The sequence below is a fragment of the Pseudomonas spartinae genome (assembly GCF_965197125.1).
GTDB classification, from domain to species: Bacteria; Pseudomonadota; Gammaproteobacteria; order Pseudomonadales; family Pseudomonadaceae; genus Aquipseudomonas; species Aquipseudomonas composti_A.
In genome coordinates this window covers 222,643-280,313 of the sequence record NZ_CBDAMB010000007.1, presented here as the reverse complement: position 1 = coordinate 280,313, position 57,671 = coordinate 222,643, and the positions used below count along the sequence as shown (strand labels likewise).

The 57,671-nt window shown below is 62.8% G+C and carries 49 protein-coding genes and 2 tRNA genes (2 of these 51 only partly in view); 20 read left to right on the top strand and 31 right to left on the bottom strand.

The features are described 5' to 3' along the window. The 4 genes from ACN8M7_RS17090 to ACN8M7_RS17075 all read right to left on the bottom strand — a co-directional run. A protein-coding gene (locus ACN8M7_RS17090) for a heme ABC transporter ATP-binding protein (protein WP_490261546.1) crosses the window boundary here: on the bottom strand, positions 1 to 719 show its 5' portion. Its footprint begins 49 nt before the window's first position; the window shows 719 of its 768 coding nt (coding positions 1-719); it begins with the start codon at positions 717 to 719; its stop codon lies off the left edge, out of view. Continuing rightward, complete coding sequence (locus ACN8M7_RS17085; protein ID WP_197432209.1) at positions 719 to 1,705, bottom strand: FecCD family ABC transporter permease; 987 nt, start codon at positions 1,703 to 1,705, stop codon at positions 719 to 721. The genes ACN8M7_RS17090 and ACN8M7_RS17085 overlap by 1 nt, the downstream gene beginning before the upstream one ends. 50 nt (positions 1,706 to 1,755) lie before the next feature. After that, positions 1,756 to 2,655 carry a heme/hemin ABC transporter substrate-binding protein gene (locus tag ACN8M7_RS17080; RefSeq protein WP_490261545.1) on the bottom strand — a complete coding sequence of 300 codons (900 nt, stop codon included), beginning with the start codon at positions 2,653 to 2,655 and terminating at the stop codon, positions 1,756 to 1,758. Between the two features lie 63 nt (positions 2,656 to 2,718). Further along, positions 2,719 to 3,783 carry a hemin-degrading factor gene (locus ACN8M7_RS17075; protein WP_490261544.1) on the bottom strand — a complete coding sequence of 355 codons (1,065 nt, stop codon included), beginning with the start codon at positions 3,781 to 3,783 and terminating at the stop codon, positions 2,719 to 2,721. A gap of 192 nt (positions 3,784 to 3,975) precedes the next feature. On the opposite strand from ACN8M7_RS17075, the gene ACN8M7_RS17070 reads away from it, so the two are divergent. Further along, on the top strand, positions 3,976 to 6,186 hold the full coding sequence (locus ACN8M7_RS17070; RefSeq protein ID WP_490261543.1) for a TonB-dependent hemoglobin/transferrin/lactoferrin family receptor: 2,211 nt from the start codon (positions 3,976 to 3,978) through the stop codon (positions 6,184 to 6,186). Positions 6,187 to 6,330: 144 nt separating this feature from the next. Beyond that, positions 6,331 to 6,660 carry a Rieske (2Fe-2S) protein gene (locus ACN8M7_RS17065; RefSeq protein ID WP_490261542.1) on the top strand — a complete coding sequence of 110 codons (330 nt, stop codon included), beginning with the start codon at positions 6,331 to 6,333 and terminating at the stop codon, positions 6,658 to 6,660. A 112-nt stretch (positions 6,661 to 6,772) separates the two neighbouring features. On the opposite strand, the gene sfsA is transcribed toward ACN8M7_RS17065, so the two are convergent. Continuing rightward, on the bottom strand, positions 6,773 to 7,480 hold the full coding sequence (gene sfsA, locus ACN8M7_RS17060) for a DNA/RNA nuclease SfsA (protein ID WP_490261541.1): 708 nt from the start codon (positions 7,478 to 7,480) through the stop codon (positions 6,773 to 6,775). Beyond that, positions 7,470 to 8,651 (bottom strand): pyridoxal phosphate-dependent aminotransferase, encoded by a 1,182-nt coding sequence (locus ACN8M7_RS17055; protein WP_490261540.1) that lies wholly within the window; start codon positions 8,649 to 8,651, stop codon positions 7,470 to 7,472. The genes sfsA and ACN8M7_RS17055 overlap by 11 nt, the downstream gene beginning before the upstream one ends. A 258-nt stretch (positions 8,652 to 8,909) precedes the next feature. On the opposite strand from ACN8M7_RS17055, the gene dksA reads away from it, so the two are divergent. The 16 genes from dksA to ACN8M7_RS16975 all read left to right on the top strand — a co-directional run bounded on the left by dksA (position 8,910) and on the right by ACN8M7_RS16975 (position 29,144). Then, complete coding sequence (gene dksA / locus ACN8M7_RS17050) at positions 8,910 to 9,356, top strand: RNA polymerase-binding protein DksA (protein ID WP_017675309.1); 447 nt, start codon at positions 8,910 to 8,912, stop codon at positions 9,354 to 9,356. Between the two features lie 50 nt (positions 9,357 to 9,406). After that, positions 9,407 to 10,291, top strand: a complete 885-nt coding sequence (gene gluQRS / locus ACN8M7_RS17045; protein ID WP_490261539.1) for a tRNA glutamyl-Q(34) synthetase GluQRS — start codon at positions 9,407 to 9,409, stop codon at positions 10,289 to 10,291. A gap of 169 nt (positions 10,292 to 10,460) precedes the next feature. Continuing rightward, on the top strand, positions 10,461 to 10,637 hold the full coding sequence (locus ACN8M7_RS17040) for a hypothetical protein (protein ID WP_003244646.1): 177 nt from the start codon (positions 10,461 to 10,463) through the stop codon (positions 10,635 to 10,637). Continuing rightward, complete coding sequence (locus ACN8M7_RS17035; RefSeq protein ID WP_490261538.1) at positions 10,621 to 13,575, top strand: sensor histidine kinase; 2,955 nt, start codon at positions 10,621 to 10,623, stop codon at positions 13,573 to 13,575. The genes ACN8M7_RS17040 and ACN8M7_RS17035 overlap by 17 nt, the downstream gene beginning before the upstream one ends. 53 nt (positions 13,576 to 13,628) lie before the next feature. Next, positions 13,629 to 15,065, top strand: coding sequence for a sigma-54-dependent transcriptional regulator (locus tag ACN8M7_RS17030; protein WP_061241020.1), 1,437 nt, complete (start codon positions 13,629 to 13,631; stop codon positions 15,063 to 15,065). 768 nt (positions 15,066 to 15,833) lie between these two features. Continuing rightward, on the top strand, positions 15,834 to 17,225 hold the full coding sequence (locus ACN8M7_RS17025) for a polynucleotide adenylyltransferase PcnB (RefSeq protein ID WP_490261537.1): 1,392 nt from the start codon (positions 15,834 to 15,836) through the stop codon (positions 17,223 to 17,225). Next, the gene (gene folK, locus ACN8M7_RS17020; RefSeq protein ID WP_490261536.1) at positions 17,222 to 17,710 is read left to right on the top strand and encodes a 2-amino-4-hydroxy-6-hydroxymethyldihydropteridine diphosphokinase; all 489 of its coding nucleotides are present in this window, start codon (positions 17,222 to 17,224) and stop codon (positions 17,708 to 17,710) included. The genes ACN8M7_RS17025 and folK overlap by 4 nt, the downstream gene beginning before the upstream one ends. A gap of 222 nt (positions 17,711 to 17,932) precedes the next feature. Then, complete coding sequence (gene panB / locus ACN8M7_RS17015) at positions 17,933 to 18,733, top strand: 3-methyl-2-oxobutanoate hydroxymethyltransferase (RefSeq protein ID WP_061241017.1); 801 nt, start codon at positions 17,933 to 17,935, stop codon at positions 18,731 to 18,733. Beyond that, on the top strand, positions 18,730 to 19,587 hold the full coding sequence (gene panC / locus ACN8M7_RS17010) for a pantoate--beta-alanine ligase (RefSeq protein WP_490261535.1): 858 nt from the start codon (positions 18,730 to 18,732) through the stop codon (positions 19,585 to 19,587). Before panB ends, panC begins: the two co-directional genes overlap by 4 nt. 80 nt (positions 19,588 to 19,667) lie before the next feature. Beyond that, the gene (pgi, locus tag ACN8M7_RS17005; protein WP_490261534.1) at positions 19,668 to 21,332 is read left to right on the top strand and encodes a glucose-6-phosphate isomerase; all 1,665 of its coding nucleotides are present in this window, start codon (positions 19,668 to 19,670) and stop codon (positions 21,330 to 21,332) included. 151 nt (positions 21,333 to 21,483) lie between these two features. Beyond that, complete coding sequence (gene acs / locus ACN8M7_RS17000; RefSeq protein ID WP_061241014.1) at positions 21,484 to 23,421, top strand: acetate--CoA ligase; 1,938 nt, start codon at positions 21,484 to 21,486, stop codon at positions 23,419 to 23,421. A gap of 79 nt (positions 23,422 to 23,500) precedes the next feature. Next, positions 23,501 to 24,367 (top strand): oxygenase MpaB family protein, encoded by an 867-nt coding sequence (locus tag ACN8M7_RS16995; RefSeq protein WP_061241013.1) that lies wholly within the window; start codon positions 23,501 to 23,503, stop codon positions 24,365 to 24,367. Positions 24,368 to 24,524: 157 nt separating this feature from the next. Then, positions 24,525 to 25,538: a class I SAM-dependent rRNA methyltransferase gene (locus ACN8M7_RS16990; protein ID WP_490261533.1), complete on the top strand. Its 1,014-nt coding sequence runs from the start codon at positions 24,525 to 24,527 to the stop codon at positions 25,536 to 25,538. A 102-nt stretch (positions 25,539 to 25,640) separates the two neighbouring features. Then, entirely contained in the window at positions 25,641 to 28,523 is a 2,883-nt protein-coding gene (locus ACN8M7_RS16985; protein ID WP_490261532.1) for a DUF748 domain-containing protein, read from the top strand. A 2-nt stretch (positions 28,524 to 28,525) separates the two neighbouring features. Further along, positions 28,526 to 28,828, top strand: a complete 303-nt coding sequence (locus ACN8M7_RS16980; RefSeq protein ID WP_490261531.1) for a DUF2845 domain-containing protein — start codon at positions 28,526 to 28,528, stop codon at positions 28,826 to 28,828. A 13-nt stretch (positions 28,829 to 28,841) separates the two neighbouring features. Further along, positions 28,842 to 29,144, top strand: coding sequence for a DUF2845 domain-containing protein (locus tag ACN8M7_RS16975; protein WP_061241009.1), 303 nt, complete (start codon positions 28,842 to 28,844; stop codon positions 29,142 to 29,144). Between the two features lie 203 nt (positions 29,145 to 29,347). Here the strand turns inward: ACN8M7_RS16975 and ACN8M7_RS16970 are convergent, their stop codons facing one another. The 17 genes from ACN8M7_RS16970 to rlmE form a co-directional block, all read right to left on the bottom strand. Further along, a complete protein-coding gene (locus ACN8M7_RS16970) occupies positions 29,348 to 29,545 on the bottom strand; it encodes a CsbD family protein (protein ID WP_061241008.1) in 198 nt (65 codons plus the stop codon). Between the two features lie 58 nt (positions 29,546 to 29,603). Continuing rightward, positions 29,604 to 29,957 (bottom strand): BON domain-containing protein, encoded by a 354-nt coding sequence (locus ACN8M7_RS16965; protein ID WP_490261530.1) that lies wholly within the window; start codon positions 29,955 to 29,957, stop codon positions 29,604 to 29,606. A gap of 358 nt (positions 29,958 to 30,315) precedes the next feature. Continuing rightward, positions 30,316 to 32,421 (bottom strand): polyribonucleotide nucleotidyltransferase, encoded by a 2,106-nt coding sequence (gene pnp / locus ACN8M7_RS16960; RefSeq protein ID WP_061241006.1) that lies wholly within the window; start codon positions 32,419 to 32,421, stop codon positions 30,316 to 30,318. 171 nt (positions 32,422 to 32,592) lie between these two features. Next, positions 32,593 to 32,862 (bottom strand): 30S ribosomal protein S15, encoded by a 270-nt coding sequence (gene rpsO / locus ACN8M7_RS16955; RefSeq protein WP_004424394.1) that lies wholly within the window; start codon positions 32,860 to 32,862, stop codon positions 32,593 to 32,595. Between the two features lie 170 nt (positions 32,863 to 33,032). Further along, positions 33,033 to 33,953: a tRNA pseudouridine(55) synthase TruB gene (gene truB, locus ACN8M7_RS16950; protein ID WP_490261529.1), complete on the bottom strand. Its 921-nt coding sequence runs from the start codon at positions 33,951 to 33,953 to the stop codon at positions 33,033 to 33,035. A gap of 3 nt (positions 33,954 to 33,956) precedes the next feature. Then, positions 33,957 to 34,349 carry a 30S ribosome-binding factor RbfA gene (gene rbfA, locus ACN8M7_RS16945; RefSeq protein WP_061241004.1) on the bottom strand — a complete coding sequence of 131 codons (393 nt, stop codon included), beginning with the start codon at positions 34,347 to 34,349 and terminating at the stop codon, positions 33,957 to 33,959. Positions 34,350 to 34,458: 109 nt separating this feature from the next. Continuing rightward, positions 34,459 to 36,945, bottom strand: a complete 2,487-nt coding sequence (gene infB / locus ACN8M7_RS16940; RefSeq protein WP_490261528.1) for a translation initiation factor IF-2 — start codon at positions 36,943 to 36,945, stop codon at positions 34,459 to 34,461. A 27-nt stretch (positions 36,946 to 36,972) separates the two neighbouring features. Continuing rightward, positions 36,973 to 38,454 carry a transcription termination factor NusA gene (nusA, locus tag ACN8M7_RS16935; protein ID WP_061241002.1) on the bottom strand — a complete coding sequence of 494 codons (1,482 nt, stop codon included), beginning with the start codon at positions 38,452 to 38,454 and terminating at the stop codon, positions 36,973 to 36,975. 160 nt (positions 38,455 to 38,614) lie between these two features. After that, on the bottom strand, positions 38,615 to 39,073 hold the full coding sequence (rimP, locus tag ACN8M7_RS16930) for a ribosome maturation factor RimP (RefSeq protein WP_490261527.1): 459 nt from the start codon (positions 39,071 to 39,073) through the stop codon (positions 38,615 to 38,617). Positions 39,074 to 39,202: 129 nt separating this feature from the next. After that, positions 39,203 to 39,279: transfer RNA gene (locus tag ACN8M7_RS16925), tRNA-Met, on the bottom strand. Positions 39,280 to 39,376: 97 nt separating this feature from the next. Then, positions 39,377 to 39,462 (bottom strand) — tRNA-Leu (locus tag ACN8M7_RS16920). 7 nt (positions 39,463 to 39,469) lie between these two features. After that, a complete protein-coding gene (gene secG / locus ACN8M7_RS16915) occupies positions 39,470 to 39,847 on the bottom strand; it encodes a preprotein translocase subunit SecG (protein ID WP_082768103.1) in 378 nt (125 codons plus the stop codon). A gap of 3 nt (positions 39,848 to 39,850) precedes the next feature. Next, positions 39,851 to 40,606, bottom strand: coding sequence for a triose-phosphate isomerase (gene tpiA / locus ACN8M7_RS16910; RefSeq protein WP_490261526.1), 756 nt, complete (start codon positions 40,604 to 40,606; stop codon positions 39,851 to 39,853). 65 nt (positions 40,607 to 40,671) lie between these two features. Further along, positions 40,672 to 42,009, bottom strand: coding sequence for a phosphoglucosamine mutase (gene glmM / locus ACN8M7_RS16905; RefSeq protein WP_061240999.1), 1,338 nt, complete (start codon positions 42,007 to 42,009; stop codon positions 40,672 to 40,674). Between the two features lie 13 nt (positions 42,010 to 42,022). After that, entirely contained in the window at positions 42,023 to 42,874 is an 852-nt protein-coding gene (folP, locus tag ACN8M7_RS16900; RefSeq protein ID WP_490261525.1) for a dihydropteroate synthase, read from the bottom strand. An 8-nt stretch (positions 42,875 to 42,882) separates the two neighbouring features. Then, positions 42,883 to 44,796, bottom strand: coding sequence for an ATP-dependent zinc metalloprotease FtsH (gene ftsH / locus ACN8M7_RS16895; protein ID WP_061240997.1), 1,914 nt, complete (start codon positions 44,794 to 44,796; stop codon positions 42,883 to 42,885). A 173-nt stretch (positions 44,797 to 44,969) separates the two neighbouring features. Continuing rightward, positions 44,970 to 45,593: a 23S rRNA (uridine(2552)-2'-O)-methyltransferase RlmE gene (rlmE, locus tag ACN8M7_RS16890; protein WP_061240996.1), complete on the bottom strand. Its 624-nt coding sequence runs from the start codon at positions 45,591 to 45,593 to the stop codon at positions 44,970 to 44,972. Between the two features lie 90 nt (positions 45,594 to 45,683). On the opposite strand from rlmE, the gene yhbY reads away from it, so the two are divergent. Then, a complete protein-coding gene (gene yhbY, locus ACN8M7_RS16885) occupies positions 45,684 to 45,995 on the top strand; it encodes a ribosome assembly RNA-binding protein YhbY (protein ID WP_061240995.1) in 312 nt (103 codons plus the stop codon). A gap of 30 nt (positions 45,996 to 46,025) precedes the next feature. On the opposite strand, the gene ACN8M7_RS16880 is transcribed toward yhbY, so the two are convergent. The 8 genes from ACN8M7_RS16880 to grpE form a co-directional block, all read right to left on the bottom strand. Continuing rightward, on the bottom strand, positions 46,026 to 46,466 hold the full coding sequence (locus ACN8M7_RS16880; RefSeq protein WP_490261524.1) for a DUF4149 domain-containing protein: 441 nt from the start codon (positions 46,464 to 46,466) through the stop codon (positions 46,026 to 46,028). Further along, positions 46,444 to 46,920, bottom strand: coding sequence for a transcription elongation factor GreA (gene greA, locus ACN8M7_RS16875; protein ID WP_061240993.1), 477 nt, complete (start codon positions 46,918 to 46,920; stop codon positions 46,444 to 46,446). Before greA ends, ACN8M7_RS16880 begins: the two co-directional genes overlap by 23 nt. Beyond that, a complete protein-coding gene (gene carB / locus ACN8M7_RS16870) occupies positions 46,917 to 50,138 on the bottom strand; it encodes a carbamoyl-phosphate synthase large subunit (RefSeq protein ID WP_061240992.1) in 3,222 nt (1,073 codons plus the stop codon). Before carB ends, greA begins: the two co-directional genes overlap by 4 nt. 36 nt (positions 50,139 to 50,174) lie before the next feature. Then, the gene (gene carA, locus ACN8M7_RS16865; protein ID WP_490261523.1) at positions 50,175 to 51,323 is read right to left on the bottom strand and encodes a glutamine-hydrolyzing carbamoyl-phosphate synthase small subunit; all 1,149 of its coding nucleotides are present in this window, start codon (positions 51,321 to 51,323) and stop codon (positions 50,175 to 50,177) included. A 190-nt stretch (positions 51,324 to 51,513) separates the two neighbouring features. Next, positions 51,514 to 52,317: a 4-hydroxy-tetrahydrodipicolinate reductase gene (dapB, locus tag ACN8M7_RS16860; RefSeq protein ID WP_061240990.1), complete on the bottom strand. Its 804-nt coding sequence runs from the start codon at positions 52,315 to 52,317 to the stop codon at positions 51,514 to 51,516. 47 nt (positions 52,318 to 52,364) lie between these two features. After that, on the bottom strand, positions 52,365 to 53,498 hold the full coding sequence (gene dnaJ / locus ACN8M7_RS16855) for a molecular chaperone DnaJ (RefSeq protein WP_061240989.1): 1,134 nt from the start codon (positions 53,496 to 53,498) through the stop codon (positions 52,365 to 52,367). Between the two features lie 135 nt (positions 53,499 to 53,633). Continuing rightward, on the bottom strand, positions 53,634 to 55,553 hold the full coding sequence (gene dnaK, locus ACN8M7_RS16850) for a molecular chaperone DnaK (RefSeq protein WP_490261522.1): 1,920 nt from the start codon (positions 55,551 to 55,553) through the stop codon (positions 53,634 to 53,636). A gap of 99 nt (positions 55,554 to 55,652) precedes the next feature. Further along, positions 55,653 to 56,222 (bottom strand): nucleotide exchange factor GrpE, encoded by a 570-nt coding sequence (gene grpE, locus ACN8M7_RS16845; RefSeq protein WP_490261521.1) that lies wholly within the window; start codon positions 56,220 to 56,222, stop codon positions 55,653 to 55,655. A gap of 158 nt (positions 56,223 to 56,380) precedes the next feature. On the opposite strand from grpE, the gene recN reads away from it, so the two are divergent. Further along, positions 56,381 to 57,671, top strand: partial view of a DNA repair protein RecN gene (gene recN / locus ACN8M7_RS16840; protein ID WP_490261520.1) — the 5' portion only. The gene runs 386 nt beyond the window's last position; 1,291 of the gene's 1,677 nt are visible here — the first part of the coding sequence; it begins with the start codon at positions 56,381 to 56,383; its stop codon lies beyond the right edge, outside the window.

Below are 57,671 nucleotides of genomic sequence, written 5' to 3'. Positions count from 1 at the left end.
AACACTTCCAGACCGAACACGGCTTTCAGGGGTTCGGCGCGCAGCACCTCGGCAGGTGTGCCCAGCGCATGCGCCCTACCCTGCTCCAGCAGCAGCAGGCGATCACAATAGCGTGCAGCCAGATTGAGGTCGTGGAGAATCACCAGCACGGCCGCACCGGACTCGGCCAGACGGCAAACCGCCTGCAGGCAGGTGTGCTGGTGCAGCGGGTCGAGCATCGAGGTCGGCTCATCGAGCAGCAGGATCTGCTCATCACCGCCCGGCCACAGCTGCGCCAACACCCGCGCCAGGTGCACGCGCTGACGTTCTCCACCGGACAACGCCAGGTAGCTGCGCCCAGCCAGGTGCGCAGCATCGGCCGCGAGCAGAGCCTCCTGCACGATCTGCGCATCGCGCACACGGCCGCTGTCGTGAGGCAGGCGGCCCATGGCGACCACCTCCTCGACGCGGAAGGCGAAATTCAGACTCGAACTTTGCGGCAGCACGGCCAGGCGTCGGGCGCGCTCCGGCCCCGACCAGTCATCGAGCGCCCGCTGATCGAGCGTCACCTGCCCGGCGCTGGCCGGCAGCTCGCCGGTCAGCGCCGCCAGCAGGGTGCTCTTGCCCGCGCCGTTCGGCCCCAGCACGCCGAGCACCTCACCGGGACGCAGTTGCAGATCGATGCCACTGAGCACCACGCAGTGCCCGCGACGGACTTCCAGCCGTTCGACCCGCAGCATCAGCTTCGCCCCCGCACCAGCAGATAAAGAAAGAAAGGCGCGCCGATCAGCGCAGTGACGATACCGATTGGCAACTCGGCAGGCGCCAATGCCAGGCGCGCGACCAGATCGGCCAGCAGCAGCAGGCTGGCACCGGCCAGTGCCGATGCAGGCAGCAGCAGGCGATGATCGGGACCGACCAGCAAGCGCATCAGATGTGGAACCACCAGGCCGATGAAACCGATCAGGCCAGCAGCAGCTACCGCAGCGCCGACGCCCAGCGCGGTGCAGAACACCAGCTCGCGCTTGAGGCGCTCGACGTCGAAACCGAGGTGGCGCGCCTCCGATTCGCCCAGCAGCAGCGCATTCAATGCACGCGCCCGTCGCGGCAACCACAGCGCCACGGCCAGCGTGGCCAGCAACAACGGCCAAAGCCGCGCATAGCTGGCACCGTTGAGGCTACCCAGGTTCCAGAACGTCAGGGTGCGCAGGGTCGCATCGTCGGCCAGGTAGGTGAACAGGCCGATGGCCGCGCCGGCGAGTGCGGTCAGGGCGATGCCGGCCAGCAACATGGTCGCCACATGGGTCTGCCCGTCACGCCGGCCCAGGCGGTAGACCAGCGCCGTCACCAGCAGACCACCGACGAAGGCACAGGCCGACAGCAGATAGGGCGCGAACGCTTCGGGCAAACCGCCGAACGCGGAGCCGCCAACGATGGCCAGCGCAGCACCCAGTGCGGCGCCGCTGGAAACACCGACCAGGCCCGGGTCAGCCAAAGGATTGCGAAACAGCCCCTGCATCGCCACGCCGCAGAGCGCCAGCACCATGCCCACGGCGAGCCCGAGTAACGTGCGCGGCATGCGGATCTGCGAGAGGATCAGTTCCGCCTGTTGTACCGCCGCATCTGCCGCAAGAGGCAAGCCCAGCAGGCGCAGTGCGGCACGCAGGGTATCGCCCAGCGGCAGGCTGACCGGCCCGAGCGCCAGCGAGAGCCACAACACGAGCACGAGCAACAGACCCAGCGTGATGAACAACGGGCGCGTCGAAAAAGGTGAGGTCATGGCTCGCGCTTGGCTTCGGCAGTCAGGGGTTGGCTGGCAGGATAAAAGCCTGCGGAGAGCATCGCCAGCCCATCCGGCACACGCGGCCCAAGACCGCCAACCAGCAAGGTCGGGTCGAGCGTCAGCAAGCGCCCCTCACGTGCCGCCCGGGTGCCGGCCAGCGCCGGGTTCTGCTGCAGCAAGGCCTGCCTCGCGGCATCGCCCTCCAGAGCGCGGTCGGCAACCACCACGACCTGCGGATCGAGCGCCAGCAGCGATTCGCTGGACAGCGCCTTGTAACCATCATGACTGGCCAGATTACGCCCGCCGGCGCGACGGATCAGCCAGTCCGCCGCCGTATCGACGCCGCCCACCAGCGGGCTGCCGCCGGCATGCCCGAGCAGCAACAACACACCGGGCGCCTCCTGGCTGTGCTGGGCCTGCTCGACCCACTGCTGCTGAATCTGCAAGCGTGCCCGGTAGTCGGCGAAGACACGCTGCGCTGCCGCCTCATCACCGAGCAGGTGGCCTAGACGCTGCAAATTGGCCTGCAGGCTGTCCAGTTCGGCTCGTGCAGTCAGGCGCTCGATACGCACACCGGCCGCCGCCAGTTGCTCGAGCACCGGCGGCGGGCCCATTTCCTCGCTGCCGAGTAGCAGGTCCGGACGCAGGGCAAGAATGCCCTCGGCGGCCAACTGGCGCTGATAGCCGACGCTGGGCAGCTTGGTCAGCGAGGCAGGATGGCGACTGGTGGTATCGACTCCCACCAGCTTGCTCTCGCCGCCCAGCAGCACCACCCACTCGCTCAGCGCACCACCGGAACTCACCCAGCGCTGTGGCAATGGCTCGGCAGCCAGGACCAGATTGGGAAACAGCAGGACGGCCGCCAGGCCACCCAGAATATTCGCAAGACGCATGGCCTCGACTCCTCGAACGTGACATCGACCGGCCATCCGTCATGGATAGCCGGCACCCTCGGATCAGGCCAGAACCGGCAGCGACTCGGCCAACTCACGCCAGTCATCGCGCTCGGCCATACCGGGCTTGCGCGCACCGAACAACTGGACCACCAGTTCGCCGTCGGCACCGAAGGCCTCCAGGCTGGTGATCACACCGTCGATGCTGGGTTTGCGCACGCGCCACAGCTCGACCACACCACGGGTCTGCAGGTGCAGGTTGAAGTCGGGATCGAGCACGTTGAACCAGCTGTCCATCCAGCGCAGGTTGTTCACCGGACCGGTGTGGATCTGGATGCAGTGGCGGTTGCCGACGAACACCATGATCGGCACTTCACGCGTGGCGGCCTGCTCCATCAGCACCGTCAGCTCGGAGATCGCCAACGGCTGCGCCCATTGCTCGCCCGCCAGGCGCAGCGCCTGGGTACGCGCGACCTGATGCTTCTTGAGCAGGGCGAAGAAATGATGGGTGTCCTGTAGCGCCGACCAGCCCTCACGCAGCGCCTGACTGTCGATCTCGGCGTCAGCCTTGCGCGCCGGTGCGGCCGGCGCTGGCAGTAGCTGCAACTCGGCACTCTGCTCGCCGGCAAAGCGCTCGACCAGCGGCTGCCAGGCGCCCAGCTCGCTGCGCTCGGTGAGGTAGACCTTGTGTACGGCAACGCCCTGCTGGTCGAACACCTGAATGCTGCGCTGGGTGCCCTTGGCGGTCTGCTCGGCAACCGCGAACACGCTGGCCCAGCCACCAAGAAACAGGCGCAGGTCGATATCGGCGGAAACCACCAGGCCCATCTGCCCGGAAGCGGAGACACTGACCTCGCGGTACACCCCTTTGCGCTCATGGACGCAATGCTCGTTGCGCGTCAGCACCATCACCTGGCCGAGACCGCCGAGCGCCGGCAACAGCTCGGCCCAGTCCGAGCGCAGGCGCTGCGCATCGATGCCCAGGCGGCTGGCAGTCAGCTCAGCTTCGCTGACAGCCAGTTGCGCTGCCGCCTCGCGGGCACGCAGACGCGGCTGCGCATGACGCAGCGCTTGCCATGCCTGGTAAAGATCGGCCGCCGGTGCGGCGGCAATGTTTGCGGTACTCATCGGGATATTCCTCTCTCACGGGTGCTTACCACCACCGCCGGCGACACGAACGCGTACCGACAGACAGTGCAACTTGAGAGAACGATAATCTACCTGAGAATTATTTGCATCAAGTAGATAATCTGGTTAACGTCTTGCGCCGTCGCCAACCAGGCAGTCGCAGAACTGCCAAGCATGCACTGGAGTATCACCATGCTCGTTCGCCCGCCCTACGCTCGCCGTCCCTGGCTCGCGCTGCTGTTGCTGTGCCCTTCCCTGGCCCTGGCTGATGCGCCAGCCGAGCTCCCCGCAGTCGAAATCACTGCTCCGGCAGCCACGCAACCGCTGCCGACCACGACCCGGACCGACGCCCAGACGCTGGAGCGTCGCCAGATCCGCAGCTTCGATGATCTGTCGCGACGCGCCGAACCCGGGGTGAACTTCAACCGCAGCAACAACAGCATCAATATCCGCGGCCTGGATCGCGACCGCGTGCTGACCACCATCGATGGCATTCGCATGCCCTGGCTGAACGACGCCGTACGCGAGGTGAATGGCGGCCTGGACAGCATCGACTTCAACAGCCTGTCCGCCATCGACGTGGTGCGCGGCGCCAACTCCAGCCAGGTCGGCTCCGGCGCCCTTGGCGGCGCCCTGCAACTGCGCACGCTGAACCCTGATGATCTGCTGGGCGACAAGGACGCATTCGCCGGCCTGCTCAAGAACGACTACGACAGCGCTGACCGCAGCTGGGGCCTCAATGCCGCGCTGGCCGGCCGCTTCAACGACACCGCCTGGTTGCTCCAGGCCGGTGGACGCAAGGGTCACGAGCTCGACAACCAGGGCAACCAGAATCTGCTGGGCACGCGGCGCACCGAAGCCAACCCCAGCGATACCGATCAGCACAGCCTGTTGTTCAAGGTTCAGCAGAAACTCGCCGATGGTCATCGCATCGGCGTGACCGCCGAACTGTTCGAACGCACCGAGGACATGGACAGCCGCATCAACCAGGGCACCGCCAACTACCCTCGGCACTACGACACCCGCGAGAACAACGAGCGCAAGCGCCTGTCCTTCGATCACCAGTACCGCGCCGATAACGCCGGCAGCCTGCTCGACTGGGCCGACACCATCGTCTACTGGCAGAAGCTCCATCGCGAGGACGAGGTGGATGCGACCCGCGCCGGGACGTTGGCGGGCCCCTTCGGCCGCAACAACGAGATCGAGAAAACCCAGTACGGCATCAACAGCAGCCTGGGCAAACAGCTCGGGCAGCACAATCTGACCCTGGGCGCCGAGTGGAGCCGCATCGAGGCCGAGCAGTACAGCGGCGGCTACGATGCCTGCCCCAGCGTGCTGGTGCCACCTTTCCCGCCGCGCCCGGACAGCACGCCTGCCGGCATCTACTTCGCCTGCGTCAACCTGCACACCAATCAGGCCGAGATGCCGAAAACGCCGGGCACCTTGTATGGCATCTACCTGAAGGACGACATCGCCCTTAGCGACACGCTGACCCTGACGCCAGGCGTGCGTTACGACCATTACCAATACAAGCCCAAGAGCGGCACCAGCGGCTACGTACTGGCCGGTGACAGCGTGATGCTCAGCGAGAACAAGGACTCCAATTGGGCCGGCAGCCTGCTGCTGACCTGGCAGGCGCATGAGCTGGCCACTCTCTATGCGCAGTGGGCGCAGGGCTTCAAGGCACCGGACGTCAACGAGCTGTACAGCACCTTCACCAACTCCGGCATGGGTTACGCGCGGGTGGGCAATCCCAACCTCAAGCCCGAAAAGAGCACCGGCTACGAAGTTGGCGCGCGCCTGGGTGACAGCCGCCTGGGGGGTTCCGTCAGCCTGTTCGATAACCGCTACAAGAACTTCATCGACAGCATCACTGCCAATGAAGCGGACTACGGTTTCCAGGCTGGGGAGTTCCCGACCTTCTTCGAGGTGATGGAGAACCGCGACAAGGTGCGCATCTATGGTGCTGAGGGCACCGCGCACTGGCAGTTCGCCCCCTCCTGGCAAGCCTGGAGCTCGGTCGCCTGGGCCGTGGGCAAGGACCGTGAAACCAAACAGCACTTGAACTCTGTCGCCCCGCTGACCGGCACCCTCGGCCTCAGCTATACCCAGCAGCACCATGGCGCGGACCTGATGCTGAGCGCCGCGCGCCGCCGCGACAAGGTCGAGAACGACAGCGACTTCAAGGCACCCGGCTACGGCGTGGTCGACCTCACTGCTTACTGGCAACCGGCAGCGCTGGATGGCGTCCGGCTGCAGGCGGGGCTGTTCAACCTGTTCGACAAGAAGTATTGGAATGCCCTCAACGTGCCCAGCGCGGGCGGCCGCGCCAGCCCGCAACCCGTCGACTACTACAGTGAGCCAGGTCGCTCGTTGCGCGTGTCTGCCTCCTGGCAGTTCTGAGTTCCAATTGGCGCATGGATGCGCCCTCCTCCCTCTTGCGGGATAATCCGCCCGTCTTGCGGCGCCATGCGCCACCTTCTTCCGCCGGAGGAAGGTCATCCGAGGTCGCAGCTACGCGACCGTTTACGCTAACGGGAAACCGCGATGATTCGCTTGTGTGCCCCACAGGATCTGGCCGAAGGTCAGAGCCGGGGCTTTGTGATCGATCAGTTGAACCTGCTTGCGGTACGCAGGGACGGTCAGGTGCACGCCTATATCAACCGCTGCCCACATCGCGGTATTGCCCTGGAGTGGCGACCAGACGATTTTCTCGATGACAGCGGCAGCCTGATCCGCTGCGCGACCCACGGCGCGCTGTTTCTGATCGAGAGCGGCGAATGCGTGGCAGGCCCCTGCGAGGGGCAGGCGCTGCAGGCACTGGAATGTAGGGAAGACACGCACGGGATTTGGATCGAAGGCGCTGCCGCCAGGTAGCCCGGATGCAATCCGGGGATGGGCGAGAACTGGATTCCCGGATTGCATCCGGGCTACGTCAACATGGCGCCCAGCGCACTACCGAAACAGAAGCCGGTGTGCGCAGCACACCCTACGTCAGTACCTCAAGGCGGCGAACCAGAGCGATCCCTTCGGGGCTGAGCTCGGCGCCATAGGCCAGCACCTCCACACCCGCGGCCTTGGCATCGCGCAGGCCTGCTGCGTAGGCCGGGTCGATTTCCTCGGCGGCGCGCACGGCGCGGATGCCAGAAAGGTTCACGCAGTACAGTTGCACCGTGCGTACCCCGGCACGGGCCAACGCCGCCAACTCGCGCAGATGCTTGGCGCCGCGCTGAGTCACCGCATCGGGAAAGGCCGCCACGTCGCTATCAGCGAACCCCAGCGTCACGCTCTTGACCTCCACGAAGGCCGGCCCGTCCGGGTAATCCAGGCGAAAGTCGGCGCGACTGTTCTCCACGCCGTAGGGCACTTCGCGCTTGAGCGCGGTGAAGCCGGCCAGCTCAGCGATCAGTCCGGCACGCAAAGCCTCTTCCACCAGGGCATTGGCCCGCGCGGTGTTGATGCAGGCCAGCCGCCCTTGTGGCGTCTCGCTGATTTCCCAGCTGCCCGGCAGCTTGCGCTTGGGATCGTTGCTGCGGCTGAACCAGACGCGGCACCCTTCGCTCATGCAATTGAGCATCGAGCCGGTGTTGGCGCAGTGGATGGTCATCTGCTCGCCCTGGGCGGTCTCGATATCGGCGAGAAAACGCTTGTAGCGGCGCAACAGGCGCCCCTGCTCCAGCGGCGGATCAAAGCGCATCGGGCTGCCAGCTCTTCAGGCCACGGGCGATGCGCTCGACCGCCTGTTCCAGGCGCTCGACGTTCTGCGTGTAGGCAAAGCGCACATGGTGCCCGGCCTGGTAACGGCCGAAATCCAGGCCCGGCGTGAATGCCACGTGCTCGGTTTCGATGAAGTGGCGGCAGAAAGCGAAGGCGTCGCCGCCAAAGGCGCTGATGTCTGCATATAGATAGAAGGCACCTTCCGGCTCCACCGCGATACCGAAGCCCAGTTCACGCAATGCCGGCAGCAGATAATCGCGGCGGCGCTGGAATTCATGACGGCGCTCTTCGAGGATCGCCAGCGTGGCCGGCTCGAAGCAGGCCAGCGCAGCATGCTGGGCCATGCTCGGCGCGCTGATATAGAGGTTCTGCGCCAGCTTCTCCAGCTCCGGCACGGCCGCTTCGGGTGCGACCAGCCAGCCCAGGCGCCAGCCGGTCATGCCGAAATATTTGGAGAAACTATTGAGCACGAAGGCGTCGTCATCCACCTCCAGCACGCTCGGCGCATCGCAGCCGTAGGTCAGGCCGTGGTAGATCTCGTCCACCACCAGATGGCCGCCGCGTTGCTTGAGGCAGGTCGACAGCGCGGCCAGCTCATCCTTGTGTAGCAGCGTGCCGGTCGGGTTGGCCGGCGAGGCAACCAGAGCGCCGACACTGCCAGAATCCCAGTGCCGCTCCAGCAACTGCGGGGTGAGCTGGTAACGCACCTCCGGGCCGACCGGCACCAGTTGCGCGGCGCCTTCGACCAGGCGCAGAAAGTGGCGATTGCACGGATAGCCCGGGTCGGCCAGCAGCCAGTGCTTGCCCGGATCGACCAGCAGGCTGGCGGCCAGCAACAGGGCGCCGGAGCCGCCCGGCGTGACCAGGATGCGCTGCGGATCGATGCTCAGGCGATAACGCTCGGCGTAGAAGCCGGCGATGGCTTCGCGCAGCTGCGGCAGGCCGCGGGCCGCGGTGTAACGGGTATGCCCGGCGGCCAATGCGGCCTGGCCGGCGCGGATGATCGGCTCGGCAGTGGTGAAGTCCGGCTCGCCGATCTCCAGGTGGATCACATCGTGGCCGGCGGCCTGCAGCTCGTTGGCACGCGCCAGCAAGGCCATCACGTGGAAGGGTTCGATGGCGCGACTGCGCGCACTGTAGAGCTGAGCCATGGGTCTGCCTTCGGGGTTGCGAGGCGCGGATTCTAGCAGGGCAGCTCGAGGCCACGGCAAGGGCGCCAAAGCAGCGCTACGCTTGCTAGCCAGTCCCTTGCAGATTTCGTTCACACCCCGAACCAGGCAGAGACAACCGGGAGTAGCGCGCCCCGATTCGATCTGGTAAGTTCGCCCGCTTGCAGTCGCAGGGCCGGACAAACGCCTGGCAATGGAATAACCTGCGCGGTGGATTAGAAAGAGTGAGAGGCGTCATCCATGCCCACAAAAGAAAAAGCCAAAAGCACCAGCCAGCTGATTCGTGGTTTCGAACCCTATCAAGAGAAGAAGGGCGAGGAATACATGAGCGAGCCGATGCGCGCTCACTTCACCAGCATCCTCAATAAGTGGAAGCTGGAGCTGATGCAGGAAGTCGACCGTACCGTGCACCACATGCAGGACGAAGCGGCCAACTTCCCCGATCCGGCCGACCGTGCCAGCCAGGAAGAAGAGTTCAGCCTGGAGCTGCGTGCCCGTGACCGCGAGCGCAAGCTGATCAAGAAGATCGACGAGACCCTGCAGCTGATCGAAGACAACGATTACGGCTGGTGCGACTCCTGTGGCGTCGAGATCGGCATCCGCCGCCTCGAAGCCCGCCCGACCGCCACGCTGTGCATCGACTGCAAGACGCTGGCGGAAATCAAGGAAAAGCAGATCGGTTCCTGATCTGACGACGGGGCGCTTAGGCGCCCCGCTCTGTTTCTGGCCCTCGCTCCATGAACACTGCCTATATCGGGCGCTTCGCCCCCACGCCCAGCGGCTATCTGCACTTCGGTTCGCTGGTCGCAGCTCTCGCCTCCTACCTCGATGCCCGCGCCGTTGGCGGCCGCTGGCTGCTGCGCATGGAGGACCTCGACCCGCCACGGGAAGTACCTGGCGCCCAGGACGCTATCCTGCGCACGCTGGAGACCTACGGCTTCGAGTGGGACGGCGCACTGGTGCGCCAGAGCGAGCGTCACGCCGAATACGCCGCGGTGATCGCCCGGCTGTTTAGCCAGGGCCTGGCCTACGCCTGTATCTGTTCACGCAAGCAGCTCGAAGGCTACGCCGGCATCTATCCGGGGTTTTGCCGCAATGCCTGCCACCCTGACCACGACGCGGCCATCCGCCTGCGCGTGCCGGAGCTGGACTATCACTTCATCGACCGGGTGCAGGGCGAGTTTCGCCAGCACCTTGGCCGTGAAGTCGGTGACTTCGTGATTCGCCGGCGCGACGGGCTGTTCGCCTATCAGCTCGCCGTGGTGCTGGACGATGCCTGGCAGGGTGTTACCGATGTGGTGCGCGGCGCCGACCTGCTCGACTCCACGCCGCGCCAGCTCTATCTGCAGGAGCTGCTCGGGCTGTCGCAACCGCGTTACCTGCACGTACCGCTGATCATCCAGCCCGATGGCCACAAGCTGGGCAAGAGTTATCGCTCGCCGCCGCTGCCTGCGGACCAGGCCAGCCCATTGCTGCTACGCGCCCTGCGTGCGCTGGGCCAGCGCCCCACGGCCGAACTGCAGGGCGCCAGCCCCCACGAGCTGCTGACCTGGGGCGTCGCCCACTGGGACGCCACGCGCATCCCACGCAGCCGCACCCTGGCCGAAGCACAATTGAAGTAACCGCAGCCCGGATGCGAAGCGGGAACGATGGCGCAGGCATCCCCCGGATTTCATCCGGGCTACGCGCTGTATGGCCTCGGTGCGCATGGCGCCCCATATAAGCCTCAAGTTTGTGGCTTGAAGCGCGCAGCTTCCTTTACCATCGCGGCATCTTTCGACGAGATGCCACATGTATATCTACCGACTGGTTCTGATCCTGGTAGTGGGGATCTACCTGTTTTCACCGGCCATCATGGACTGGTGGATTGACCCCAATGGCGCCTGGTATCGGCCTTATCTGCTGTGGCTGATCCTGATCGTCGTCACCTTCATTCTTCAGAGCCAACGCGATGCTGACGAGCTTTAGCCTGAGCGAACTGATCCTGATCAGCGCCGGCTATCTGCTGGTGCTGTTCGGTGTCGCCTGGGTCAGTGAACACGGCCTTATCCCCCGCTGGATCATCCGCCACCCGCTGACCTACACCCTGTCACTGGGCGTCTACGCCAGCGCCTGGGCTTTCTACGGCACGGTGGGCCTGGCCTATCAGTACGGTTATGGCTTCCTCGCCAGTTACCTCGGGGTCTCTGGGGCGTTCCTGCTGGCGCCGGTGTTGCTCTACCCCATCCTGCGCATCACCCGCACCTACCAGCTGTCATCACTGGCCGACCTGTTCGCCTTCCGCTTTCGCAGCACCTGGGCCGGCGCACTGACCACGCTGTTCATGTTGATCGGCGTGCTGCCACTGCTGGCCCTGCAGATCCAGGCGGTGGCCGATTCCATCGGCATCCTCAGCCGCGAGCCACTGCAGGAAAAGGTCGCGCTGAGCTACTGTGGCCTGATCATCCTCTTCACCATCCTGTTCGGCGCACGCCATATCGCCACGCGCGAGAAGCACGAAGGCCTGGTATTCGCCATCGCCTTCGAGTCGCTGGTCAAGCTGATCGCCCTGGGCGTCATCGGCTGGTACGCGCTGTATCAGGTATTCGGTGGGCCGCGCGAACTGGAACTGTGGCTGGTGCAGAACCAGGTGGCACTGTCGACGCTGCACACGCCCCTGCAGGAAGGGCCGTGGCGCACCCTGTTGCTGGTGTTCTTCGCCTCGGCCATCGTCATGCCGCACATGTACCACATGACCTTCACCGAGAACCTCAACCCGCGCGCCATGGTCAGCGCCAGCTGGGGCTTGCCGCTGCTCCTGCTGCTGATGAGTCTGGCGGTGCCGCTGATTCTCTGGGCCGGCCTCAAGCTCGGCGCGACCACCAACCCGGAATACTTCACCCTGGGGCTGGGGATTGCGGTCAACAGTGAAGCCCTGGCACTGCTGGCCTATGTCGGCGGGCTATCGGCTTCCAGCGGCCTGATCATCGTCTCGACCCTGGCGCTGTCGGGCATGGCACTGAACCACCTGGTGCTGCCGCTGTACCAGCCACCAGCCGAAGGCAACATCTATCGCTGGCTGAAGTGGACACGCCGCGCGCTGATCGCCTTCATCATCATGGCCGGCTACGGCTTCTACCTGCTGCTCGGCGCCCAACAGGACCTGGCCAACCTGGGTATCGTCGCCTTCGTCGCCACCCTGCAGTTCCTCCCCGGCGTGCTCTCGGTGCTGTATTGGCAGACGGCCAATCGCCGCGGTTTCCTCGCCGGCCTGCTGGCCGGCATCAGCGTATGGGCACTGACCATGCTGTTGCCGCTGCTGGGCAACCTGGAAGGCTTCTACCTGCCGCTGTTCGACGTCATCTACGTACTCGACGATGCCAGCTGGCACCTCGCGGCCATCGCCTCGCTCGCCGCCAACGTGCTGGCATTCACCCTGGTATCGCTGTTCACCGAGGCCAGCCCCGAGGAGAAGAGCGCCGCCGAAGCCTGCGCAGTGGATAACGTACGCCGCCCGCAGCGCCGCGAACTGGTCGCCGTGTCGCCGCAGGACTTTGCCGCACAACTGGCCAAGCCGCTTGGCGCCAAGACCGCGCAGCGCGAGGTGGAGCAAGCCCTGCGCGATCTGCATCTGCCCTTCGACGAAAGCCGCCCTTATGCGTTGCGCCGTCTGCGCGACCGTATCGAGGCCAACCTGTCGGGCCTGATGGGGCCGAGCGTGGCGCAGGACATCGTGGAGACCTTCCTGCCCTACAAATCCGGCAGCGAAGGCTACGTCACCGAAGACATCCACTTCATCGAAAGCCGCCTGGAAGACTACCAGTCGCGTCTCACCGGCCTGGCTGCCGAACTCGATGCACTGCGCCGCTACCATCGCCAGACCCTGCAGGAGCTGCCCATGGGGGTGTGCTCGCTGGCCAAGGATCAGGAGATCCTGATGTGGAACCGGGCCATGGAGGAGCTCACCGACATTCCTGCGCAGCGTGTCGTCGGCTCGCGTATGAGCACCCTGAGCGAACCTTGGCAGAGCCTGTTGCAGGACTTCATCGAACGCCCCGACCAGCATCTGCACAAACAGCATCTGGCGCTCGATGGTCAGATTCGCTGGCTCAATCTGCACAAGGCCGCCATCAACGAGCCACTGGCACCCGGCAACAGTGGCCTGGTGCTGCTGGTCGAAGACCAGACCGAAACCCAGATGCTCGAAGACAAACTGGTGCACTCCGAGCGCCTGGCCAGCATCGGTCGCCTCGCCGCCGGCGTCGCCCACGAGATCGGCAACCCCATCACCGGCATCGCCTGCCTGGCGCAGAACCTGCGCGAGGAACGTGAGACCGACGCCGAGCTGACCGAAATCAGCGGGCAGATTCTCGAGCAGACCAAGCGCGTATCACGCATCGTCCAGTCGCTGATGAGCTTCGCTCACTCCGGTAGTCATCAGCGCAGCGACGAGCCGGTGTGCCTGGCCGACGTGGCGCAGGACGCCATCGGCCTGCTGTCGCTGAACAAGCGCAACTTCGAGATCCAGTTCTACAACCTCTGCGACCCGCAGCACTGGGCCTGCGGCGACCCGCAGCGCCTGGCCCAGGTTCTGATCAACCTGCTGTCCAACGCCCGTGACGCCTCGCCACCCGGCGGCGCCATCCGTGTACGCAGCGAAGCCAGCGAGCACACCGTCGATCTGATCGTCGAGGACGAAGGCAGCGGCATTCCCAAGGCGATCATCGACCGTTTGTTCGAACCTTTCTTCACTACCAAGGACCCCGGAGAAGGGACCGGTCTGGGCCTCGCACTGGTCTATTCGATCGTGGAAGAGCATTATGGACAGATAACAATCGACAGCCCGGCTGACCCCGAGCGCCAATTGGGCACTCGAATTCGGGTCACCCTGCCAAGGCATGTCGAGGCGACGTCCGTAGCGATGTAAACAGCGACAGAAGGTGCCAGCAGCACCTCCGTGACCGTCGAGAGACCGAATTGATGCCACATATTCTTATCGTCGAAGACGAAACCATTATCCGCTCTGCCTTGCGCCGCCTGCTCGAACGCAATCAGTACCAAGTCAGCGAAGCTGGCTCGGTACAGGAAGCCCAGGAGCGCTACAGCATCCCCACCTTCGACCTGATCGTCAGCGACCTGCGCCTGCCTGGCGCGCCTGGCACCGAACTGATCAAACTGGCCGAAGGCACACCGGTGCTGATCATGACCAGTTATGCCAGCCTGCGTTCGGCGGTGGACTCGATGAAGATGGGTGCCGTCGATTACATCGCCAAGCCCTTCGATCACGACGAGATGCTGCAGGCGGTCGCCCGTATTCTGCGCGACCGCCAGGAAGCCAAGAGCGCACCAGCAGCGCCAGCCGCGACCAGCAGCACACGGGGTGCAACTGCCGAGAAGGCGGTAGACAACGCCAATGGCGAAATCGGCATCATCGGCTCCTGCGCAGCCATGCAAGAGCTCTACAGCAAGATTCGCAAGGTCGCCCCCACCGACTCCAATGTACTGGTACAGGGCGAGTCCGGTACCGGCAAGGAACTGGTCGCACGTGCCCTGCACAACCTGTCCAAGCGCGCCAAGGCACCGCTGATTTCGGTGAACTGCGCCGCCATTCCGGAAACCCTGATCGAGTCCGAACTGTTCGGCCACGAAAAGGGCGCATTCACCGGCGCCAGCGCCGGGCGTGCCGGCCTGGTGGAAGCCGCCGACGGTGGCACGCTGTTCCTCGACGAAATTGGCGAATTGCCGCTGGAGGCCCAGGCGCGCCTGCTGCGTGTGCTGCAGGAAGGCGAAATTCGTCGGGTTGGCTCGGTGCAATCGCAAAAGGTGGATGTGCGCCTGATCGCCGCGACTCACCGCGACCTGAAGACCCTGGCCAAGACCGGCCAATTCCGTGAAGACCTCTATTACCGCCTGCACGTCATCGCACTCAAGCTGCCGGCATTGCGTGAGCGAGGCAGCGACGTGATCGAGATCGCCCAGGCCTTCCTGGTGCGCCAGTACACGCGCATGGGGCGCGAGCCGCTGCGCTTCGCCCACGACGCCGAGCAGGCGATCCGTCATTACCCCTGGCCGGGTAACGTGCGTGAGCTGGAGAACGCCATCGAGCGCGCGGTGATTCTCTGCGAGGGCTCGGATATTTCCGCCGACCTGCTGGGCATCGACATCGAGCTGGACGATCTGGATGACGAGGACTTCAGTCTGGCTGCCGCTGGCGTGCAAAGCAGTGGCAACAGCCACGAGCCTACCGAGGATCTGTCGCTGGAGGACTACTTCCAGCATTTCGTCCTCGAGCATCAGGACCACATGACCGAGACCGAACTGGCTCGCAAGCTGGGCATCAGCCGCAAATGCCTATGGGAGCGCCGCCAGCGTCTGGGCATTCCACGACGCAAATCCGGCGTGACCAGTGGCCCTTGACGCCAAGGCATCGGTGACAACCTGCCCACACACAGGTTCCACAGGTTGTTACCGTTTCAATATCTCGTAACAAAGGCCGGGTCTATCGGTAACGAAAACCCGGCTTTTTTCTCCCCCACCCCACCCCCGCATTGCCGCAACCCCTTGATTTACAAGGAATCTCAAAAACTGGCACGGCATCTGCTTTATCTCTGGCACAACAACAATAACAAGCAGTGCCCTACACAATAAGAACAAGACGTAACGACTCCAGAACAACAAAAACAACAAGGTACGGAGGCGCAGCTAACTGATTCTTTTGGAGAGGAGTTGCCGCAAGGGGTTCGCCCCAGCGACCAGGCTGAGAACAATAAAACTGCCTCAAGGCAGAGCCGGAACTGGTTGATTAAGGCAGCATCAGCGTCCAAAGAAATCCGTTTGCTATTGGCTCCCCATTCTAGGGAGCACCCGGTAAGCCACGGCGAGCTGGGAAGGGTCGACAACAAAAACAACAGACCCTCAATAACAATAAAAACATAGCACGCACCAACTTGGGGGGGAGCTTCGGCTCCCCCAGTAGCTTCCGGTCCTCAGATCCCCCGCCTGCCGCCCTTCTACACACCTTCTCCCTACACGATGCTAGAATCCGCAGCAATCATGCGGTCATCGTTTCGCATGCAGTTGAAAAACCCTGTCTGAGCAGACTGCCAATAACGCCATGATGCCCACACAATTCGATTTTCAAGCGCATGCGCAGCAGGCCGACCACTACTCCACACAGTGCATCCCATGCTGAAAAAGCTGTTCAAGTCTTTCCGCTCACCTCTGCGCCGTGCCCCACGGCCACGCAGCACCCCCGAAGTGCTGAGCAGTCGACAACATCCGCTCAATCGCAACGAGATCAGCCGTCACGCCATCAGCGTGGTCGATCGTCTGCAGAAGGCCGGGTACCAGGCCTACCTGGTCGGCGGTTGCGTACGCGATCTGTTGCTGGATATCGATCCCAAGGATTTCGATGTCGCCACCAGCGCCACGCCCGAGCAGGTGCGTGCCGAATTCCGTAACGCACGGGTAATTGGCCGCCGCTTCAAGCTGGTTCACGTGCATTTCGGCCGCGAGATCATCGAGGTCGCCACCTTCCGCGCCAATCACCCACAGGGCGAGGAAGAGGAAAACAGCAATCACGCCGCGCGCAACGAAAGCGGCCGCATCCTGCGTGACAACGTCTACGGCACCCTCGAAGGCGATGCCCAGCGCCGCGACTTCACCATCAACGCGCTGTACTACGACCCTACCCAGGAACACATCCTCGACTACGCCCGTGGCATGCACGACGTGCGTAACCACCTGGTACGCCTGATCGGTGATCCGGAACAGCGTTACCTGGAGGACCCGGTGCGCATGCTGCGTGCGGTGCGTTTTGCCGCCAAGCTCGACTTCGAGATCGAGAAACACAGCGCCGCGCCGATTCGCCGCCTGGCTCCAATGCTGCGTGACATTCCGTCGGCGCGCCTGTTCGACGAGGTACTCAAGCTGTTCCTCGCCGGTTACGCCGAGTACACCTTCGACCTGCTGCTCGAGCACGACCTGTTCGCCCAGCTGTTCCCGGCCAGTGGCGCAGCGCTCAAGCAGAACCCGCAATACACCGAGAAGCTGATTCGCCAGGCACTGATCAACACCGATGACCGCATCCATGACGGTAAATCGGTTACACCGGCGTTTCTCTTCGCTGCCCTGCTATGGCCGGCCCTGCCCGCCCGCGTGCTGCAGTTGCAGAGCAAAGGTATGCCGCCGATTCCGGCGATGCAGGAAGCCGCGCACGAACTGATTGCCGAGCAATGCCAGCGCATCGCCGTGCCCAAGCGCTTCACCATCCCGATTCGCGAGATCTGGGACATGCAGGAGCGCCTGCCGCGACGCAGCGGCAAACGCGCCGACCTGCTGCTGGAGAATCCTCGTTTCCGTGCCGGCTATGACTTCCTCCTGCTGCGCGAGCTGGCCGGGGAAGACACTGGCGGCCTGGGCGAATGGTGGACGGACTATCAGGACGCCAACGATAGCGAGCGCCGGCAGATGATTCGCGACCTCGCCGGCAAAGGCGAGAGCACCGGCAACGCACCGCGCAAGCGTCGCCGCAACAGCAATCGCCGCAAGCGCAGCGAAGAAAGCAGCGGCGAATGATGGAGCGGGCCTATATCGGCCTTGGCAGCAACCTGGCCGAACCGCTGCAACAGCTGCGTGCGGCCTTGCAGGCCATCGCCCAGCTGCCGCACAGCCGTTTGCAGGCGCACTCTTCGTTCTACATCAGCGATCCACTTGGTCCTGCCGATCAACCACGTTACGTCAACGCCGTGGCCGCACTGGATACCGAGCTGGAGCCCTGGCAACTGCTCGACGCCCTGCAGCGCATCGAGCAGGAGCAAGGCCGCGTGCGCAAGGCCGAACGCTGGGGCCCGCGTACACTGGACCTGGATATCCTGCTATTCGGCGAACGCCTGATCGACGACGAACGCCTGACCGTGCCGCACTACCACATGCATGCGCGTCCCTTCGTGCTCTATCCGCTGGCCGAGCTGGCCGCGCAACTGCAGTTACCGGACGGCCGCAGTCTCGGTGCATTGCTCGAAGCCTGCCCGTTTACCGGCCTGGAACGCCTGGCTGAGTAACCCGGCCGGCCTCTGTGGGACGGCCCCTTGCGCACCCCCGACATCCCGCGCATTGGCGGTAACGCCAGTAACAGGGCGGTAACACCTGCAATTGACTTCATAGCCCCCCATCTGGACTATAGGCGTCCCGTCGCACCGCGCCGGGCGCACCTTTGATGCCAATCCAGGCCGGATTGCCGCCATATAGAAGCGGTATACCGAGTCTGAGCGAGGACCTTTGAAATGCCTGACGTTACCCTGAGCACCCTGCAGAGCCTCAAGCAGAACGGTGAAAAGATCGCCATGCTGACCTGCTACGACGCCACCTACGCCCATGCGGCCTGCCAGGCGGGTGTCGAAGTGTTGCTGGTCGGCGACTCCCTGGGCATGGTCCTGCAGGGCCACGACAGCACCCTGCCGGTCAGCGTCGAAGAAATGGCCTACCACACGGCCTGCGTCAAACGTGGCAACCAGGGCGCACTGATCGTTACCGATCTGCCGTTCATGGCGTACGCCACCACCGAGCAGGCGCTGCACAACAGCGCCAAGCTGATGCAGGCAGGTGCCCACATGGTCAAACTGGAAGGTGCCGGCTGGCTGGCCGAGCCGATCCGTCTGCTGGCGGAACGTGGCGTGCCGGTGTGCGCGCACCTGGGTCTGACCCCACAGGCGGTGAACATCCTCGGTGGCTACAAGGTTCAGGGCCGCCAGGAGGCACAGGCACGGCAGATGCGCGCCGACGCCATGGCACTGGAGCAGGCCGGCGCAGCCATACTGCTGCTCGAATGCGTGCCGAGCGAGCTGGCTGCGGAAATCACTCAGGCGGTGAAGATTCCGGTGATCGGCATCGGCGCCGGTAGCGCAACCGACGGCCAGGTGCTGGTTCAGCACGATATGCTCGGCCTGTCTCTCTCGGGCCGCGTCGCCAAGTTCGTGCGTAACTTCATGGAAGGTCAGAGCAGCATCCAGGGTGCCCTGGACGCATACGTCAAAGCCGTGAAAGACGGCAGCTTCCCAGCCGCCGAACATGGTTTTTCCGCATGACCACGGTCAAGACACTGCGCGAGCTGCGCGCAGCCATCGCTCAGGCACGCGCCGAGGGCAAGCAGATCGGTTTCGTACCGACCATGGGCAATCTGCATGCGGGCCACGTTTCGCTGGTGGAGATCGCCGCCCAACGTGCCGACTTCGTGGTCGCCAGTATCTTCGTCAATCCGCTGCAGTTCGGCGCGGGGGAAGACCTGGACAAATACCCCCGCACCCTCGCCGCCGATAGGGAAAAACTGCTGGCGGCCGGTTGCCACCTGCTGTTTCACCCCGACGTCGAGGAAATCTACCCACACGGCATGGGCGACCAGACCCGCGTGAGCGTTCCTGGCGTTTCCGAAGGGCTCTGTGGCGCCAGCCGACCAGGGCACTTCGAAGGCGTGGCGACGGTGGTAACCAAGCTGTTCAACATGGTCCAGCCCGACCTGGCCGTGTTCGGCGAGAAGGACTATCAGCAACTGGCGGTGATTCGCGCCCTGGTGCAGGACCTGAACATGCCGATCCAGATCATCGGCGCGCCGACGCAACGCGCCGAGGACGGCCTTGCCCTGTCCTCGCGCAACGGTTACCTCAGCGCCGAGCAGCGTGCCGTCGCGCCTGCGCTGTATCGGGGCCTGCAGGCAGTTGCCGAGGCGCTACGTCGTGGCGCCCGCGACTACCAGAGGCTGATCGAGCAGGCCCAGGCGCAGCAGCAGGCCGCCGGTTTCGTCCCCGACTACCTGGAGATCCGCAACGCGGTGAACCTGCGTCCGGCACAGGTCGATGATCGTTATCTGGTGATCCTCACTGCGGCCCACCTCGGTAACACCCGCCTGATCGACAATCTTGTGGTCGAGCCCGCTAGCCAGTAGCTGTGCCCGAACGCAGGCGGTTACACTCTCAAAGGCCCGGATCAACCCGGGCCTTTTGCTTTTGTGGATCAGGAGCTCCAATGGCCTACTACCAGCAGCCTCAAGACGTCACCACCCTGCCCGCCTGGCAGGCCCTGCAGCAACATCGTGCCGAGATGGCCGGTTTCAGCATGCGCGAGGCCTTCGCCGCGGACGCACGCCGCTTCCAGCGTTTTTCCCTCGACAGCTGCGGTCTGCTGCTGGACCACTCGAAGAACCTGATCGATGAACGCGGCCTCGAGCTGCTGATTCAACTGGCCGAACAGGCCCGCCTGCACGAGTCCATCGCAGCCCTGTACAGCGGCGAGCAGGTCAACGCCTCAGAGGGCCGCGCGGCGCTGCACACGGCCCTGCGCAGTCCGATCGGCCGTCGTCTGCTGGTCGATGGCAAGGACCTCATCCCCGAGGTACACCGCGTCCTGAACCAGGTCACCGAACTGGTCAGCCGCATTCACAGCGGCCTGTGGCGTGGCTACAGCGAGAAGCCAATCAAGGAAGTGGTGAACATCGGCATCGGTGGCTCGTTCCTTGGCCCGCAACTGGTTTCCGAAGCGCTGCGCCCGTTCACCCAGCGCGGCGTACGCTGCCACTACCTGGCCAATATCGACGGCAGCGAATTCCGCGAGCTGACGGCCCGCCTGGACCCGGAAACCACGCTGTTCATCGTCTCCAGCAAGTCCTTCGGCACCCTGGAAACCCTGAAGAACACCCTGGCCGCGCGCGACTGGTACCTGGCCATGGGCGGCCCGGAAGAGGAGCTGCACCGCCACTTCATCGCAGTGACCAGCAACCGCAAGGCGGCGATCGAATTCGGTATCGGCGAAGAGAACATCTTCCCCATGTGGGACTGGGTCGGTGGGCGCTACTCGCTGTGGTCGGCCATTGGCCTGCCGATTGCCCTGGCCATCGGCGTGTCCAACTTCAAGGAACTGCTGGCCGGCGCATACGCCATGGACCAGCACTTCACCCAAGCGCCACTGGCCGAGAACATGCCGGTGCTGATGGCCCTGCTGGGCATCTGGTACACCAATTTCTGGGGCGCGCAGAGCCACGCCATCCTGCCCTACGATCACTACCTGCGTAACTTCACCAAGCACCTGCAACAGCTGGACATGGAGTCTAACGGCAAGAGCGTGCGCCAGGATGGCAGCGCACTGGACATCGCCACGGGGCCGATCATCTGGGGTGGCGTCGGCTGCAACGGCCAGCACGCCTACCATCAGCTGCTGCACCAGGGCCGCCTGCTGGTGCCGGCGGACTTCATCGTGCCGGTCAACAGCTACAACCCGCTGTCCGACCATCACCAGTGGCTGTTCGCCAACTGCCTGTCGCAGGCCCAGGCCCTGATGCAGGGCAAAACGCGCGAAGAGGCCGAAGCCGAGCTGCGTGGCAAGGGCCTGAGCGAAGCCGAAGTGCAGCGCCTGGCGCCGCACAAGGTGATCCCCGGCAACCGTCCGAGCAACATCCTGGTGATGAATCGCATCGCCCCCTTCGAGCTGGGCGCACTGGTGGCGCTGTACGAGCACAAGGTCTTCGTGCAGAGCGCCATCTGGGGCATCAATGCCTTCGACCAGTGGGGCGTGGAGCTGGGCAAGGAGATGGGCAAGGAGGTCTATCAGCGCCTCACCGGCCAGATCGAGAGCGGCGCATCGGACGCCTCGACCCAGGGTCTGATCGAACATTTCCGCGAACATCATCGCGGCTGAGCCAACCCCTTCCGCCGCTGCCCGGCGCCAAGCGCCGGGCAGCGTTGACGACCCTCAGCAGTCTTGCCCTCGAACATCGGCCCTTGAACCAAGCGCCTGCTTGGGTGCACCCTTGTGGTTGTTGCGGACACACAATTACAAGGACCCCGCCATGTTCGAGATCACTCGCCATCCCGTGCCCGATGCGGTGCGCCAGCGTGCACACCTGGACAACGACGCCTACCTGCGCCTCTATCAGCAGTCCGTCGAACAGCCAGAAACCTTCTGGGCCGAGCAGGCCAAGGCCTTTCTTCACTGGTTCAAGCCCTGGGATCAGGTGCACAGCAGCGACCTGAAGCAGGGCCATGCCGAATGGTTCAAGGGCGGCCAGCTCAACGTCGCCTACAACTGCATCGACCGCCATCTGGAAAAGCGCGGTGAACAGGTCGCCATCATCTGGGAAGGCGACAACCCCGCCGAGTCGGCGCACATCACCTACAACAAGTTGCACCACAACGTCAGCCGCCTGGCCAACGTGCTGAAAAGCCGTGGCGTGAAGAAGGGTGACCGGGTGTGCATCTACATGCCGATGATCCCCGAGGCGGCCTACGCCATGCTCGCCTGCGCGCGCATCGGCGCTGTGCATTCGGTGGTGTTCGGCGGTTTCTCCCCGGACGCGTTGCGTGATCGCATCCTCGATGCGGACTGCCGCGCGGTGATCACCGCCGACGAAGGTGTACGCGGCGGCAAGTACATCCCGCTGAAGGCCAACGTCGACAAGGCGCTGCAGAGTTGCCCGGACGTCTCCACCGTGGTGGTGGTCGAGCGCACCCAGGGCGATGTGGCCTGGGTCGAGGGCCGTGACCTCTGGTATCACCAGGCGCTCAAGGACGTCGAGGCCGACTGCCCGGCCGAGCCGATGGACGCCGAAGACCCGCTGTTCATCCTCTACACCTCGGGCAGCACCGGCAAACCCAAGGGCGTGCTGCACACCACCGGCGGTTACCTGCTCGGCGCAGCGATGACCCACAAGTACGTGTTCGATTACCACGAGGGCGACATCTACTGGTGCACCGCCGATGTCGGCTGGGTCACCGGGCACAGCTACATCGTCTACGGCCCGCTGGCCAACGCCGCCACTACCCTGATGTTCGAGGGCGTACCGAACTACCCGGACGCCTCGCGTTTCTGGCAGGTGATCGACAAGCACCAGGTCAACACCTTCTACACCGCGCCGACCGCCCTGCGCGCGCTGATGCGTGAAGGCGAAGCACCGGTCAAGGCCACCTCGCGCAGCAGCCTGCGCCTGCTCGGCACGGTGGGCGAGCCGATCAACCCGGAAGCCTGGGAATGGTACTTCCATGTAGTCGGCGAAACGCGCTGCCCCATCGTCGACACCTGGTGGCAGACCGAAACCGGCTCCATCCTGATCACCCCGCTACCCGGCGCCACCGACCTCAAGCCGGGCTCGGCCACGCGCCCCTTCTTCGGCGTACAGCCGGTGCTGCTCGATGAGCAGGGCAAGGAGATCGACGGCCCAGGCAACGGCGTGCTGGCGATCAAGGCGAGCTGGCCGAGCCAGATCCGCAGCGTCTATGGCGACCACCAGCGCATGGTCGACACCTACTTCAAGCCCTACCCCGGCTATTACTTCACCGGCGACGGCGCGCGTCGCGACGAGGATGGCTACTACTGGATCACCGGGCGCGTGGACGACGTGATCAACGTCTCCGGCCACCGCATCGGCACCGCCGAGGTGGAAAGCGCCCTGGTGCTACACGATGCCGTGGCCGAGGCAGCGGTGGTCGGCTACCCGCACGATGTGAAGGGCCAGGGCATCTACGCCTACGTCACCCTGATGAACGGCCAGGAGCCTTCGGAGGAACTGAAGAAGGACCTGCTGAGCCTGGTCGGCAAGGAGATCGGCAGCTTCGCCAAGCCGGAGCTGATCCAGTGGGCCCCGGGCCTGCCCAAGACCCGTTCGGGCAAGATCATGCGCCGCATCCTGCGCAAGATCGCCTGCAACGAACTGGAGAACATGGGCGACACCTCCACCCTGGCCGACCCCAGCGTGGTCGACAGCCTGATCGAGCAGCGTCTGAACCGCTGAACCGCACGCCCATTGCCCCGCACCTGCGGGGCAATGCGGCATCTTGCCTTGGGCCAGCCAAGCGCCGACACTGCGCGCCATGGAAAGCCTACGTCGTCAGATTGAAAAACAGGTGCACAGCCTTACCGGCGCCTCGCTGGGTGTGCTCGACCTCGACCAGCCGCGTGGCGACGCGGGTCTGTTCGGCCCCGAGTCGATGGTCTGGGAAGTGCACGCCGACTTTACCGCGATGATGGTCGGCGGCGTCTCCGCCCTGCTGCTGCAGATGCTCCATCCGCTGGCCCTGGCCGGTGTGTGGGATCACTCCACCTTCCGCCAGGACATGATCGGGCGCCTGCGCCGCACCAGCCTGTTCATCGCCGGCACCACCTATGGCGGCCAGCACGACGCCGAACAGTTGATCGACAAGGTGCGCACCATTCACCTGCAGGTGGTCGGCAGCGCGCCGGACGGTCGCCCCTACGCCGCCAGCGATCCACATTTGCTGACCTGGGTACACGTCTCCGAGGTCAGCCAGTTCCTCGCCGGCTACCTGCGTTACGTCAATCCGCAGCTAGCTGTCACCGAGCAGGATCGCTACTACCGCGAGGTGGCGCTGATCGCCGAACGCCTGGGCGCCCAGGACGTGCCCAAATCGCGCCAGGCCATCAGCGCCTACCTCGAACGCATGCGCCCGCAGCTGCTCTGCGATGAGCGCACCCGCGAAGTGGTGCGGCTGCTGCATGCCGCGCCGGTACCCAGCATTCTCGCCAAGCCCTTTGGCAAGCTGATGATGCAGGCGGGCGTCGATCTGCTGCCGGACTGGGCCAGCGACCTGCTCGGCGAACGGCAACCCGCCTGGCGCCGCCCGCTGATCCGCAGCAGCGTGCAGCGCACCGCCACCCTGCTGCGCTGGGCGATTCGTAACAGTGCCGCGCAACGCGCTCAGCGCCGCCTGGTACGGTAGCGCGCGCGGCAACGAGCTGATGCCGGCCCCAGCTTGTGGCGAGACCGGGCGACGGTCACCAGCGCAGCCCCCTCATGGCGCGCAGGCTTCGCCCGGCAGAGGAAGCCGGCTGTTTTCTTGATAAACTGCCGGCCCTCCCTCCTCCGAGACGCCGCGCATGCCTTCTCTTGACCAGGCGCTGCGCGCCGCCCTTGCCGCCCGTGAAAACCTGCTCGCCGAGCTGCATGCCCAGGGCACCGACTGCTACCGCCTGTTCCATGGCAGCCAGGAAGGCGCGCCAGGTCTGACCGTCGACCGCTACGGTGCGCAACTGCTGGTGCAGAGTTTTCATCAGCCGCTACCGCCCGAAGACCTGCAAAGTCTGAGCGAGATCGTCGAGGGCCACCTCGGCCAGACGCTGCTGGTCTACAACGATCGCTCCAAAGGCAACTCGCGCATCGACCGCGACCCGACACTGTTCCAGCCTACGGACGCGGCGCTGGAGGATCTGATCGCTCACGAGTGGGGGCTTAACTATCGCGTACGCGGCCGTCATGCGGGCCAGGACCCCCTGCTGTTTCTCGACCTGCGCAACGCACGAGGCTGGGTCAAGGCCAACAGCGCCGGCAAATCCGTGCTCAACCTGTTCGCCTACACCTGCGGTGTCGGTCTGAGCGCTGCCGCCGGTGGTGCTCGCGAAGTGGTCAACCTGGACTTCGCCGAGGGCAACCTGGCAGTCGGCCGCGAGAACGGCGCGCTCAACCCCGAGCTACCCGCCATGCAGTTCATCCAGTCCGACTACTTCCCGGCCATCCGCCAGTTCGCCGGGCTGCCGATCAGCAGCCGTCGCGGGCAGAAGCTGCCGAGCTATCCGCGCCTGCAACCACGCCAGTTCGATCTGGTTTTCCTCGACCCGCCGGCCTGGGCCAAGAGCGCCTTTGGCACGGTCGACCTACTGCGCGACTACCAGAGCCTGCTCAAGCCAGCTCTGCTGGCCACTGCCGAGGGTGGCACACTGGTGTGCTGCAACAACCTGGCCAAAGTGGAGATGAGCGACTGGCGCACGCAGGTGCTGCGTTGTGCCGAGAAACTGGGCCGCCCGGTGCGCGATTGCCAGGTGATCGCTCCAGCGCCGGACTTCCCCTCGCATGACGGCAAGCCGCCGTTGAAAACCCTGATCCTGCAGCTGTGAAGCACGGCGAACACGCAATCCAAATGCGGCGATAACCACCGGAACCGAACCGTCGTGCCATACTCCAAGTCGTCTCCTCGTCTGGATAGATGACGCCAAGCCATGCCCAAAGGACTGAAGCGCGCGCTGAGCGCGCTGTTGATCACCGTATTTCTCTACAGCCTGATCGGCTTTCTGATTCTGCCGGGTATCGCCCTGCGTATCGCCAACCAGCAGTTGGCGCAGTACGCCACGGTGCCCGCCTCGCTGCAGCGTGTGCAGCTCAACCCCTTCACGCTCGAGCTGAGCCTGTGGGGCCTGCGTGTCGGCGAGAGTGGCCAGGAGCAACTGAGTTTCCAGCGTCTCTACGCCAACCTGCAGAGCGACAGCCTGTGGAGCGGAGCCCTGCACCTGAGTGACGTCGAACTCGACGGGGCACGCAGCGAAATACTGTTCGCCAAAGACGGCACGCTCAACCTCACCCAGCTGTTCCGCCTACCGGAAAGCCAGGCCGAACCCAAGGCCGAGAACAGCGAGCCCTTCCCGCTGCGTATCGACAGCATTCGCCTGCGTGAGAAGTCGCTGCGCTTCCAGGACCTGCGTCCGAGCGAGCCCGTGGAGTTCGCCTACGACGCGCTCGACCTGGACCTGCACAACCTCAGCACCCTGGCCGGCGACAATGCCGAAATGACCATGACCGCCAGTGGCCCTTACGGTGCGCGGATCGATTGGCGCGGTCAGGTCAGCCTGACACCGATCACCTCCAGCGGCAGCCTGAGCATCAGCGATGGCCGCCTGAGCACCTTCTGGCCCTACGTACGGGACGCCTTGCCGCTGGTGCTCAAGGAAGGCCAGGTCGATCTCAGCAGCGACTACCACCTTGACCTGTCCAGTGGCACCGAGCTGCAACTGAGCAAGGTCAAGGTGCAGTTGGCGCCCTTCGCCATCGATGATCCGCAAGGCAAACCGCTGGTACGCCTGCAACGCCTGGATATCGACAACACCAGCCTCGACCTGGCCAAGCAGCAGGTGGTGGTCGGCCAGGTGCGCAGCCAGGGGCTGGAAGCCTGGGCGGCGCGCGAGGCCGACGGCCAGCTGGACTGGCAGAAGCTGTTCAGCACGCCCGAAAGCGCCAAGCGCGAGACGGCCGACTCACCGCAGCAGAGCAGCGAGAGCAAGCCCTGGCAGGTGCTGTTGCAGGATGTGCAGCTGCGTGACTACAAGGCTCACCTGGCCGACCGCGTACCGCAGCAGGAGGTAGCCGTGGAGGTCGGCCCGCTGAACCTCGATCTGAAGAACTTCGACAGCCTCGGCGACAAGCCTTTCGACCTGAGGCTCGATAGCGGCCTGGGCAAGCAAGGCAAGCTGCTGGCGGCCGGCAATGTACAACTGAGCCCGACCAGCGCTCAACTCAAGGTCAGCACGCAAGACATCGACCTGCGCCTGGCGCAGGCCTATCTGAGCCCTTTCATACACCTCGAACTGCGCAGCGGCCTGCTCGGCAGCGATCTCGACGTGCAGCTCCAGAGCACCGAACCATTGGCCCTGCATGTTACCGGCAGCGCGCACATCGATCAGTTGCACACCCTCGACACCCTGCATGAGCGCGATTTCGTACGCTGGAAGCAGGTTCGGGTAGAGGATCTCGACTATCGCCACGGGGAAAGCCTGGCCATCGGCCGCGTCGAACTGGACCAGCCTTACGCACGCTTCGTGATCAACGAGAATCTCACCACCAACGTCAGCGAACTCGTCGTGCCGCAGCCGAAGGCGCCAAAGCCGAGCGAGGCCGATGCGGGCAAGCCGCTGGCGATCCGCATCGGCGGCGTGGCGATCAATGACGGCTCGGCCAACTTCGCCGACTTCAGCCTGACCCCCAGCTTCGCCACCGCGATTCAGCAGATGAATGGCCGCATCGGCGTGCTCGACAACCAGAAGCCGCAGGCGGCCAGCGTCGACATCAAGGGCAAGGTCGACCGCTACGCACCGATGAGCATCAAAGGCCAGCTGACGCCCTTCGATCCGCTCAACAGCCTGGATATCGCCACCAGCTTCAAGAACATCGAGCTGACCACCATTACCCCCTACTCCGGCAAGTTCGCCGGCTACCGTATCCGCAAGGGCCGCCTCAACCTCGACCTGCACTACCGCATCGAGAAAGGCCAGCTCAATGCCGAGAACAAGGTACTGGTGGAAAATCTGCAGCTGGGTGAGCGAGTCGACAGCCCGGACGCCGTGGACCTGCCGATCCGCCTCGCGGTGGCCCTACTCAAGGACACCCAGGGACGCATTTCCATCGAGCTCCCGGTACAGGGCGACCTTAACAATCCACAGTTCAGCGTCATGCCCATCGTCTGGCAGACCCTGCGCAACCTGGTGCTGCGCGCCGCACAGGCGCCATTCAAGTTCATCGCCGGGCTGGTCGGCGGCAGCAATGTCGACCTCAGCACCGTGCCATTCAGCGCCGGCTCTGCAGAGCTGCAAGGCGACGCGCGCCAGGCGCTGGACACGCTGGCCAAAGCGCTGGAGGAGCGTCCCAATCTGCGCCTGGAAGTGGAAGGCCGAGCCGCGCAAAGTGCCGATGGCCCGCTACTGGCCGAACAGCGCCTGCAACGCGAATTCCGCGAAACCTGGTACAAGGTGCTGCAACGTCGCGGGGACAAGGTGCCGGCCAGCCCCGACGAACTGACGGTCAGCGCAGACGAACAGGCCGCCCTGCTCGAAGGTATCTATCGCACCCGTCTCAAGCAGCAACCGCCCGCCGAATGGGCCGCGCTGGACAGCGAGCAACGCTTGCAGAACATGCGCCAGGCCGTGCTGGACTCCTGGGCCAAGAGCAAGCTGTTACTGCGCCAACTCGCCCAGCAACGCGCTGCAACGATCAAGGATTATCTGGTTGAGCAAGGCGGGTTGTACGATGAACGCGTCTATCTGATCGATGCCAACCTGGGTAAGCCAGAAGCCGATGGCCGCGTACTCACCACCCTGCACCTGGACAGCCAATGATCATGCGCCGCTCAACCCTTGTCACACTTGTCACCCTGACTGCCGGCCTGCTCAGCGCAACCGCGCAGGCCGACACCCTGCGCTGCGGCAGCGCCCTGGTCAGCCTTGGCGACCGGCCGTTCGAGGTCGAACGCAAATGTGGTGAGCCGGTACACCGCGACCCTGTCGGTTACACCCTGGGCTCCTACGACCGCCGCGAGTACATGATCGAAGAATGGGTGTATGGCCCAAGCAACGGCATGCTCAGCATTCTGCGCTTCGAGGGTAATCGCCTGGTTGCCATCGAACGCCGTCGCGAACGCTGAGCAGGAGGCTCTCATGCGCACATTCGGATATCTGCTCACTCTGCTCTGCCTGCCCCTGATGGCCGAGGCATCGTCCACCTATCGCTGCGGTAGTTCGCTGGTCAGCACCACCGCGCCCTCAGCAGAAGTGCTGAGCAAATGCGGCGAGCCCTCCAGCCGCGATTTTCTCGGCTACAAGGAAGTGGTCGATAGCTACGGTTTTCGCAACGAGGTGAGTGTCGAGGAGTGGATCTACGGCCCGAAAAGCGGCATGTATCACTTTCTGCGCTTCGAGGGTGGACGCCTGACCGAAATCCGCAGCAAGCGCGGCAGCTGATCTGCAGCCCGATGCGGGCTGACGCCCCGTGCATCCGGCACAAAAAATCAAGGCCCCGCCGGTTACACCGGCGGGGCCTTCGCGCATCCATGCCTGTCGCTATCCGTGCTGATAAGGCGTCCTGCCTGAGCCGTCCGTGCTGATGAGGCATCCCGCCTGCAGCCATCCGTGCTTGAACGGCGTCCCTGCCAGGCAGTCCTTGCTCAGAGCTTGTCGCTGAACTCGCGCAGCTCTTGCTGGGCCTTTTCCTTGGTCCAGCCATAACGTTCTTGCAGCTTGCCGGCCAGGTACTCGCTGTGGCCCTCGGCGACGTCCAGGTCGTCATCGGTCAGGTTGCCCCAACGCTCCTTGATGCGACCGTTGAGCTGCTTCCATTTGCCTTTGATGATGTCGCTATTCATGGTCATTCTCCCAGTGACAGAAGGTGGGGCCGGGCCGTAACCCGGCCGGCTCGGCTAATCAGTCTGCGGTTTTCAGGGCATCGGCGGACACGTCACGCACACCCTCGATTTCCTTGGTCTTGGCAATGGCCAGATCACGCTCGGCGTCAGTCGCGACTACACCAGACAGGGAAACCACGCCTTGGTTGGTCTCGACCTTAATGTCCAGCGCGCTGAGAGCAGAGTCAGCGACGAAGGTGGACTTCACTTTGCTGGTGATCCAGGTGTCGGATACCGCCTGCTCGGCTTTATCCATGGTGTCATTGGCCGCCAGCATGGTCGGCTCTGCGGCGAAAGCTGCCGAGGCCAGCGACATGCTCAGTACAGCGGCAGTCAGGGTAGTAGCGGCAAAACGGTTGATTGGCTGTTTCATTGTTCGACTCCTGTACATTCCAGACAATCTGCAAACCAACTCCTGGTTGCAGGTTCACTAGTACTGTTGCAGGGCCTGTGCCAGCTTTTCCATCTACAATAAAACCTTTAAAAACAATAACTTAACAAAATAGAAAGGCACGTACCTGATTGCATTTCGCCGGTTCGACCAAAAACCCTCGGGCAATTTGCATGACCCTGATGCGACCGACGCCCTCCCCGCTTCGCGCAGGCGCTGCACCGCGGCATGTCGGTGTTGGCCGAGGGCCGCGACCGCTACAGCACAACCGAGCGCTGAACAGCAGGCACAAAAAAGGGCTCCCGCAGGAGCCCTTCTCGTTCGAACAGGTCAGCCGTGCTTAGACGCCAGAGGCCTCAGCAGCAGCGACGTCCTTGATCGACAGCTTGATACGGCCGCGGTTGTCCACGTCCAGTACCAGAACCTTCACTTCCTGGCCTTCCTGCAGCACGTCGGTGACCTTCTCCACGCGCTGATCGCTCAGCATGGAGATGTGTACCAGACCGTCCTTGCCCGGCAGGATGTTGACGAAGGCACCGAAGTCGACGATGCGCTCGACCTTGCCGACGTAGATCTTGCCGATCTCGGCTTCCGCGGTGATGGCCAGAACGCGCTGCTTGGCAGCCTCGGCCGCTTCCTTGGTTTCGCCGAAGATCTTGATCGAGCCGTCGTCTTCGATATCGATCGAAGCCTTGGTCTCTTCGCAGATACCACGGATGGTGGCGCCACCCTTGCCGATCACGTCGCGGATCTTGTCCTGGTCGATCTTCATCGCCAGCATGGTCGGTGCATTGGCCGACAGCTCGCTGCGCGACTGGGCAATGACCTGGTTCATCTGGCCGAGGATGTTCAGACGAGCTTCCAGGGCCTGCTCCAGCGCCTGCTCCATGATCTCTTCGGTGATGCCCTGGATCTTGATGTCCATCTGCAGCGCGGTAACACCCTTGGCGGTACCGGCTACCTTGAAGTCCATGTCGCCGAGGTGGTCTTCATCACCGAGGATATCGGTCAGGACGGCGAACTTCTCACCTTCCAGTACCAGGCCCATGGCGATACCGGCAACCGGCGCCTTCATCGGCACGCCAGCGTCCATCAGCGCCAGGGAAGCGCCGCAGACCGAAGCCATGGAGGAAGAACCGTTGGACTCGGTGATTTCCGATACCACGCGGATGGTGTACGGGAACTCGTCAGCGCTCGGCAGCATGGCAGCGACGCCACGGCGAGCCAGACGGCCGTGACCGATTTCGCGGCGGCCAGTGGCGCCCATGCGACCACACTCACCCACCGAGTACGGCGGGAAGTTGTAGTGCAGCATGAAGGGATCTTTCTTCTCGCCTTCGAGGGTGTCCAGCAGCTGCGCATCGCGCGCGGTACCGAGGGTGGCCACGACCAGTGCCTGGGTTTCGCCACGGGTGAACAGAGCCGAACCGTGGGTCTTGTCCAGAACACCGACTTCGATGTTCAGGCCACGCACGGTGCGGGTGTCACGACCATCGATACGCGGTTTGCCGTTGACGATGTTCTCGCGCACGGTGCGGTATTCGATTTCGCCGAAGGCGTCTTTGACTTCACCAGCGGAAGGCTGACCTTCTTCGCCAGAGAACTTGGCAACTACCTGATCTTTCAGCTCGCCAAGGCGTGCGTAACGATCCTGTTTGATGGTGATGGTGTAGGCCTGGGAGATGGCTTCGCCGAACTCGCCACGGATGGCGCTCAGCAGAGCGGTGTTTTCCGGCTTCGGCTGCCAGTCCCAGGTCGGCTTGGCGGCTTCGGCAGCGAAGGCCTTGATGGCGCTGATGACGGACTGGAACTCATCGTGGGCGAACAGTACGGCGCCCAGCATCTGGTCTTCGGTCAGTTCCTTGGCTTCCGATTCCACCATCAGTACGGCGGTTTCGGTACCGGCCACGACCATGTCCAGGCTCGAAGCCTTGAGCTGTTCGTAGGTCGGGTTCAGCAGGTAGCCGGCTTCCGGATGGAAGGCGACGCGGGCAGCGCCGATCGGGCCGTTGAACGGGATGCCGGAGATGGCCAGGGCAGCCGAGGTACCGATCATCGCTGCGATGTCCGGATCGGTCTTCTTGCTGGTGGAAACCACGGTGCAGATGACCTGCACTTCGTTCTGGAAGCCTTCCGGGAACAGCGGGCGGATCGGACGGTCGATCAGGCGCGAGGTCAGGGTCTCTTTCTCGCTCGGGCGCGCTTCACGCTTGAAGAAACCGCCTGGGATCTTGCCGGCAGCGTAGGTCTTTTCCTGATAGTGCACGGACAGCGGGAAGAAGCCTTTGCTCGGGTCTGCAGTCTTGGCGCCGGTTACGGCAACCAGCACGCTGACGTCGTCATCGACGGTGACCAGCACTGCGCCGGAGGCCTGACGGGCGATACGGCCAGTCTCGAGGGTAACGGTCGACTGACCGAACTGGAATTTCTTGATTACCGGGTTCACGGTGTTTTCCTTCTCTTTGTTGCCTTGGGGGAAATTGGAAAGACGCGCGGGAGTCGGACCCGATGCATCCCTCGAAAAGCCAAAAGCTGGAAGCCCGGCGCCACGAGGTGAGGATCACTCCCCACTCGCGACGCCGAACTCCCAGCTTCCAACTTGTGCAGCTCGCGTCTATTAACGACGCAGGCCCAGGCGACCGATCAGGGCGCTGTAACGACTGGTGTCTTTACCCTTCAGGTAGTCCAGCAGCTTGCGGCGCTGGTTAACCATACGGATCAGACCACGACGGCTGTGGTGATCCTTACCGTTGGCCTTGAAGTGACCTTGCAGCTTGTTGATGTTGGCGGTCAGCAGGGCTACCTGCACTTCCGGGCTACCGGTATCGCCTTCAGCTTGCTTGTAGTCGTTAACGATCTGGGCTTTTTCTTCAACGCTGAGTGCCATGTTGGCTTCCTCTCATCTGGAAACTGCCGAAGCAGTCTCAATAGGCCGGGAATCGCTTCCCGTGTTTTAAAAAGAGGCATGACCGTGCCTACTAACAGCCACCCTCGCAACACCTGACGACAACAGTGCCGTCATCAGGCTTTCAGCCGTTACGGCCGAAACTGTCGGTGCTACGCACCGGTATAAATCAATCGACGCGGCGCAACACGCCCATCGTCGCTCACTTCACCGATCCCGATGAAGCGACCATTGTGGTCCTGCACCCGCACCATGCCGAACTTCGGCGCTTCGGGTGCCCGCACCGGCTGACCCTGCAGCCAGTAGAACGCGCTGTGCTCGGAAAACTGCAGCAGCGGCCAGTCCAGCAACCCACTGTCGACCGGTTGCAGGAAACGGTCGAGCGCTTCGTTGCCACCTTCAGCATGCACCGCTTCCAGCTCTTCGAGGGTCACGGTACGCGCCAGATCGAACGGGCCGGCCTTGGTACGGCGCAGTTCGGCAACGTGTGCGCCGCAACCGAGCAGTTGGCCGAGGTCTTCGACCAGGGTCCTGATATAGGTCCCTTTACTGCAATCCACCGCCAAGCGAGCCTGCTCACCCTCAAGGGCCAGCAATTCCAGGCGCGCAATAGTAACAGAACGCGCTTCGCGCTCCACTACTTCGCCTGCACGCGCCAGCTTGTAGAGCGGCTGGCCATCCTTCTTAAGTGCCGAGTACATGGGAGGTATCTGTTTGATTTCTCCACGAAAACTCGGCAGCAGGGCTTCGATTTCAGCGCGACCAACGGTCACCGGACGACGCTCGAGCACATCGCCTTCGGCATCACCGGTGGTGGTGGTGACGCCCAGCTGAGCGACTGTCTCGTAGCCCTTGTCGGCATCGAGCAGATACTGGGAGAACTTGGTCGCCTCGCCGAAGCACAGCGGCAGCACGCCGGTGGCCAGCGGGTCGAGACTGCCGGTATGCCCGGCCTTCTCGGCATTGAGCAACCAGCGCACCTTCTGCAGGGCTGCGTTGGAGGTGAAGCCATGCGGCTTGTCCAGCAGGATGATGCCGTCGACCTTGCGGCGAATACGTTTGACCTGCGCCACGCCTTACTCCTTGGAACCTGCGGTGTCGTCGTGCTGACGATCTTCCGCCACGGCACGCTCGATCAGTGCCGACAGGTGAGCACCGCGCTGCACGCTCTCGTCGTAGTGGAAGTGCAACTGCGGCACGCTGCGCAGCTTCATCGCCTTGCCCAGCTGCATGCGCAGGAAACCGGCCGCGTCGTTGAGTACCTTGAGGCTCTCTTTGACGGCATCGGCATCGTCCTGACCCATGACGGTGATGAAGACCTTGGCGTGACCGATGTCACGACTGACGTCGACCGCGGTGATGGTCACCAACCCCAGACGCGGATCCTTGACCTCACGCCGGATAAGCTGGGCCAGCTCACGTTGCATCTGGTCGCCGATACGCTGGGTACGGCTGTAATCTTTGGCCATTTTCTACTTACCTTTACTTCGTCCGCCGTCTGTTCGTCAGCAGACTCAAAAGCGGCAAACGCCCGGCCGCGCGAATGCGGGGCCGGGCGTTGCGTGTTGCGACTCGCGATTACAGGCTGCGAGCCACCTGGACTTTCTCGAACACTTCGATCTTGTCGCCGACCTTGACGTCGTTGTAGCTCTTCACGCCGATACCGCACTCCATGCCATTACGCACTTCGGCGACGTCGTCCTTGAAGCGACGCAGCGATTCCAGCTCGCCTTCGAAGATCACCACGTCCTCGCGCAGTACGCGGATCGGACGGTTGCGGTAGACGGTGCCCTCGATGACCATGCAGCCAGCGACAGCGCCGAACTTCGGCGAACGGAACACGTCACGCACTTCCGCGGTACCCAGGATGTTCTCGCGAACGTCGCTGCCGAGCATACCGGTGAGGGCTTTCTTGACGTCTTCGATGATGTCGTAGATGACGTTGTAGTAGCGCATGTCGAGGCCTTCGGACTCGACGATCTTGCGCGCACCGGCGTCAGCACGGACGTTGAAGCCGAACAGCACGGCATTGGAAGCCAGCGCCAGGTTGGCATCGGACTCGGTGATACCACCGACGCCGCCACCGACCACACGCACTTGCACTTCGTCGTTGCCCAGGGTGCTGAGCGAGCCTTGCAGGGCTTCCAGAGAACCGCGAACGTCGGCCTTGAGGACGATGTTGAGGGTCTTCTTCTCTTCCTGGCCCATGTTCTCGAAGATGTTTTCCAGCTTGCCAGCGTGGGCGCGGGCCAGCTTGACCTCGCGGAACTTGCCCTGACGGAACAGCGCAACTTCGCGGGCCTTCTTCTCGTCAGCCACCACCATCATCTCGTCACCGGCATCCGGAGTGCCGTCCAGGCCGAGGATCTCGACCGGAATCGACGGGCCAGCTTCCTTGATCGGCTTGCCGTTCTCGTCGAGCATGGCACGCACACGGCCGTAGTTGACGCCGACCAGGACCATGTCGCCCTGACGCAGGGTACCGTCCTGAACCAGCACGGTGGCCACCGGGCCACGGCCCTTGTCCAGGCGCGATTCGACGACCACACCACGACCAGGCGCGCTCGGCGTAGCGGTCAGCTCGAGCACTTCTGCCTGCAGCAGTACGGCTTCGAGCAGTTCGTCGATACCGGTACCGGCCTTGGCCGAAACGGGTACGTAAGGCGCATCACCGCCCCACTCTTCCGGAATTACATCCAGCGCAGCCAGGCCGTTCTTGATGTTGTCCGGATTGGCTTCCGGCTTGTCCATCTTGTTCACCGCGACCACGATCGGCACGCCAGCGGCTTTCGCGTGCTGCACGGCTTCCTGGGTCTGCGGCATCACACCGTCGTCAGCGGCAACGACGAGGATGACGATATCGGTGGCCTTGGCACCACGGGCACGCATCTGAGTGAACGCGGCGTGACCGGGAGTATCGAGGAAGGTGACCATGCCGCGGTCGGTTTCCACGTGGTAGGCACCGATGTGCTGGGTGATGCCGCCGGCTTCACCGGACGCCACCTTGGCACGACGGATGTAGTCGAGCAGCGAGGTCTTACCGTGGTCGACGTGACCCATTACGGTCACCACCGGCGCACGGGACATCGCCTCGCCTTCGAACTTCAGCGACGCGGCCAGGGAGTCTTCCAGCGCGTTATCGCTGACCAGCTTGACCTTGTGGCCAAACTCTTCGGCGACCAGCTGTGCGGTTTCCTGATCCAGGACCTGGTTGATGGTCACCGGAGTGCCCATCTTGAACATGAACTTGACGATTTCCGCGCCCTTGATGGCCATCTGCTGGGCCAGGTCGGAAACGGTGATGGTCTCGCCAATCGATACGTCGCGCACGATAGGACCAGTCGGGCTCTGGAAGCCGTGCTGGTTGCGCTTCTTCATCTTGGCCTTGCCACGACCGCCACGACGGAAACCGTCGCTCTCTTCGTCGACACTGCGCGGCGCAACACGCGGAGCCGGTGCCTTTTCCTTGAGGGTCGGGCGATGCTGAGCGTGCTTGCGATCACGACGCTCGTCTTCGTCGCTGCGCGCCTTCTCGGGACGACGCACTTCTTCCTTCTTGCGCTCGACGTCGACGACCGGAGCCGCGACAACCGGCTCGCTGGCCGGAGCCGGCGCAGCAGCAGGCGCTGCGGTTTCGCTGCCAGCAGTGGCGGCCTGGCGCTTGGCTTCTTCTTCAGCCTTGCGCTTGGCTTCTTGCTCGGCCTTCAGGCGCTCGGCCTCGGCAGCTGCCTGCTGAGCTTCCAGCTCGCGCTGCTTCTCGGCTTCGAGCTCTTCCGGGCTGCGCTTGACGAAGGTTTTCTTCTTGCGCACTTCTACGCTAATGGTCTTGCTGCCAGCAACCTTGAGGGTGCTGGTGGTCTTGCGCTGCAAGGTGATCTTGCGTGGCTCTTCGACCTTGTCGCCGTGACTGCTCTTGAGATGGGCCAGCAGGGCCTGTTTCTCACTATCGGTCACTACTTGTTCGGCACTGCTGTGGGACAGGCCAGCTTCGCGCATCTGCTGCAGCAGGCGCTCAACCGGAGTGTCGACCACTGTGGCCAGTTCTTTCACCGTGACTTGCGTCATGCATCTTTCTCCTCAGGCCGCAACCGCTTATTCGAACCAATGGGCTCGGGCGGCCATGATCAGCTTGCCGGCACGCTCTTCGTCGATGCCGTCGATGTCGAGCAGGTCGTCAATCGACTGCTCGGCCAGGTCTTCACGGGTAATCACGCCGCGCAACGCGAGCTCAAGAGCCAGCGCCTTGTCCATGCCTTCCAGTTCCAGCAAATCATCTGCCGGATGGGCATCGGCCAACTTCTCCTCGTTGGCGATCGCCTTGGTCAGCAGACGATCCTTGGCCCGTGCACGCAGCTCATTAACGATCTCCTCGTCAAAGCCATCGATGCTGAGCATTTCTTCCATGGGTACGTAGGCAATCTCTTCGAGACTGGTGAAACCCTCTTCGACCAGGACTTGAGCCAGTTCTTCGTCGACTTCCAGCTCATCGATGAAGGACTGCATGATGTCGCCGGTTTCTGCCTGTTGCTTGGCCTGGATATCCGCCTCGGTCATCACGTTCAGGGTCCAGCCGGTCAGCTGACTGGCAAGACGCACGTTCTGACCGCCGCGGCCAATGGCCTGGGCAAGGTTGTCTTCGCCAACGGCGATGTCCATGGCATGGGCATCCTCGTCGACAATGATCGCGGCCACTTCTGCCGGCGACATGGCATTGATCACGAACTGCGCCGGGTTGTCGTCCCACAGCACGATATCAACGCGTTCACCACCGAGCTCACCGGAAACGGCTTGTACGCGGGAACCGCGCATACCGATGCAGGCGCCCTGCGGGTCAATACGCTTGTCCTTGGAGCGCACGGCGATCTTGGCGCGCGAACCCGGATCACGGGAGGCAGCCTTGACGTCGATCAGCCCTTCGGCAATTTCCGGTACTTCGATGCGGAACAGCTCGATCAGCATTTCCGGCGCGGTACGCGACAGGATCAGCTGCGGGCCGCGGTTCTCGGTACGAATTTCCTTGAGCAGGGCACGCAGACGCACGCCGACGCGGAAGGTTTCGCGCGGGATGATGTCTTCGCGAGCCAGCAGCGCCTCGGCGTTGTTGCCCAGGTCGACGATGACGCTGTCACGGGTGACCTTCTTCACGGTGCCGGAGATGATCTCTCCCAGGCGCTCGCGGTAGGCGTCGACAACCTGAGCACGCTCGGCCTCGCGCACTTTCTGCACGATGACCTGTTTGGCGGTTTGCGCGGCGATGCGGCCGAACTCGATGGAGTCAACCTTCTCTTCGAGCACGTCACCAATCTTGGCGTTGGCCTCGACGGCCTGCGGCATGTCATCGGTCAGCTGATAGGCCGGATCTTCGAACTCGGACTCGTCGACCACCGTCCAGCGGCGGAAGGTTTCGTAACTACCGTTCTGACGATTGATCGATACACGCAGATCGACTTCGTCCTCGAAACGCTTCTTGGTGGCAGTCGCCAGAGCCAGCTCCAGCGCCTCGAAAATCACGCCGGCCGGTACACCCTTTTCGTTGGATACCGACTCAACAACCAGCAGTACTTCTTTGCTCATCGTACGCCTCGCCTTTCGCAATCCATTGGTTCTGCGCAATCCGCATCACGTTCACGCCATGGGCGCTACATTCGTGCGTTACCGCGCTACCCTCGCGTCATCTGTGTCGCCCACGCTGCGCCAACACTTGGCTGTCCAGCAGCGACGCAGAATGCGCATATCAATCAAATCGGGGGATGATGTTGGCCTTGTCGATCAGGTCGATCGGCAACAGATACTCGTGGTCATCCACCTGAACTACCACGTCCTGCTCCTCCACACCGCGAAGGAGGCCCTGGAAGTTACGACGCCCGTCGAAAGGCGAACGCAGCTTGATCTTCACCTGCTCACCGACATGCGCCGCAAATTGTTCGAGCGTGAACAACGGGCGATCCATGCCAGGAGAAGAAACTTCAAGCGTGTACTCCGAGGTAATCGGGTCCTCGACATCGAGCACACCACTGAGCTGACGGCTGACGATTTCGCAATCTTCGATCAGGATGCCATCGGCTTTATCGATATAGACACGCAGTAGCGAATGACGCCCCTGCGACAGGAACTCGATGCCCCAACATTGATAACCGAGCGCCTCGATTACCGGGGCCAACAAGGCCTGCAACTGTTCTAGCTTGCTCGACACTTAACGGCCCTCGTGCATGCTGTGCAAATAAAAAATGGGCGAAACGCCCATCCCTTCAATCCGCTGCAACCACCAACGGACACTGTCTTTCAGCTAACAAAAAGCCCCTGAAAAGGGGCCTGCTGAAACTGGTTGCGGGGGCAGGATTTGAACCTACGACCTTCGGGTTATGAGCCCGACGAGCTACCAGACTGCTCCACCCCGCGTCAAAGCTGGGCCGGAATTATACGGCCACCCCCTGGCGAGGGTCAACCAAACACTCCAGCAACAAGAAAGCCCGCGAACAGCGGGCTTTCTTGAGTATGGTACCGAGGAGGGGACTCGAACCCCTACAGCCTATGGCCACTACCACCTCAAGGTAGCGTGTCTACCAATTCCACCACCTCGGCAAAACTGTTACTGCTCTGGAGCCTCCGGCACATCCGAAGTATCGGACGCTGGAGCTTGCTCTTCGAGCACCGGCACGTCTTCGGCGGCCGGTTTTTGTTGAACTTCCAGAACCGCTGGGTCTGGCAGACCAACCTGAGTCAGTGCATCAGCTTTTTCTTTAGCAAAGAACGCTAAGCCCAAGCTAGTAATGAAAAAACCGGCTGCGAGTATACCAGTAAACTTACTCAGAAAGGTAGAGGAACCTTGGCTTCCGAATACGGTTGCAGAAGCACCCGAACCGAACGACGCACCCGCGTCAGCACCCTTGCCTTGCTGCAGCAGCACCAGCACTACAATCCCGATCGCACCCAGCAGGTGCAGAACAACAATGACTGTTTCCAGCATTCTTCAGTTTCCTGCAGCGCGACAGATCGCACCGAATTCATCCGCATTCAGAGAAGCTCCACCTACGAGCCCCCCATCGATATCCCGCATACCGAACAACTCGGCTGCACTGGCGGCCTTTACACTGCCGCCATAAAGAATTCTCAACTGACTCGCGACATCAGCATCCAGCTGCGCAACCTGCGCACGGATGGCTGCATGCACTTCCTGAGCCTGCTCAGGCGTAGCGGTCAACCCGGTGCCGATGGCCCATACAGGCTCATAGGCAACTACGGCATTGCTCAGCGCATCGACACCCAGGGCATCGACCACCGCAGCCAACTGGCCACCCACCACACCCAGCGTTGCATTCGCTTCACGCTGCTCACGGGTTTCACCAACGCAGAGCACGGGAGTCAACCCCGCCGCCTGCACTGCCGCAAACTTGCGCACGACCACTTCGTCATTTTCACCCAGAATCAGGCGACGCTCGGAGTGACCAACCAGCACCAGCTCGCAACCACCATCGACCAACTGACTGACTGCCAGCTCACCGGTCAAGGCACCCTGCTCTACCTGTGCCGCACAATCCTGCGCTCCAACTTCCACTGCTTTGCCGCTCAGGCCTTCAACAACCTGAGCGATATGCAGACTGGAGGGAAACACCGCAACATCGACGTCAGCCGGCAAATCCTGCTGACGCAGCCCTTCGATCAGTTCTGCGACGCTGTCGCGGGTACCGTGCATTTTCCAGTTACCGGCGACTAAGGGGCGACGCATGTTTTACCTCGTCGATCAAAGAGGGCGCAGATGTTACCCAAGAGCACCCTCGGTAGCAAGCGCAATCAAGCACAGACTTCGGCAACAATCTTAGCCAATTCATCGGCATAGCCGCGAACCGTAGTTTCCTCGTCACCTTCGACCATTACTCGCACCAGCGGCTCGGTACCCGACTTACGCAGCAGCACGCGACCACGCCCCGCCATGCTCTCGGTAACCCGCGCGCAGGCTTCCTTGACCGAGGGGTGCTCAAGCGGATCGAGGGCACCGGAAAACCGTACATTGACCAGTACCTGAGGACATTTCTTCAGATCGCTGCGCGCCTCGACCAGACTCTGATCACGCCGCTTGAGCGCCATCAGCACCTGCAGAGCGGCAATGATGGCATCACCAGTGGTGGTGTGCTGGAAGCACACCAGATGTCCCGAGTTCTCGCCACCGAGTTGCCAGTTGCGCCCCAGCAGCTCGGCAATCACATAACGATCACCGACATTGGCCCGCACGAACGGAATGTTCAAATCAGCCAGGGCCAGCTCCAGCCCCAGGTTGCTCATCAGCGTGCCGACCACACCGCCACGCAAGCGCCCGCGCTCCTGCAGGTCACGAGCGATGATGAACAGCAGCTCGTCACCGTCGACCACCGCGCCGTACTGATCGACCATCAGCACGCGATCAGCATCGCCGTCGAAGGCGATGCCCAGATCAGCCTGCTGCGCGACCACCTCGGCCTGCAGCGCGGCGAGGTGCGTAGAGCCGCAACCGTCATTGATGTTGAGCCCATCAGGCTGCGCCGAAATGACTCGCACCTCGGCACCCAGCTCACGAAACACACTCGGAGCGACCTTGTATGCGGCACCGTGGGCGCAATCGAGAACGACCTTCAGCCCCTTGAAGCTGGTACCACTGGGTACGCTGCCTTTGCAGAACTCGATATAACGCCCGGACGCATCGTTGATTCGCGAAGCCTTGCCAATACCGGCAGACTCCACCACGGTCATCGGCTGATCGAGCAACTCTTCGATCATCAGCTCGACATCGTCGGGCAGCTTGGTGCCCTCACTGGAGAAAAATTTGATGCCGTTATCGTCGTGCGGATTGTGCGAGGCGCTGATGACGATACCGGCATCGGCCTGAAAGGTCCGCGTCAGATAGGCGATGGCCGGTGTCGGCATCGGCCCGAGCAACTGCACGTCAGCCCCGGCCGCAGCCAAACCCGCCTCCAGTGCGGACTCGAACATGTAGCCGGAGATGCGCGTGTCCTTGCCGATCAGGATGCGGCACTTGCCCTGCTTGCGAAACGCCATGCCAGCGGCCCAGCCAAGCTTGAGCATGAAGTCCGGAGTAATGGGGAACTGACCGACGCGCCCGCGAATGCCGTCGGTACCGAAGTATTTTCTAGCCATGACGCTTTCCTTGTTATTGCGCTGCTTGAACCGCAGCGATCATGCGCACCACATCCACCGTTTCGGCGACGTCATGCACACGCAGAATATGTGCACCCTTGGTCAATGCCAGGGCTGCCAGTGCCAGGCTGCCATAAAGGCGCCCGCCAACTTCGTGACCAAGCACCTTACCGATCATGCTCTTGCGTGATACACCAACCAGCAAGGGCCGCCCAAGTGCGGACAGCTCGGCCATCCGCCTGAACAGGGCCAGATTGTGCTCCAGGGTCTTGGCAAATCCAAAGCCCGGATCGAGCACGACCCGCTCGGCGGCAATACCAGCCGTCGCGCATGCACTCATGCGCTCGGCGAGGAAGTCGTGCACTTCGCTGACGATATCCGGGTACTGAGGGTTGTCCTGCATGTTGCCCGGCTCACCGCGCATGTGCATCAGGCACACCGGCAGGCCACTGTCGGCAGCAGCATCGAGAGCGCCGTCACGCTGCAACGAACGCACGTCGTTGATCAGCCCGGCCCCCAGCCTTGCACTCTCGCGCATGACCGCAGGCGTCGAGGTGTCCACCGAGATGATCACATCCAGATTGCTCGCGATGGCTTCAACCATCGGCGCAACTCGCTCCAACTCCTCGGTCGGCGAAACTGCACGAGCGCCTGGGCGAGTGGACTCCCCTCCAACATCGATCAGCGTCGCGCCAGCGGCGACCATCTGCTCGGCATGACGCAACGCCGCGTCACGAGCCGTGAAGCGTCCGCCATCGGAAAAGGAATCGGGGGTGACATTGAGGATGCCCATCACGTGCGGACGGGACAAATCAAGAAGCCGGCTGCCACAGGGCAGCCGGCTCGGGTATTGCACATTGGACATAAGCGACCTTAGTGCTCGGCCGCCGGCCCACCGATGGGCTTCTCGGGAAGACTGGGTTCGTCGACCTTGGCTTGCGGCGCACCGGAGTCATCGCCACCGCCCCAGCCACGCGGCTCACGGGGCTCGCGGCCACTCATGATGTCTTCGATCTGCTCGGCATCGATGGTTTCGTACTTCATCAGCGCTTCTGCCATGGCATCGAGCTTGCCGCGGTTTTCCACCAGCAGTTGCTTGGCGGTGGCGTAACACTCGTCGATGATGCGGCGCACTTCCTCGTCGATCTGCTTGGCAGTCTCGCCGGAAACATTGCTGTTCTGGCTACCCATGCTGCGACCGAGGAACACCTCACCCTCTTCTTCCGCGTACATCAACGGACCCAGCTTCTCCGACAAGCCCCACTTGGTGACCATGTTCTTGGCCAGCTGCGTGGCGCGCATGATGTCGTTCGAGGCCCCCGTGGTGACGCCATCGAAGCCAAGGGTCATCTCCTCGGCGATACGCCCACCGAACAGCGAGCAGATCTGACTGATCAGGGCGCGCTTGCTAAGGCTGTAACGATCCTCTTCCGGCAGGAACATGGTCACACCCAAAGCACGACCACGCGGAATGATGGACACCTTGTAGACCGGATCATGCTCGGGCACCAGGCGACCGACGATGGCGTGACCGGCCTCGTGGTAAGCGGTGTTGAGCTTCTCCTTGTCGGACATGACCATGGTCTTGCGCTCGGCACCCATCATGATCTTGTCCTTGGCCAGCTCGAACTCCTTCATTTCCACCAGGCGCTTGCCAGAGCGAGCGGCGAACAGAGACGCTTCGTTGACCAGGTTTGCCAGATCGGCACCGGAGAAACCCGGAGTACCGCGCGCGATGACAGCCGGATTGACGTCGTCGCCCATCGGCACCTTGCGCATGTGCACTTTCAGAATCTGCTCGCGACCACGGATATCCGGCAGCCCCACCACCACCTGGCGGTCGAAACGACCAGGGCGCAGCAGCGCCGGGTCCAGTACGTCAGGACGGTTGGTGGCGGCGATGACGATGATGCCGTCATTCATTTCGAAGCCATCCATCTCAACCAGCAGTTGGTTGAGGGTCTGCTCACGCTCGTCGTGACCGCCGCCCATGCCGGCGCCACGATGGCGACCAACGGCGTCGATCTCGTCGATGAAGATGATGCAGGGGGCGTGCTTCTTGGCCTGGTCGAACATGTCGCGCACACGGCTGGCACCCACACCGACGAACATCTCGACGAAGTCGGAACCGGAAATAGTGAAGAACGGCACTTTCGCCTCACCGGCCACGGCCTTGGCCAGCAGGGTCTTACCGGTACCCGGCGAGCCAACCATCAGGACGCCACGCGGGATCCGGCCACCCAGACGCTGGAACTTGCCGGGATCACGCAGGAACTCGACCAGCTCGCTGACTTCTTCCTTGGCTTCGTCGCAACCGGCGACGTCGGCGAAGGTGGTCTTGACCTGGTCTTCGGAGAGCAAACGTGCCTTGGACTTGCCGAAGCTCATCGGCCCGCCCTTGCCTCCGGCACCGCCCTGCATCTGGCGCATGAAGAACATGAACACGGCGATGATCACCAGAATCGGGAAGCTCGCCACCAGCAACTGCGTCCAGATGCTCTGCTGCTCAGGCTGCTTGCCTTCGATGACCACGTTGTTGTCGATCAGGTCGCCGATCAGACCGCCATCCTGAATCGCCGGACGAATGGTCTTGAAGCCTTCGCCATCGGTGCGCTTACCGGTGATCACGTAACCGTCGACGGTGACGCGCTCGACGCGCCCCTCCTTCACCTGCTCGATGAATTGCGAGTAGCTCAGGGTCTGCGGCTCGCTCGGGCTGGAGAAGTTGTTCATCACGGTAACCAGCACCGCCGCGATGATCAGCCACAGGATCAGATTCTTTGCCATGTCGTTCAATTAGCTACCCTCTGAAGCAGGCCTCGTGGCGAAGCAGGCTTCCCATGACGACCAATGATATACCGACCTAACTTACACCAAACGCCCGCGTCCCGCAGGCACCGTCTGTAACCCTTTATGAGACCTTTGCCACTGAGACCGACGTGGCGGCCACCAGTTTCAACTCACGCCCCGCGGAAACCACGCGCCAGCAGATACTGCTCACGCGAGCGATCACGCGAAGACAGTGGCTTGCGCATCTGTACCTTGTCGAAGGTTTCACGCACCTGCTTGTGGTACGCATCGAAGCCTTCGCCCTGGAAAATCTTGATCAAAAAATCACCACCTGGACGCAAGACACGTCCGGCCAGGTCCAGCGCGAGCTCGCACAGGTACATCGCGCGCGCCTGGTCAGCGGTTCTTACCCCACTCATATTGGGGGCCATATCGGAAATAACAAGGTCAACCGGATTTTCCCCAATGGCCTCGAGAAGCTGGGCGAACACTGCATCATCGGTAAAATCGCCCTGAATGAAGGTGACGTCGGGAATCGCGTCCATTTCCAGAATATCGGACGCGATCAAACGCCCCTTGTCACCAATCACTCGGCTGGTGACCTGCGACCAGCCACCCGGCGCAGCACCAAGATCGACCACGGTCATACCGGGGCGCAGGATGCGATCCTTCTCCTGAATTTCCAGCAACTTGTAGCTGGCGCGCGACCGATAGCCGTCCTTCTGCGCCATCTTCACGTAAGGATCGTCGAAATGTTCTTTCAGCCAACGCTGGCTGGTCTTGGAACGTGCCACTGAAACCTCGAACTCAACGGGTCATGAATAACTGCGCGGGCTCGGGTAAGATAGGCGCCGTTTTCCAGACCGAATTAGGTACTAACGATTATGCCGCTCACTCAAGAGCAGAAGAAACAATTCAAATCTATCGGCCACCACCTGAAACCTGTATTGATCGTGGCTGACAATGGTTTGACCGAAGGCGTGCTGGCCGAGCTGGACCGCGCCCTGAACGATCACGAACTGATCAAGGTACAGCTGCGCCTCAGCGAACGCGAAGATCGCCAGGCTGCCATCGTAGCCCTGTGCCAGAGCGGACGGGCCGAGCTGGTCCAGTCCATCGGCAAGGTCGCCCTGCTCTATCGCAAGAACCCCAAGCCGAATCGCAACCTGTCCAACGTGATTCGCTATCAGGGCTGAAGACTGCGTGCAGCGCCTGCACAATCGACGTCAGGCGCCGCGCGATTTACCTGGAACCGGTTGCAGCACCAGCAGCAGCCCGCAGAATGCCATCACCAAGTAGCTGAAGCGTAGCCAGTATTCGGCCTCGGGCCAGTACTGCAGGACCACGAAGTAACTCAGGGCCATGGCCGCAACGGTCAACAGCAACTGCCCACGCACATCACGCACCAGACTCGAAAGCCCGTCGCTGCGCAGCAAGGCAAACGCCTGCAGCGCCACGCACACGGCCGTCAGGCCGATCAGCAGTGGCACCAGCCGTTCGGCTATTTCCTGCGTCAGCAGAGGCGCCAGGCCGATCTGACCGATGGCCGGCAGAATGACGAATTGCAACAACCACAGACCGCCGACCCAGAGGGTCTGGGCCAGCTGCCAACTGACGGCAGCGGCCCGTGACGGTTGATGTGGTTTAGATGTGGCGGACTTCGACAATCTCGTACTCGATCAGGCCACTGGGGGTTTGCACCGTCACCACATCACCTTCGCTCTTGCCCACCAGGGCACGAGCGATGGGCGAGCCAACGGAAATCTTGCCCTGCTTGATGTCGGCTTCGTCTTCACCGACGATCTGGTAGGTCACGCTCTCGTCGGTTTCGACGTTGGCGATTTCTACAGTGGTGCCGAAAATTACCTTGCCGGTATGGGCAATGGTGGTGACGTCGATGATCACCGCATTCTGCAGGCGACCCTCGATATCACGCACACGCGCCTCGACCATGCCCTGCTCTTCACGGGCAGCATGGTATTCGGCGTTTTCCTTGAGGTCACCCAGCTCGCGAGCCTCGGCAATCGCCTGGCTCAGAGCGGGGCGACGCACCTTGGTCAGGTGCGCCAGCTCTTCTTCCAGGGCGCGAGCGCCCTGGACGGTCATCGGGTATTTATTCATGCCTTGATTCCTGCGTGCAGATCCTGCAGCCGGCGCACGGTCTTCTCGGGACCGAACTTGAGCGCCTCACAGACCGCCTGCCCCGCCGCGATGGTGGTGGTGCAGTAGATCTTGTGCTGCAGGGCGTTACGACGGATCGAGTAGGAGTCAGCGATGGACTGACGCCCCTCGGTGGTATTGATGATCAAGGTAACTTCGTCGTTCTTGATCATATCGACGACATGCGGACGACCTTCGGTCACCTTGTTCACCCGGCGTACCGGCAGACCGGCAGCCTCGATCACCTTGGCGGTGCCTGCGGTGGCGACCACCTCGAAGCCCAGCGCGACCAGATCGCGAGCGACCTGAACAGCTTCCGGCTTGTCGTCCTCGCGTACGCTGATGAAAGCGCAACCGGAGTTCGGCAGGATCTCGCTGGCACCCAGCTGCGCCTTGGCGAAGGCCTCGCCGAAGCTGTCACCGACACCCATCACCTCACCGGTGGACTTCATCTCTGGGCCGAGGATCGGGTCGACACCCGGGAACTTGGCGAAGGGGAACACCGCTTCCTTGACGCTGAAGAACGGCGGGATGATTTCCTTGGTGAAGCCCACTTCGGCCAGGGTCTTGCCGGCCATGACGCGCGCGGCCACCTTGGCCAGCGACTCGCCGATGCACTTGGAAACGAACGGCACGGTACGCGAGGCACGCGGGTTCACTTCGATGACGTAGATGTCTTCGCCCTGCACGGCCATCTGCACGTTCATCAGGCCGATCACGCCGAGCTCCAGGGCCATTTTCTTGACCTGCTCGCGGATCTCGTCCTGGATATGTGCCGGCAGCGAGTAAGGCGGCAGCGAGCAGGCGGAGTCACCGGAGTGCACGCCGGCCTGTTCGATGTGCTGCATGATCGCGCCGATGACCACGGTTTCGCCGTCGCTGACCGCATCCACGTCCACTTCGATGGCGCAGTTGAGGAAGCGATCCAGCAGCACCGGGCTGTCGTTGGAGACCTTCACCGCTTCGCGCATGTAGCGCTTGAGCTCTTCTTCCTGATAGACGATTTCCATCGCCCGGCCGCCCAGTACATAGGACGGACGCACCACCATCGGGTAACCGATGCCCTTGGACAGCGCGAGGGCCTCGTCTTCGCTGCGCGCAGTGGCGTTGGCCGGCTGACGCAGGTTCAGGCGCTGCACCATCTGCTGGAAGCGCTCGCGGTCTTCGGCGCGGTCGATGGCCTCAGGGCTGGTGCCGATGATCGGCACGCCTGCTTCTTCCAGCGCGCGGCAGATCTTCAGCGGAGTCTGGCCGCCGTACTGGACGATGACACCCTTGGGCTGCTCGACGCGGACGATTTCCAGCACGTCTTCCAGGGTCACCGGCTCGAAGTACAGACGATCAGAGGTGTCGTAGTCGGTGGAGACGGTTTCCGGATTGCAGTTGACCATGATGGTCTCGAAACCGTCTTCACGCATGGCCAGCGCCGCGTGCACGCAGCAGTAGTCGAACTCGATGCCCTGACCGATACGGTTGGGGCCGCCACCGAGAATCATGATCTTGTCGCGGGTCGACGGATTGGCCTCGCACTCTTCCTCATAGGTCGAGTACATGTAGGCGGTGTCGGTGGCGAACTCGGCGGCGCAGGTGTCCACGCGCTTGTACACCGGCAGCACTTTCAGCTTGTGGCGGTGAGCGCGCAGGCTCTTCTCGGAAACGCCCAGCAGTTTGGCCAGACGCGCATCGGAGAAGCCCTTGCGCTTGAGCTTGAACATCAGGTCATAGTCGATGGAGGACAGACCCAGAGTCTGAACGGTCGCCTCGTCCTTGATCAGATCTTCGATCTGCACCAGGAACCACTCGTCGATGCGAGTCAGCTCGAACACCTCGGCGACGGTCTTGCCGGCACGGAAGGCATCGGCCACGTACCAGATGCGGTCGGCGCTGGGTACGGTCAGCTCGCGGCGCAGGGTGCTTTCGGCTTCCGGGTCGTTCAGGTCGAGCTTCGGATCGAAGCCGGCAACGCCGACTTCCAGGCCACGCAGGGCTTTCTGCATCGATTCCTGGAAGGTGCGACCGATGGCCATAACCTCACCCACGGATTTCATCTGGGTGGTCAGGCGCGCATCGGCCTTGGGGAATTTCTCGAAGGCGAAACGCGGAACCTTGGTCACCACGTAGTCGATGGCCGGCTCGAACGACGCCGGGGTACGACCACCAGTGATGTCGTTGGACAGTTCATCGAGGGTGTAGCCGACGGCCAGCTTGGCGGCGATCTTGGCGATCGGGAAGCCGGTGGCCTTGGAGGCCAGCGCCGAACTGCGCGATACGCGCGGGTTCATCTCGATCACGACCATGCGCCCGGTGTTCGGGCAGATGCCGAACTGCACGTTGGAGCCGCCGGTTTCCACACCGATCTCACGCAGTACCGCCAGAGAGGCGTTACGCAGAATCTGGTATTCCTTGTCGGTCAGGGTCTGTGCCGGTGCGACAGTGATCGAGTCACCGGTGTGCACGCCCATCGGATCGAAGTTCTCGATGGAGCAGACGATGATGCAGTTGTCCTTCTTGTCGCGGACCACCTCCATCTCGTATTCCTTCCAGCCGATCAGCGACTCGTCGATCAGCAGTTCGCTGGTCGGCGACAGATCGAGACCACGGGCGCAGATTTCTTCGAACTCTTCACGGTTGTAGGCGATGCCACCGCCGGTGCCGCCCATGGTGAAGGACGGACGGATGATGCACGGGAAGCCGACCTTCTCCAGCACGCCGTAGGCGTCTTCCATGCTGTGGGCGATGCCGGATACCGGGCAGGCCAGGCCGATGTCTTTCATCGCCTTGTCGAAGCGCGAACGGTCTTCGGCCTTGTCGATGGTGTCGGCGTTGGCACCGATCATCTCGACGCCGAATTTCTCCAGCACGCCGTGGCGCTCCAGATCCAGCGCGCAGTTCAGCGCGGTCTGGCCGCCCATGGTCGGCAGCAGTGCATCCGGACGCTCCTTTTCGATGATCTTGGCCACGGTGGCCCACTTGATCGGCTCGATGTAGGTGGCGTCGGCCATGGCCGGGTCGGTCATGATGGTGGCCGGGTTGGAGTTCACCAGAATGACGCGGAAACCTTCTTCCTTCAGCGCCTTGCACGCCTGGGCACCGGAGTAGTCGAACTCGCAGGCCTGGCCGATGACGATGGGGCCGGCGCCGAGGATCAGGATGCTTTTGATGTCTGTACGTTTTGGCATTTTCTTACTCTCGAATCCTTGGGTCAGTCGGCAGGCTTAGCGGCGCTTGGCCATGGCTTCGATGAAGCGGTCGAACAATGGAGCCACGTCGTGCGGGCCTGGGCTCGCCTCTGGGTGACCCTGGAAGCTGAAGGCGTCCTTGTCGGTGCGCTCGATGCCCTGCAGGGTGCCGTCGAACAGTGACTTGTGGATCGGGCGCACGTTGCTCGGCAGGCTGCTCTCGTCCACGGCGAAACCGTGGTTCTGGCTGGTGATCATTACCACGCCGCTGTCGAGGTCCTGCACCGGGTGGTTGGCACCGTGGTGGCCGTGGCCCATCTTCAGGGTCTTGGCGCCGGAGGCCAGAGCCAGCAACTGGTGGCCAAGGCAGATGCCAAACACCGGGATATCGGTTTCCAGAACGTCCTTGATCGCCTTGATCGCGTAGTCGCACGGCTCGGGATCGCCAGGGCCGTTGGACAGGAACACGCCATCGGGATTGAGCGCCAGCACGTCGCTGGCCGGAGTTTGCGCAGGCACCACGGTCAGGCGGCAGCCACGCTCGACCAGCATGCGCAGGATGTTCAGCTTCACGCCGTAGTCATAGGCGACCACGTGATAAGGCAGCTCGCTGGCCGGGATTTCCGGATGGCTGTCGCTCTGTAGATTCCAGGTGCTTTCGCGCCACTCGTAGCGCTCGGTGCAGCTGACCACCTTGGCCAGGTCCATGCCCTTGAGGCCTGGGAAGCCGCGTGCCAGCTCCAGCGCTTTCTCTTCGGTGGCGTCATCACCCACCAGGATGCAACCGTTCTGCGAACCCTTCTCGCGCAGGATGCGGGTCAGGCGACGGGTATCGATGCCGGCAATGGCGACGGTGCCGTTGGCTTTCAGGTACTCGTCCAGCGGCTGCTTGTCGCGCCAGTTGCTGGAAATCAGCGGCAGGTCGCGAATGATCAGGCCAGCGGCCCAGACACGATTGGACTCGGCGTCTTCCGGGGTGGTGCCGGTGTTGCCGATGTGCGGGTAAGTCAGGGTAACGATCTGCTGGGCATAGGATGGATCGGTAAGGATTTCCTGATAGCCGGTCATGGCGGTGTTGAACACCACCTCTCCGATCGTCTGGCCATCGGCCCCGATGGAATCGCCGCGAAAAATGCTGCCGTCAGCAAGGGCCAAAATGGCAGGTTTGGGGGCTGGCTTAGTCAAGAAGACCTCCGTCTCGATCAAGGCTTGAAGCAAACGCAGGTTGTAAAAAAGCGGGATGACGTGTGAAGGTCATCCCGCTTTTTTATTTGAGCCATTCTGCGTAACTTTTAGTGGACACACTAAAACAGGAAGCTTACAGGAGAACCCTTTTTCGGTCCACCCGATAAGACGCTTCAGTCACACATTTGCGTCAACTCAGGCCCAACACGTCCTGCATGTCGTACAGAGCAGGTGAACGCTGCTGCAGCCACAACGCCGAACGCACCGCGCCCTTGGCGAAGGTCATGCGACTGGAGGCCTTGTGAGTGATCTCCACGCGCTCGCCATCAGCGGCGAACAGCACGGTGTGATCACCGACCACATCACCGGCACGCACAGTGGCGAAGCCAATGGTTTCACGCTCACGCGCACCGGTCTGGCCTTCACGGCCGTAGACGGCAACCTTGCGCAGATCACGCCCCAGTGCATCAGCGACCACTTCACCCATGCGCAGCGCCGTGCCGGACGGCGCATCGACCTTGTGCCGATGGTGAGCCTCGATGATCTCGATATCCACGTCGTCACCCAGTACGCGAGCCGCGGTATCCAGCAGCTTCAGACACAGGTTGACGCCGACACTGAAGTTGGCGGCGAAGACGATGGGTATCTGCTTGGCCGCCTCGCTCAGTTGCTGCTTCTCTTGCGGCGTGAAACCCGTGGTGCCGATGACCATGGCCTTGCCCGCCTGGCGGCAGACTTCCAGGTTCTTCAGCGTCACCGACGGATGAGTGAAATCGATCAGCACGTCGAAATCATCGACAACCGCTGCCAGATCGCCCGCCAGGGCCACACCGACCTTGCCCAGACCGACCAGCTCACCGGCATCGGCGCCGATCAGGCTGCTGTCGGCACGGTCGATGGCGGCGCTGAGCTGCGCACCCTCAGCCTGGCTCACGGCCTCGATCAGGGTCTTGCCCATGCGCCCGGCGGCGCCCATCACTGCAATACGTTGCATACATCAGCTCCAAGCTGTCGCCCCGGCCATGCCGGGGCGCTTTGGGATTAAACGTCGCCGAAGAAGCGCTTGACGCCTTCGAACCAGCCACTGGCCTTGGGCGAGTGGGAGTCGTCGCCCTGCAGCGACTTGCGGAACTCTTCGAGCAGCTCGCGCTGACGCTTGTTCAGGTTGACCGGCGTCTCCACCGCCACCCGACACATCAGATCGCCGGCCGCACCACCGCGCACCGGGGCCACGCCCTTGCCACGCAGACGGAACAGCTTGCCGGTCTGCGTGCCTTCAGGGATCTTCAACTTGACCCGGCCATCGAGGGTCGGCACTTCCAGCTCGCCACCCAGCGCCGCATCAACGATGCTGATCGGCACCTCGCAGTAAAGATGCTTGCCGTCGCGCTGGAAGATCGCATGCTCACGCACGTTGACCACCACATAGAGGTCACCGGCCGGGCCGCCATGCGCCCCCGCCTCACCCTCACCGGACAGGCGAATGCGATCACCGGTATCGACACCTGCCGGCACCTTGACCGACAGCGTCTTGCTCTCTTCCACTCGCCCCTGACCATGACAACTGCCACAGGGGTCGGTGATCATCTTGCCGCTGCCGTGGCAACGCGGGCAGGTCTGCTGTACGGAGAAGAAACCCTGCTGCATGCGCACCTGACCGATGCCACCACAGGTGGTACAGGTAACCGGGCTGGTGCCCTTCTTGGCGCCCGTACCATCGCAGGTCTTGCAACCGACCAGAGTCGGCACGCGAATGGTCACGGTGGTGCCACGCACGGCCTCTTCGAGGTCCAGCTCAAGGGTGTAACGCAGATCAGAGCCGCGCTGAGCTCCGCCGCGCGAACCACCACGCCCGCCGCCACCACCGAAGAAATCGCTGAACACGTCGCCGAAGATGTCGGAGAAGTTGGCGCCGCCGAAACCGGCACCACCACCTGCGCCCATCTGCGGATCGACACCAGCATGACCATACTGGTCATAGGCCGAACGCTTGCTGGCGTCGGAGAGCACTTCGTAGGCCTCGTTGGCCTCCTTGAATTTCTCTTCGGCGTCTTTGTCGTCCGGGTTGCGGTCCGGGTGATACTTCATCGCCAGGCGCCGATAGGCCTTCTTCAGCTCGGCCTCGCTGGCGCCGCGCTCGACCCCCAGGATCTCGTAATAGTCACGTTTTGCCATAGTAGTGCTGCACTCTCAGATTCGTGAGCTCCAGATACGCCGACGCGGGAGAAGGCTCCCGCGCGGCGAATCCTGCCCGTCGCGAGCGACGGTGGAGCGTAAAGAAGAGGCGGCCCGCTGAGCAGGCCGCATCCCTTACTTGTTCTCCTTGACCTCTTCGAACTCAGCGTCGACCACGTCGTCACCGGCGGCATCCTTGGCATCGCCAGCGTCAGCCTGGGTGGCACCACCTTGCGGCTGCTCGGCGTACATTTTCTGCGCCAGCGGCGTGGTGGCCTCGGACAGCGCGTTCATCTTGGCTTCGATGGCTTCCTTGTCGTCGCCCTTCACGGCAACTTCCAGCTCGCCAATGGCCTTCTCGATAGCCGCTTTCTCTTCGGCAGTGGCCTTGTCGCCAGCCTCGGTGAGCATCTTGCGGGTGGCATGCACCAGCTGATCGCCCTGATTGCGCGCAGTGGCCAGCTCTTCGAACTTGCGGTCTTCCTCGGCATTGGCCTCGGCATCACGCACCATTTGCTCGATTTCTTCCTCGGACAGACCGGAGTTGGCCTTGATCACGATGGACTGCTGCTTGCCAGTGGCCTTGTCCTTGGCGGACACATGCAGGATGCCGTTGGCATCGATGTCGAAGGTCACTTCGATCTGCGGCACGCCACGCGGAGCCGGCGGAATCTCGGCCAGGTCGAACTTGCCCAGGGACTTGTTCTGCGCGGCCTGCTTGCGCTCACCCTGCAGCACGTGAATGGTCACGGCGTTCTGATTGTCATCAGCAGTGGAGAACACCTGCGACTTCTTGGTCGGGATGGTGGTGTTCTTCTCGATCAGCGCAGTCATCACACCGCCCATGGTTTCGATACCCAGGGTCAGCGGAGAAACGTCCAGCAGCAGCACGTCCTTGACGTCACCAGCCAGCACCGCGCCCTGAATGGCAGCACCCATGGCCACGGCTTCGTCCGGGTTGACGTCCTTGCGCGGCTCCTTGCCGAAGAACTCGGCAACGGTCTTCTGCACCAGCGGCATGCGGGTCTGACCGCCGACCAGGATCACGTCGTCGATCTTGCTGACGTCGATACCGGCGTCTTTCAGTGCAGTGCGGCACGGCTCGATGGTGCGCTGCACCAGATCCTCGACCAGCGACTCCAGCTTGGAACGGGAAATCTTCACGTTCAGGTGCTTGGGACCGGAGGCATCTGCAGTGATGTACGGCAGGTTGACGTCGGTCTGCTGGCTCGAGGACAGCTCGATCTTGGCCTTCTCGGCAGCTTCCTTCAGGCGCTGCATGGCCAGCGGGTCGCCCTTGAGGTTCATGCCGGTTTCTTTCTTGAATTCGTCGACGAGGTAGTCGATCAGACGAATGTCGAAGTCCTCACCACCGAGGAAGGTGTCACCGTTGGTGGCCAGTACTTCGAACTGGTGCTCGCCGTCGACTTCAGCGATCTCGATCACCGACACGTCGAAGGTACCGCCGCCCAGGTCATAGACGATCACGGTGTGGTCGCCCTTGGCCTTGTCCATGCCGTAGGCCAGCGCAGCCGCGGTCGGCTCGTTGATGATGCGCTTGACGTCGAGACCGGCGATGCGGCCGGCGTCCTTGGTGGCCTGACGCTGACTGTCGTTGAAGTAGGCCGGAACGGTGATCACCGCTTCGGTCACAGGCTCGCCCAGGTAGTCCTCGGCGGTCTTCTTCATTTTCTTCAGCACTTCGGCGCTGATCTGCGGCGGCGCCATCTTCTGGCCGTTGACCTCAACCCAGGCGTCGCTGTTGTCAGCCTTGACGATCTTGTACGGCACCATCTGGATGTCTTTCTGCACGACATCCTCGTCGAAACGACGACCGATCAGGCGCTTCACCGCGTACAGGGTGTTGTGCGGGTTGGTCACAGCCTGACGCTTGGCCGACTGGCCAACCAGGATTTCGCCGTCGTTGGCGTACGCGATGATGGACGGTGTGGTGCGAGCGCCTTCAGCGTTCTCGAGCACCTTGACGTTGCCGTTTTCCAGAATGGAGACGCAGGAGTTGGTGGTCCCCAGGTCGATACCGATGATTTTACCCATGAAAATTCTCCCGAAACTTTGATTTTTCCGTCGCCTGGTTTCGTAGGCGCCGGTAGCACTAAAACGCTTGACTTAGAAATGGGGGCGCTGCCGAGAATTTCAAGCCTGCTCGTCAATGGACGGCGGCGGCGTGGTCGGTGCCTTGCTGACCACGACCATGGCCGGGCGCAGCAGGCGACCATTGAGCAGGTAGCCCTTCTGGAACACCTTGAGCACCGAGTTCGGCTCAACCTTGGCGCTTTCTTCCATCGCCATTGCCTGGTGATGCTCCGGATTGAACGGGGCACCGTGCGGATCGACCGCTTCCAACTGGTGGCGCGCCAGGGTGTCGATGAACAGCTTGAGGGTCAGTTGCATGCCCTCACGCACGCCCTTGATGGCTTCGTCGTCAGGGCTGGACAGCTCCAGACCACGTTCCAGGCTGTCGACCACCGGCAGCAGGTCATTGGCGAATTTTTCCAGCGCGAACTTGTGCGCCTTCTCCACGTCCTGCTCGGCGCGACGGCGCACGTTCTGCAGCTCGGCCGCTACGCGCAGCGACTGGTCCTGCGCCGCAGCCAGCTGCTCTTCCAGGGCCTGTACGCGAGCCGCCAGGTCGTCGCTCGACGCAGCGCTCTCGGCCGCCTGAGTCTCGGGGTTCTGCGTATCCAGGTTCTGTTCGTCAGCCATGCCTATCTCCTATCGAATGAATCGGCGCGAGTCCGGCTCGCACTCCTGCCGCCTATATGGAGTCAATTCCACAGCTTTCAAGGGGCGATAGACGAGGATTGCCAGGAAAAGAAAAAACACTGTATAAATAACCAGACCTTAATTCGGGAGCGTTCGCCATGCTGGTGCACCTGTCCATTCACAACTACGCCATCGTTGACCACCTGGATCTCGAACTGGATGCCGGCATGAGCGCCATCAGCGGCGAGACCGGCGCCGGCAAATCGATCATGCTCGACGCCCTGGGCCTGTGCCTGGGCGATCGCGCCGACAGCGGCGTGGTGCGCCCTGGCAGCGACAAGGCGGACATTCTCGCCAGCTTCGACCTGGCGGACATTCCCGAAGCTCGCGCCTGGCTCGCGGAACGTGACCTGGACAACGACGGCCCGTGCATCCTGCGCCGGGTGATTACCGCCGAAGGTCGCTCACGCGGCTACATCAACGGTAGCCCCTGCCCACAGGCCGACCTCAAGGCCTTGGGCGAGCTGATCATCGACATCCACAGCCAGCACGAACACCAGTCGCTACTCAAGAGCGACACCCACCGCCGCCTGCTCGACGAATACGCCGGCAGTCAGGAACTGGCGCGCCAGGTGCAACTCGCCGCACAGCGCTGGAAGCAGACACGTAACGAGCTGGAACGCATTTCCAGCCAGGGTGACGAGCAACGCGCCCGCCATCAGTTGCTCAGCTACCAGTTGGAAGAGCTGGATAACCTCGCCCTTGGTGACAACGAACTGGAGCAACTGGAGCAGGAACACAAGACCTTGAGCAACGCCGAAGCCCTGATCGGCGCCTGCCGCCAGGTGCTCGAGCTGTGCAGCGAAAGCGATGCCGGCAACGTCCTGTCAGCACTGACCGCCAGCCTCAACCGCCTGGGTGCCTTCGGTGGCCAGGGTGGCGCCCTCGGTGAAGCCAGCAACCTGCTGGCCAGCGCCCAGATTCAGGTGGAAGAAGCCATTGGCGAGCTCAACCGCTTCGTCGACCACTTCGACGCCGACCCGCAGCGCCAGCAGTTTCTCGAAGAACGCCTGGACACCATCTACACCCTGGCGCGCAAGCACCGCATCCAGCCCACCGAGCTGTCAGCCCTGCAGCAAAAACTGTTCGATGAGCTGGAAAGCCTCAATGCCGATGACCAGGCCAGCGAACGCCTGGCCGAGGAACTGGCCGCCTACGAGCGCCACTATCAGGAAAAGGCCACGGAACTCAGCTCGCTGCGCAGCAATGCCGCCGAGCGCCTGTCTGCCGCCGTAGAACAGGAGATGCAGGCCCTGGGCATGCCAGGTGGGCGCTTCAACATCCAGCTGCAGGCGATAAATAGCGAAGAGCCGCATGCCAATGGCCTGGAAATGGTCGAGTTCCTGGTCAGCGCCAACCCCGGTCAGCCACTGCGCGGCCTGGCCAAGG

Bases quoted from the DNA above. Each gene is read 5' to 3' on its own strand.
- ACN8M7_RS17080 (WP_490261545.1), bottom strand. From the start codon at position 2,655: ATGCGTCTTGCGAATATTCTGGGTGGCCTGGCGGCCGTCCTGCTGTTT.
- ACN8M7_RS17075 (WP_490261544.1), bottom strand. From the start codon at position 3,783: ATGAGTACCGCAAACATTGCCGCCGCACCGGCGGCCGATCTTTACCAG.
- ACN8M7_RS17070 (WP_490261543.1), top strand. From the start codon at position 3,976: ATGCTCGTTCGCCCGCCCTACGCTCGCCGTCCCTGGCTCGCGCTGCTG.
- ACN8M7_RS17065 (WP_490261542.1), top strand. From the start codon at position 6,331: ATGATTCGCTTGTGTGCCCCACAGGATCTGGCCGAAGGTCAGAGCCGG.
- sfsA (WP_490261541.1), bottom strand. From the start codon at position 7,480: ATGCGCTTTGATCCGCCGCTGGAGCAGGGGCGCCTGTTGCGCCGCTAC.
- ACN8M7_RS17055 (WP_490261540.1), bottom strand. From the start codon at position 8,651: ATGGCTCAGCTCTACAGTGCGCGCAGTCGCGCCATCGAACCCTTCCAC.
- dksA (WP_017675309.1), top strand. From the start codon at position 8,910: ATGCCCACAAAAGAAAAAGCCAAAAGCACCAGCCAGCTGATTCGTGGT.
- gluQRS (WP_490261539.1), top strand. From the start codon at position 9,407: ATGAACACTGCCTATATCGGGCGCTTCGCCCCCACGCCCAGCGGCTAT.
- ACN8M7_RS17040 (WP_003244646.1), top strand. From the start codon at position 10,461: ATGTATATCTACCGACTGGTTCTGATCCTGGTAGTGGGGATCTACCTG.
- ACN8M7_RS17035 (WP_490261538.1), top strand. From the start codon at position 10,621: ATGCTGACGAGCTTTAGCCTGAGCGAACTGATCCTGATCAGCGCCGGC.
- ACN8M7_RS17030 (WP_061241020.1), top strand. From the start codon at position 13,629: ATGCCACATATTCTTATCGTCGAAGACGAAACCATTATCCGCTCTGCC.
- ACN8M7_RS17025 (WP_490261537.1), top strand. From the start codon at position 15,834: ATGCTGAAAAAGCTGTTCAAGTCTTTCCGCTCACCTCTGCGCCGTGCC.
- folK (WP_490261536.1), top strand. From the start codon at position 17,222: ATGATGGAGCGGGCCTATATCGGCCTTGGCAGCAACCTGGCCGAACCG.
- panB (WP_061241017.1), top strand. From the start codon at position 17,933: ATGCCTGACGTTACCCTGAGCACCCTGCAGAGCCTCAAGCAGAACGGT.
- panC (WP_490261535.1), top strand. From the start codon at position 18,730: ATGACCACGGTCAAGACACTGCGCGAGCTGCGCGCAGCCATCGCTCAG.
- pgi (WP_490261534.1), top strand. From the start codon at position 19,668: ATGGCCTACTACCAGCAGCCTCAAGACGTCACCACCCTGCCCGCCTGG.
- acs (WP_061241014.1), top strand. From the start codon at position 21,484: ATGTTCGAGATCACTCGCCATCCCGTGCCCGATGCGGTGCGCCAGCGT.
- ACN8M7_RS16995 (WP_061241013.1), top strand. From the start codon at position 23,501: ATGGAAAGCCTACGTCGTCAGATTGAAAAACAGGTGCACAGCCTTACC.
- ACN8M7_RS16990 (WP_490261533.1), top strand. From the start codon at position 24,525: ATGCCTTCTCTTGACCAGGCGCTGCGCGCCGCCCTTGCCGCCCGTGAA.
- ACN8M7_RS16985 (WP_490261532.1), top strand. From the start codon at position 25,641: ATGCCCAAAGGACTGAAGCGCGCGCTGAGCGCGCTGTTGATCACCGTA.
- ACN8M7_RS16980 (WP_490261531.1), top strand. From the start codon at position 28,526: ATGCGCCGCTCAACCCTTGTCACACTTGTCACCCTGACTGCCGGCCTG.
- ACN8M7_RS16975 (WP_061241009.1), top strand. From the start codon at position 28,842: ATGCGCACATTCGGATATCTGCTCACTCTGCTCTGCCTGCCCCTGATG.
- ACN8M7_RS16970 (WP_061241008.1), bottom strand. From the start codon at position 29,545: ATGAATAGCGACATCATCAAAGGCAAATGGAAGCAGCTCAACGGTCGC.
- ACN8M7_RS16965 (WP_490261530.1), bottom strand. From the start codon at position 29,957: ATGAAACAGCCAATCAACCGTTTTGCCGCTACTACCCTGACTGCCGCT.
- rpsO (WP_004424394.1), bottom strand. From the start codon at position 32,862: ATGGCACTCAGCGTTGAAGAAAAAGCCCAGATCGTTAACGACTACAAG.
- rbfA (WP_061241004.1), bottom strand. From the start codon at position 34,349: ATGGCCAAAGATTACAGCCGTACCCAGCGTATCGGCGACCAGATGCAA.
- infB (WP_490261528.1), bottom strand. From the start codon at position 36,945: ATGACGCAAGTCACGGTGAAAGAACTGGCCACAGTGGTCGACACTCCG.
- nusA (WP_061241002.1), bottom strand. From the start codon at position 38,454: ATGAGCAAAGAAGTACTGCTGGTTGTTGAGTCGGTATCCAACGAAAAG.
- secG (WP_082768103.1), bottom strand. From the start codon at position 39,847: ATGCTGGAAACAGTCATTGTTGTTCTGCACCTGCTGGGTGCGATCGGG.
- tpiA (WP_490261526.1), bottom strand. From the start codon at position 40,606: ATGCGTCGCCCCTTAGTCGCCGGTAACTGGAAAATGCACGGTACCCGC.
- glmM (WP_061240999.1), bottom strand. From the start codon at position 42,009: ATGGCTAGAAAATACTTCGGTACCGACGGCATTCGCGGGCGCGTCGGT.
- folP (WP_490261525.1), bottom strand. From the start codon at position 42,874: ATGTCCAATGTGCAATACCCGAGCCGGCTGCCCTGTGGCAGCCGGCTT.
- ftsH (WP_061240997.1), bottom strand. From the start codon at position 44,796: ATGGCAAAGAATCTGATCCTGTGGCTGATCATCGCGGCGGTGCTGGTT.
- yhbY (WP_061240995.1), top strand. From the start codon at position 45,684: ATGCCGCTCACTCAAGAGCAGAAGAAACAATTCAAATCTATCGGCCAC.
- greA (WP_061240993.1), bottom strand. From the start codon at position 46,920: ATGAATAAATACCCGATGACCGTCCAGGGCGCTCGCGCCCTGGAAGAA.
- carB (WP_061240992.1), bottom strand. From the start codon at position 50,138: ATGCCAAAACGTACAGACATCAAAAGCATCCTGATCCTCGGCGCCGGC.
- dapB (WP_061240990.1), bottom strand. From the start codon at position 52,317: ATGCAACGTATTGCAGTGATGGGCGCCGCCGGGCGCATGGGCAAGACC.
- dnaJ (WP_061240989.1), bottom strand. From the start codon at position 53,498: ATGGCAAAACGTGACTATTACGAGATCCTGGGGGTCGAGCGCGGCGCC.
- dnaK (WP_490261522.1), bottom strand. From the start codon at position 55,553: ATGGGTAAAATCATCGGTATCGACCTGGGGACCACCAACTCCTGCGTC.
- grpE (WP_490261521.1), bottom strand. From the start codon at position 56,222: ATGGCTGACGAACAGAACCTGGATACGCAGAACCCCGAGACTCAGGCG.